50 protein-coding genes, 1 tRNA gene, 2 pseudogenes and 1 other annotated feature (2 of these 54 running past the window's edge) are annotated in these 57,671 nt (G+C 29.4%); of the genes and pseudogenes, 4 read left to right on the top strand and 49 right to left on the bottom strand.

The window, feature by feature from the left end; all coding sequences use genetic code 11:
- The 21 genes and pseudogenes from IR152_RS03185 to IR152_RS03090 form a co-directional block, all read right to left on the bottom strand.
- On the bottom strand, positions 1-366 hold the start of the coding sequence (locus IR152_RS03185; protein ID WP_227450363.1) for a DUF1177 domain-containing protein. The gene continues 570 nt to the left of window position 1, outside the view; only the first 366 of its 936 coding nucleotides appear in the window; the start codon lies at positions 364-366; the stop codon falls past the left edge of the window.
- Between the two features lie 43 nt (positions 367-409).
- Positions 410-1,555, bottom strand: coding sequence for a M20 family metallopeptidase (locus IR152_RS03180; RefSeq protein WP_227450362.1), 1,146 nt, complete (start codon positions 1,553-1,555; stop codon positions 410-412).
- Positions 1,556-1,568: 13 nt separating this feature from the next.
- Positions 1,569-2,033, bottom strand: coding sequence for a hypothetical protein (locus IR152_RS03175; protein ID WP_227450361.1), 465 nt, complete (start codon positions 2,031-2,033; stop codon positions 1,569-1,571).
- Between the two features lie 14 nt (positions 2,034-2,047).
- Complete coding sequence (locus IR152_RS03170) at positions 2,048-2,887, bottom strand: DUF3100 domain-containing protein (protein ID WP_227450360.1); 840 nt, start codon at positions 2,885-2,887, stop codon at positions 2,048-2,050.
- A 375-nt stretch (positions 2,888-3,262) separates the two neighbouring features.
- Positions 3,263-4,279, bottom strand: a complete 1,017-nt coding sequence (locus tag IR152_RS03165; RefSeq protein ID WP_227450359.1) for a LacI family DNA-binding transcriptional regulator — start codon at positions 4,277-4,279, stop codon at positions 3,263-3,265.
- Between the two features lie 177 nt (positions 4,280-4,456).
- Positions 4,457-4,819, bottom strand: coding sequence for a stage V sporulation protein AE (gene spoVAE, locus IR152_RS03160; RefSeq protein WP_227450358.1), 363 nt, complete (start codon positions 4,817-4,819; stop codon positions 4,457-4,459).
- A gap of 12 nt (positions 4,820-4,831) precedes the next feature.
- Positions 4,832-5,845, bottom strand: a complete 1,014-nt coding sequence (gene spoVAD / locus IR152_RS03155; protein WP_227450357.1) for a stage V sporulation protein AD — start codon at positions 5,843-5,845, stop codon at positions 4,832-4,834.
- 168 nt (positions 5,846-6,013) lie between these two features.
- The gene (spoVAC, locus tag IR152_RS03150) at positions 6,014-6,451 is read right to left on the bottom strand and encodes a stage V sporulation protein AC (RefSeq protein ID WP_003418420.1); all 438 of its coding nucleotides are present in this window, start codon (positions 6,449-6,451) and stop codon (positions 6,014-6,016) included.
- 338 nt (positions 6,452-6,789) lie between these two features.
- Entirely contained in the window at positions 6,790-7,554 is a 765-nt protein-coding gene (gene sigF, locus IR152_RS03145; protein ID WP_227450356.1) for an RNA polymerase sporulation sigma factor SigF, read from the bottom strand.
- Positions 7,555-7,576: 22 nt separating this feature from the next.
- Positions 7,577-8,005: an anti-sigma F factor gene (gene spoIIAB, locus IR152_RS03140; protein ID WP_003418415.1), complete on the bottom strand. Its 429-nt coding sequence runs from the start codon at positions 8,003-8,005 to the stop codon at positions 7,577-7,579.
- A gap of 13 nt (positions 8,006-8,018) precedes the next feature.
- On the bottom strand, positions 8,019-8,354 hold the full coding sequence (spoIIAA, locus tag IR152_RS03135) for an anti-sigma F factor antagonist (protein ID WP_003418414.1): 336 nt from the start codon (positions 8,352-8,354) through the stop codon (positions 8,019-8,021).
- Positions 8,355-8,440: 86 nt separating this feature from the next.
- Positions 8,441-10,591, bottom strand: coding sequence for a molybdopterin-dependent oxidoreductase (locus IR152_RS03130; RefSeq protein WP_227450355.1), 2,151 nt, complete (start codon positions 10,589-10,591; stop codon positions 8,441-8,443).
- A 408-nt stretch (positions 10,592-10,999) separates the two neighbouring features.
- Complete coding sequence (srlD, locus tag IR152_RS03125; protein WP_227450354.1) at positions 11,000-11,773, bottom strand: sorbitol-6-phosphate dehydrogenase; 774 nt, start codon at positions 11,771-11,773, stop codon at positions 11,000-11,002.
- 99 nt (positions 11,774-11,872) lie between these two features.
- Positions 11,873-12,238: a PTS glucitol/sorbitol transporter subunit IIA gene (locus IR152_RS03120; RefSeq protein WP_227450353.1), complete on the bottom strand. Its 366-nt coding sequence runs from the start codon at positions 12,236-12,238 to the stop codon at positions 11,873-11,875.
- Between the two features lie 40 nt (positions 12,239-12,278).
- Positions 12,279-12,698 carry a hypothetical protein gene (locus IR152_RS20365; RefSeq protein WP_330360532.1) on the bottom strand — a complete coding sequence of 140 codons (420 nt, stop codon included), beginning with the start codon at positions 12,696-12,698 and terminating at the stop codon, positions 12,279-12,281.
- 39 nt (positions 12,699-12,737) lie between these two features.
- Positions 12,738-13,238, bottom strand: a pseudogene (locus IR152_RS20360) (PTS sorbitol transporter subunit IIB); the annotation flags it as partial.
- A gap of 63 nt (positions 13,239-13,301) precedes the next feature.
- Positions 13,302-13,862: a PTS glucitol/sorbitol transporter subunit IIC gene (locus IR152_RS03110; RefSeq protein WP_227450352.1), complete on the bottom strand. Its 561-nt coding sequence runs from the start codon at positions 13,860-13,862 to the stop codon at positions 13,302-13,304.
- Between the two features lie 28 nt (positions 13,863-13,890).
- Positions 13,891-14,325 carry a transcriptional regulator GutM gene (locus tag IR152_RS03105; RefSeq protein ID WP_227450351.1) on the bottom strand — a complete coding sequence of 145 codons (435 nt, stop codon included), beginning with the start codon at positions 14,323-14,325 and terminating at the stop codon, positions 13,891-13,893.
- Positions 14,326-14,329: 4 nt separating this feature from the next.
- Entirely contained in the window at positions 14,330-16,315 is a 1,986-nt protein-coding gene (locus tag IR152_RS03100) for a BglG family transcription antiterminator (protein WP_227450350.1), read from the bottom strand.
- A 415-nt stretch (positions 16,316-16,730) separates the two neighbouring features.
- Positions 16,731-18,344 carry a DEAD/DEAH box helicase gene (locus tag IR152_RS03095; protein WP_227450349.1) on the bottom strand — a complete coding sequence of 538 codons (1,614 nt, stop codon included), beginning with the start codon at positions 18,342-18,344 and terminating at the stop codon, positions 16,731-16,733.
- Between the two features lie 90 nt (positions 18,345-18,434).
- Positions 18,435-19,430 (bottom strand): calcium/sodium antiporter, encoded by a 996-nt coding sequence (locus IR152_RS03090; RefSeq protein WP_227450348.1) that lies wholly within the window; start codon positions 19,428-19,430, stop codon positions 18,435-18,437.
- A gap of 358 nt (positions 19,431-19,788) precedes the next feature.
- Here IR152_RS03090 and pflB point away from each other — a divergent pair, with 358 nt between their 5' ends.
- Together pflB and pflA are read left to right on the top strand one after the other, a co-directional pair.
- Positions 19,789-22,020, top strand: coding sequence for a formate C-acetyltransferase (gene pflB / locus IR152_RS03085; RefSeq protein WP_227450347.1), 2,232 nt, complete (start codon positions 19,789-19,791; stop codon positions 22,018-22,020).
- A 159-nt stretch (positions 22,021-22,179) separates the two neighbouring features.
- Complete coding sequence (gene pflA, locus IR152_RS03080) at positions 22,180-22,914, top strand: pyruvate formate-lyase-activating protein (RefSeq protein WP_227450346.1); 735 nt, start codon at positions 22,180-22,182, stop codon at positions 22,912-22,914.
- A gap of 143 nt (positions 22,915-23,057) precedes the next feature.
- Here the strand turns inward: pflA and IR152_RS03075 are convergent, their stop codons facing one another.
- From IR152_RS03075 to IR152_RS03010, 14 genes and pseudogenes are all read right to left on the bottom strand, one after another.
- Positions 23,058-25,664, bottom strand: coding sequence for a cell wall-binding repeat-containing protein (locus tag IR152_RS03075; RefSeq protein ID WP_227450345.1), 2,607 nt, complete (start codon positions 25,662-25,664; stop codon positions 23,058-23,060).
- Positions 25,665-25,853: 189 nt separating this feature from the next.
- Positions 25,854-27,557, bottom strand: coding sequence for an InlB B-repeat-containing protein (locus IR152_RS03070; RefSeq protein ID WP_227450344.1), 1,704 nt, complete (start codon positions 27,555-27,557; stop codon positions 25,854-25,856).
- Between the two features lie 1,025 nt (positions 27,558-28,582).
- A complete protein-coding gene (locus IR152_RS03065) occupies positions 28,583-29,224 on the bottom strand; it encodes a nitroreductase (protein ID WP_227450343.1) in 642 nt (213 codons plus the stop codon).
- A 258-nt stretch (positions 29,225-29,482) separates the two neighbouring features.
- Positions 29,483-29,863 (bottom strand): annotated as a pseudogene (locus IR152_RS03060) (prepilin-type N-terminal cleavage/methylation domain-containing protein); the annotation flags it as partial.
- Positions 29,864-29,997: 134 nt separating this feature from the next.
- Positions 29,998-31,170, bottom strand: a complete 1,173-nt coding sequence (gene thiI / locus IR152_RS03055; RefSeq protein WP_227450342.1) for a tRNA uracil 4-sulfurtransferase ThiI — start codon at positions 31,168-31,170, stop codon at positions 29,998-30,000.
- Between the two features lie 48 nt (positions 31,171-31,218).
- A complete protein-coding gene (locus IR152_RS03050) occupies positions 31,219-32,370 on the bottom strand; it encodes a cysteine desulfurase family protein (RefSeq protein ID WP_227450341.1) in 1,152 nt (383 codons plus the stop codon).
- 644 nt (positions 32,371-33,014) lie between these two features.
- Complete coding sequence (locus tag IR152_RS03045) at positions 33,015-33,737, bottom strand: amino acid ABC transporter ATP-binding protein (RefSeq protein WP_077709725.1); 723 nt, start codon at positions 33,735-33,737, stop codon at positions 33,015-33,017.
- Between the two features lie 58 nt (positions 33,738-33,795).
- Positions 33,796-34,473 (bottom strand): amino acid ABC transporter permease, encoded by a 678-nt coding sequence (locus IR152_RS03040; RefSeq protein ID WP_227450340.1) that lies wholly within the window; start codon positions 34,471-34,473, stop codon positions 33,796-33,798.
- Positions 34,474-34,500: 27 nt separating this feature from the next.
- Positions 34,501-35,316 (bottom strand): transporter substrate-binding domain-containing protein, encoded by an 816-nt coding sequence (locus IR152_RS03035; RefSeq protein ID WP_227450339.1) that lies wholly within the window; start codon positions 35,314-35,316, stop codon positions 34,501-34,503.
- 225 nt (positions 35,317-35,541) lie between these two features.
- Positions 35,542-35,752 (bottom strand) — a binding site (T-box leader).
- Between the two features lie 370 nt (positions 35,753-36,122).
- Positions 36,123-38,189 (bottom strand): ATP-dependent helicase, encoded by a 2,067-nt coding sequence (locus IR152_RS03030; protein WP_227450338.1) that lies wholly within the window; start codon positions 38,187-38,189, stop codon positions 36,123-36,125.
- Positions 38,190-38,637: 448 nt separating this feature from the next.
- The gene (locus IR152_RS03025) at positions 38,638-39,012 is read right to left on the bottom strand and encodes a hypothetical protein (RefSeq protein WP_227450337.1); all 375 of its coding nucleotides are present in this window, start codon (positions 39,010-39,012) and stop codon (positions 38,638-38,640) included.
- Positions 39,013-39,206: 194 nt separating this feature from the next.
- Positions 39,207-39,935 carry a flagellar motor protein MotB gene (locus tag IR152_RS03020; RefSeq protein WP_227450336.1) on the bottom strand — a complete coding sequence of 243 codons (729 nt, stop codon included), beginning with the start codon at positions 39,933-39,935 and terminating at the stop codon, positions 39,207-39,209.
- Positions 39,936-39,955: 20 nt separating this feature from the next.
- Positions 39,956-40,744 (bottom strand): flagellar motor protein, encoded by a 789-nt coding sequence (locus IR152_RS03015; protein ID WP_227450335.1) that lies wholly within the window; start codon positions 40,742-40,744, stop codon positions 39,956-39,958.
- An 88-nt stretch (positions 40,745-40,832) separates the two neighbouring features.
- Positions 40,833-40,923: transfer RNA gene (locus tag IR152_RS03010), tRNA-Ser, on the bottom strand.
- Positions 40,924-41,181: 258 nt separating this feature from the next.
- Between IR152_RS03010 and IR152_RS03005 the strand changes: the two genes are divergently transcribed.
- Positions 41,182-41,946, top strand: a complete 765-nt coding sequence (locus IR152_RS03005; protein ID WP_227450334.1) for a DeoR/GlpR family DNA-binding transcription regulator — start codon at positions 41,182-41,184, stop codon at positions 41,944-41,946.
- A gap of 451 nt (positions 41,947-42,397) precedes the next feature.
- Here IR152_RS03005 and IR152_RS03000 read toward each other — a convergent pair whose 3' ends face one another.
- Together IR152_RS03000 and glpK are read right to left on the bottom strand one after the other, a co-directional pair.
- Positions 42,398-43,513: an ethanolamine utilization protein EutH gene (locus IR152_RS03000; protein WP_227450333.1), complete on the bottom strand. Its 1,116-nt coding sequence runs from the start codon at positions 43,511-43,513 to the stop codon at positions 42,398-42,400.
- 40 nt (positions 43,514-43,553) lie between these two features.
- A complete protein-coding gene (gene glpK, locus IR152_RS02995; RefSeq protein ID WP_227450332.1) occupies positions 43,554-45,080 on the bottom strand; it encodes a glycerol kinase GlpK in 1,527 nt (508 codons plus the stop codon).
- Between the two features lie 291 nt (positions 45,081-45,371).
- On the opposite strand from glpK, the gene IR152_RS02990 reads away from it, so the two are divergent.
- A complete protein-coding gene (locus IR152_RS02990) occupies positions 45,372-46,469 on the top strand; it encodes a pyridoxal-phosphate-dependent aminotransferase family protein (protein WP_227450331.1) in 1,098 nt (365 codons plus the stop codon).
- Between the two features lie 286 nt (positions 46,470-46,755).
- Here the strand turns inward: IR152_RS02990 and hisJ are convergent, their stop codons facing one another.
- The 12 genes from hisJ to acsC all read right to left on the bottom strand — a co-directional run.
- The gene (gene hisJ / locus IR152_RS02985; RefSeq protein ID WP_227450330.1) at positions 46,756-47,535 is read right to left on the bottom strand and encodes a histidinol-phosphatase HisJ; all 780 of its coding nucleotides are present in this window, start codon (positions 47,533-47,535) and stop codon (positions 46,756-46,758) included.
- 539 nt (positions 47,536-48,074) lie between these two features.
- Entirely contained in the window at positions 48,075-48,425 is a 351-nt protein-coding gene (locus IR152_RS02980) for a hypothetical protein (RefSeq protein ID WP_003432237.1), read from the bottom strand.
- Between the two features lie 15 nt (positions 48,426-48,440).
- Positions 48,441-48,857, bottom strand: a complete 417-nt coding sequence (locus tag IR152_RS02975; protein ID WP_003418377.1) for a DUF3842 family protein — start codon at positions 48,855-48,857, stop codon at positions 48,441-48,443.
- A gap of 18 nt (positions 48,858-48,875) precedes the next feature.
- Complete coding sequence (locus tag IR152_RS02970) at positions 48,876-49,067, bottom strand: CooT family nickel-binding protein (RefSeq protein WP_003418375.1); 192 nt, start codon at positions 49,065-49,067, stop codon at positions 48,876-48,878.
- Between the two features lie 149 nt (positions 49,068-49,216).
- The gene (locus IR152_RS02965) at positions 49,217-50,032 is read right to left on the bottom strand and encodes a biotin/lipoate A/B protein ligase family protein (RefSeq protein WP_227450329.1); all 816 of its coding nucleotides are present in this window, start codon (positions 50,030-50,032) and stop codon (positions 49,217-49,219) included.
- Positions 50,033-50,078: 46 nt separating this feature from the next.
- Entirely contained in the window at positions 50,079-51,017 is a 939-nt protein-coding gene (locus IR152_RS02960; RefSeq protein WP_227450328.1) for a radical SAM protein, read from the bottom strand.
- Positions 51,014-51,886, bottom strand: coding sequence for a radical SAM protein (locus IR152_RS02955; protein WP_227450327.1), 873 nt, complete (start codon positions 51,884-51,886; stop codon positions 51,014-51,016). The genes IR152_RS02960 and IR152_RS02955 overlap by 4 nt, the downstream gene beginning before the upstream one ends.
- A gap of 24 nt (positions 51,887-51,910) precedes the next feature.
- Positions 51,911-53,839, bottom strand: a complete 1,929-nt coding sequence (gene acsV, locus IR152_RS02950; RefSeq protein WP_227450326.1) for a corrinoid activation/regeneration protein AcsV — start codon at positions 53,837-53,839, stop codon at positions 51,911-51,913.
- Positions 53,840-53,949: 110 nt separating this feature from the next.
- On the bottom strand, positions 53,950-54,327 hold the full coding sequence (gene gcvH / locus IR152_RS02945; protein WP_003418363.1) for a glycine cleavage system protein GcvH: 378 nt from the start codon (positions 54,325-54,327) through the stop codon (positions 53,950-53,952).
- An 86-nt stretch (positions 54,328-54,413) separates the two neighbouring features.
- Positions 54,414-56,540 carry an acetyl-CoA decarbonylase/synthase complex subunit alpha/beta gene (gene acsB / locus IR152_RS02940; protein ID WP_227450325.1) on the bottom strand — a complete coding sequence of 709 codons (2,127 nt, stop codon included), beginning with the start codon at positions 56,538-56,540 and terminating at the stop codon, positions 54,414-54,416.
- Between the two features lie 57 nt (positions 56,541-56,597).
- Positions 56,598-57,404, bottom strand: coding sequence for a carbon monoxide dehydrogenase/acetyl-CoA synthase methytransferase subunit (gene acsE / locus IR152_RS02935; protein ID WP_227450324.1), 807 nt, complete (start codon positions 57,402-57,404; stop codon positions 56,598-56,600).
- 49 nt (positions 57,405-57,453) lie between these two features.
- Positions 57,454-57,671: the 3' end of an acetyl-CoA decarbonylase/synthase complex subunit gamma gene (gene acsC, locus IR152_RS02930; protein ID WP_227450323.1), read on the bottom strand. 1,150 nt of this gene lie beyond the right edge of the window; only the last 218 of its 1,368 coding nucleotides appear in the window; the start codon falls outside the window, past its right edge; it ends in the stop codon at positions 57,454-57,456.

Raw genomic sequence — 57,671 nt, 5'->3', positions numbered from 1 at the left:
AGTTGAAATTACAACATCACCATCTAATATATCCCCTTTTTGTTGCATATCCAAAAGTTTAGCAGCCACTGCAATTGTTACCAATGCTCCATCTCCATCTGAGACAAAACCTATAACTTCTGGTCTTGCTCCAATACCTCCTAGTCTCCCTAAAATACCAAGGGTAGGAGCATCTCCACCTTTTGATTTTCCATTTTTACCAGGAATTGTAAGCTTTATTAAATCGGTTGAACCTTTACTTGAAGACAACTCTTTTACAGTTACATCTACTTCACCATAACCTTGCAAATAAGTTTTTACTTCTTCCCCATTAGCAGTTACTTTATCTAAAATGTCATAAACCTCTATTACTTGTTTTAATATCATGTCTAATCTGATTTCCTCTCTTAATATATTTTAAAATTATATATTATTTACTATACAAAATATCTACTCCACACATTGCTAGCACCTTAATTGCTTTTATAAGTGCTACTCTACCTTCTTCACCACCAGCCGCAACAGCAAATTCATCTGTATGAGTTGCAGTGTTTTCTTTTAATTTGATATACGCTTGTATTGCAGGAATCTCATGAGTTAAATTTCCAGTATCAGTTGAACCTATTCCTTGACTTAAATCTCTTTCAACATAGTCTTCACCCAAAACTTCAAAATTTTGTCTAACTATATTCACTAATTCTGAATCATTCTTAATTTCTTTGTATATTTCATCTAATTGAACTATTTCTACACTAGTTCCAGTAGAAATTGCAGCTCCTTTAGCACAATTTTTAAGCATTTCACAAATCTCATTTAAGTACTCTATGCTTAAAGCTCTTACATTAAATATAGCTGTAGATTTTTCAGGAATTATATTATGTATGCTACCTCCATCAGTTATAATTCCATGTACTCTTGCATAATCTTTAAGATGTAGTCTCATGCTATTTACACTATTAAATAGTGCTATTACTCCACTTAATGCACTTTTTCCTTCCCAAGGAAAAGCAGCAGCATGTGATGCCTTACCACTAAAATCAAATTTTAAATTGACTTGAGCAAATGATATATCATCAGGCATTGAAGCATCACTTGGATGTAAAATTAATGCAGCATCTACACCATTAAATACTCCCTCTTTAATCATAGTTATTTTTCCACCTACTCTTTCTTCCGCAGGTGTTCCAAAAACTTTTACAGTTCCTTGTATATTATGTTTTTTCATTATTTCTTTTAATATGATACCTGCACCAACAGAACTTGTCCCTATAATATTGTGTCCACATGCATGTCCCATTCCTGGAAGTGCATCATACTCAGCTAGAAAGGCAACTGTTTTCCCATTAGTTCCATTTGAATAAACAGCTTCAAAAGATGTCTCTAATCCTCCTACACCTTTAGTTACATTAAATTCATTTTCTTCTAAAAAATCACATAGTACTTTTTGTGACTTATACTCCTCAAATGCCAATTCTGGATTTGAAAATAAATAGTCAGAAACTTTTTCAAATGATGCCTTTTTCTCTTCAGATAATAACTTTACTTCTTCTTTAATTTTTGCTTTTAATTCATTCATATTTACTACCTCCTTAAATCATTCCATTTAATTTTAAAACTGTTTGAGATATAAAAGCAGAACCAAAGTATGTAGACGTCATAACTATAAATGATATGACTATTAACTTCCAACTCAAAGTCTTTAATATGTCCAATTGGTTACCTACAGAGATTCCTGCAAAAGCTAATAATGGTGTTACTGTAGACATAAAATTAATTTTCCCTACATTCGTTGCTATAATATCTCCCACTGGTGATATTGGAAGTGATAAAACGAATGCAACTAATGTAGCCCATGCAAAACCTGGCAAATTAGGTCTTTTAACAAAATTCTTGATTATAATAGCAACTATAATTAACAAAAAACCAAATATACTTCCTATTAATAAATCCTTAGCTTGAGTCTTAAGTGCTATCATTTGTCCAAAGCAAATAATAATATATATAAACAGTACTATCTTTATCTGTTCCATAATAGTCTTAAAAGTTTTTTCCATATATACATCCTCCTTTATAAGTCATTACTTATCTTTGTTTTTCTTCCTCTAAATCTTTCAATAATTGGAGCTACCTTACTATAATAATAATTGGCTACTGGTAAAGATAAAAATAATTCTATATATATTCCAGTAACAGCTGTAATCAAGCCACTAGTCGCTGAATATGCTAAAATCTGTTCTGACATCTGTGGAACCGTATTCATTAATGAGGCAGTTGCAGCTCCCATCATTGAACCACTCCCCATACCTGATGCCATTGCTAAAGCATATGGATGAAATCCTACAAGCACACCAACTGGTGCTAAAAATGAAAATAATAATGTTCCAAATATACTACCACTTATATAAGTTCCTAGTGTTCCTATACCTTCTGGTGAGTTTAATCCATACTTATCTCCAATAATTCCTAGTGCTGTGTCACGACATAATGAAAAAGTACCACCTAATGCACTTCTTCCAAGACCTAATGCTACTCCAACAGGTAATGCTATCAGCATTGTACCCATATGACCAAATTCTTGTAATAAAAGTGCTGGCCCTGCTTGAAGTAATATACCAACCTTAGGACCTGCATTAATTCCAAACATTATTCCTAATGGATATAGTGTTAAAGATAACAAATATGGAGACACCTTTATTTCATTATCCCCTATAAACTTTTTTAAGGCTGGTATAACTCTCCCTAATAAATGAGGAGAAACAGCCATTCCTATGAATATAGCCCATAGTATACTAAGTAAAGTTACATTAATTCCCATAACTTTAAATGAAATAGGACCAATTAATTCTGCCAATATTGTTATTATAAAGGCTGCTATTATGGCATTTCTAATCCCTGCTTTTTCTTTCATTTCTATACCTCCTTGTAATTTTTATAATTTTCTTATAATATAATTGTTAGTGATTTTATTATATAACCTATCATTGATAATGTATAATATATATTTATTCATCATTTTTATATACTTTTAGTTATGAATCAAAAAAAAATATTATAGATTGGTGATATGAAATGCAAATAATTTAGTGATTTATATTATAAGATAATAAATTTTTAAATAATTGAATAAAATTATTCATTCATATTATAAAGATTCTCTCAATAAATAAAGGAGTATAATGTACTTATATACATTTACTCCTTTTAATTTCTATTTATATTATTTTTTAGAACACTTTATATAAACTACAATATTTTTAATACAGTTTTAATACTTAAAAACTTACTATTTTATTCTTTTAACACTATTTCGTATTATTAATCTCGGATATAGTTTTCTTGGAATATGCTCTGTGCTCTTTTTATTTATTATATTTACTAAACTATCTACCCCATTTTTTATAACTTGCTCTCTTGGGTCATCTATTGTTGATAAATGTGACCTAAAATATGATATTAATTCAATATTATTGTATCCTATTATAGAAATATCTTCTGGTACATTTATACCATAAGTAGTTTTTAATTCTTGTATTATAGAAATTGCTGGTACATCTTGTTGTACAAATATAGCTGAAGCTTTTTTTATTTTATCAATATATTTTTCTAGAAATTCAACTTGAGATTCAAAATCCATTTTAGATTCAATAACTTCAGTCTTTAAATTTGCCTCTTTCATAGCATTCAAATATCCCTTGGTTCTATCTTCATGCATTTTTGAACTCTTATCATCTGAAGTTACTGTTATTATATCTTTATGACCATGGTCAATTAAATGTTTAGTAGCTATATAGCCTCCATATACATTATCATCCCAAAAGAAATTGTCTATTTCTCCTACAAAAGATGGTTTAAAATATATAAATACATGTGGAAAATTATTGTCTTTTAAAAAGTCATATTCTTCTTTTTTTATTGATTTGGACACAATTACTAATCCGTCAACCATTTGTCCATTTACCATTTTATATACATTACTATCACCGCTAATGTTATTATTAGGTTGTATTATAAAATCGTATTTATTAGTCTCAATAGAGTTTATAGAACTGTCCATTATATCACTAAAAAACTTTCTAGTATCTTGATGATTAAAATTATTTGAAAAGATTACCCCTATCCTGTTGGTTTCTTTTTTTGCCAGATTTCTTGCATTTACATTAAAATGGAACCCTAGTCTATTTGCCTCTTCTACTACCTTCTTTTTTGTTTTTTCAGATACATTAGGATTATTATTTAAGCACCTAGAAACGGTTGAATAACTAATACCTAGATTCCTTGCAATATCTTTAATAGTTACCATCTTTATCCCCTACTTCACTTCATTTTATTTTGATAATATAATACTACACTATGTTGTAAATAATTGTCAACTTCAATTATGTAAACGTTTCTTTATATAAAAAATAGGTAGAATCTAAAAGATATCTACCTATTTTATAAAAAGTTATTATTTGAAAAATTTATTATTCTATTAAGTTTATGGTTTTGCTTTTGGAGTAAATACTACTGACATAAGATATCCAAAGAATACTGCTGCTGCTATTCCACCAGCTGTAGCAGTTGTACCACCTAGAAAAATACCTAAAAAACCATCACTTTGAATTGACTTCATTACTCCTTTAGCAAGTGAATATCCAAATCCTATTATAGGAACCGTTGCACCTGCTGATGCAAACTTAACTAATGGTTCATAAAGTCCTAGAAAAGTTAAAACTACACCAGTTGTTACATATGTTACCATAACATATGGAGTTTGCATTTTAAAATAGTCCATCATTACTTGTGCTATTAAACATATAATTCCACCTACAATAAATACTCTTACATAGTCCATTAACATATATATCACTTCCTACTCATTTACTATTACTACTGCATGTGCAACACATGGTATTGTCTGCTTTTGTAGTGTACTTGTTGGTGACAGTAATGCTCCTGTTGATACTAGCATTACTTTGTTAAATTCTTTTTTTCTCAACTTATCATATATATATCCTGCAAACACTGTAGCTGAACATCCACATCCACTTCCACCACAATGGACATCTTGTTCTTTAAGATTAAACATCTCTATACCACAGTCAGTGTAAACTTTTGATATATCTACACCCTTTTCTTTTAAAAAGTCTTCTGTTATCTGTTTTCCAAGAGTACCTAAATCTCCAGTAGCAATTATATCAAAGCTATTTGGGTCATCATTAGTATCTTCAAAATAAGAATATATGGTATCTATTGCCGCTGGAGCCATAGCTGGTCCCATATTATTACCATCATCAATACCCTCATCTATTACTTTACCAACTGTAACATACTTTACCTTTGGACCTTCTCCATTAGAAGCTAGTAATACACTTCCTGCTCCTGTAACTGTCCACTGAGCTGTCATTGGTTTTTGATTTCCAAGTTCTAGTGGAAATCTAAACTGTCTTTCTGCTGTACAATAGTGGCTTGATGTACCTGACAGTACTAAATCCGCAAAGCCACCATCTATAAGCATAGAACCTATACAAAGACCTTCTGCCATTGTAGAACAAGCTCCATATATACCTAAAAATGGAATTGCCAATTCTCTTGCTGCAAATGATGCTGGCACTATTTGATTTATTAAATCTCCACCTAGCATATAATTTACATCTGTCAGTTTTTTCCCTGCCTTTTGTATAGCTTTCTGAGATGCAGTCTCTACCATTTTACTTTCAGCTAATTCCCAAGTTTTTTCACCATATAAATCGTCGGTCATAATCATATCAAAATAGTCCTTTAGTGGTCCTTCACCTTCCTTAGGACCCACTATAGTTCCAGTTGATATTATTGTTGGTTTATTTTCTAACTTGACTGTTCTTTTTCCAATTCTTTTATTTTTCATATTTTCACACCTTTTTAATTTTGCATTTTAATATTTAATTTTTTAATATTAATTAAAAATATTAATTAAAATCTGCATGATTATTTCCTAACTAACTACTTCCATAACTATTTTTCAGATTTCATACCTTCTTTATAATTAATAAAATTTAAATTAAATAAAAATCCTCTAAAACATCTTAAAAATATAATAAATAATTCCACATAAAATAGATGAACCTATACCATAAACTAAAACTGGTCCTGCAATTTTAAATAGGTTTGCACCTACACCTAATACATAACCTTCTCTTTTATACTCCATTGCTGGAGATACTATTGAGTTAGCAAAACCTGTTATTGGAATTATAGAACCAGCTCCAGCCCTTTTTCCTATTAGGTCATAGACTCCTAATCCAGTTAAAAATGCCCCTATAAATATTAGCGTTATTGATGTTGCAGAACTAGCTCCTAATTTATCAAGACCTCCAACTTTCATGTACAAATCATTTATTGCTTGCCCTATCATACAAATAATTCCACCTACAATAAATGCAAGCGTATAGTTTTTTAAATATGTAGGTTTTGGGCTTATTTGGTCTACATATTTTTTATAATTTTTATCCATACTAAACACCTCTCTAAAATATTATTTGTCAATTTTAAAAAAATAAACCTATTATTTATTTTGACTATCTAAAGTTTTGTCAAAAAATAAAAAAGATGCCCAATAAAGAAAAAATCTATTTTCCCATAAAGACACCTTATTTTAATATTTTTTATTTTTTTAATACTTTTTATTGTTTTAATATCTTTTAATAATAATTTAAAAACTTAACATAAAAAATTATTACGTCTTATTTTAGCGATATCCATCCCACACCTAAAGGAGTGGGCTTTCCGCACTATGTTGTAATACCTTTATTATATTGTTATACTTTTTTATTCTAGATATCATAAGTATTCTCATGATATATATTCTTTTAACTTAGACAATACTTTTTTCTCTATCCTAGATACTTGAACCTGTGATATATTAAGCATTTCTCCTATTTCACTTTGAGTCATATCTTCAAAATATCTGAGAACTATTATTTGACGTTCTCTCTTATCCAACCTTCCAAGCATGTCTTTTAACAATATATTATCCACTACTTTCTCTTCTTCACTTTCTCCTTTCATGCTTATTTTATCAATAAGACATATTGGAGAACCTTCTTCTTCATGAATAACTCCTTGCAAATACTCAACGTTAAAATTAGCTTCCATAGCCATTACTAAATCTTCTTTTTCTACATCTATTGATTTAGCTAATTCTTCTATACTCGGTTCTCTACCTAATTTTTTAGTTAAAGCTTCACTTTCCATCTTTGCCTTTACAGCTATTTGCTTTAACGACCTTGATACTTTTATCATACCATCATCTCTTAAGTATCTCTTTATCTCACCTAAAATCATTGGTACTGCATAAGTAGAGAATTTTACATTAAATTTTGGGTCAAATTTATATATTGATTTTATTAAGCCTATAGAACCTAACTGAAATAAATCTTCTCTATCATATCCTATATTTAAAAATCTAGATACAACGCTCCTAACTAGACCTAAATTGCTTGATATTAATATTTCTTTTGCCTCTTCATCTCCATTTTGAACTTTTTCAATAAGTTCTAGAGTCTCTTCATGACTAAGAAGAGGTTTTTTTTCTTCTCTGGCAACAGTTACTTCCATAATAAAACCTCACTTTTGGACTTTATTTAGGCACATTTATTTTTTTAGTCATTTCAATTCTAGTCCCATTATCTTTTACAGAACTTACCTCTACATCGTCCATAAAGCTTTTCATTACTGTGAATCCCATTCCTGATCTATCAAGTTCTGGTTTTGATGTATAAAGTGGTTCCATTGCCTTCTCCACATTTTCTATTCCATACCCTTCATCTTCAACTATAATCTTTATAGTATTTCCTTCTATCTCACATCTTAAGAATACAAACTTAGAACTGTCTTCTTCATATCCATGTATTATAGCATTCGTAACAGCCTCAGAGACAGCAGTTTTTATATCCACTAATTCATCTACTGTTGGGTCTAACTTAGCTGCAAAGGATGCTACTATAACTCTTGCTAAACTTTCATTTTCAGATATTGCCGAAAATTTAACTTCCATAATATTATTCATCACATACTCCTCCCTACAAAGAACTTAGAGCTTCTTCATACGTATCATAAATGCCAATAATTTTATTTAACCCAGATAAATCAAAAATCTTCTTAACTCGTGAACTTATATTAATTACTGAAACTCGTCCCCCTTCATTAGAAATCTTTTTATATCTACCTATGATGACACCTATACCTGAAGAATCCATAAAATTAATATTTTCAAAATTAAATACAACATTTTTCACTTGATTTACACTTAATAAGTTATCTATTTCTTCCCTTATTTCATTGGCTACATGGTGGTCTAGTTCTGAGCACATAAATTCTATGTATAGATTCTTATGTTCTAAGGAATAATTTACCATCAAAATCCCTCCTTCAATAGTTTTGTAAAAATAGTAACTTTTAATCAATTCTATAATTATATTTCTATTCCTTCAATGAAATTTAACTAGTTTTGTCGTATTATTTCTACCATGCTTTCATTATATGTTACCTGACCACCAAAATCTGATATACCAGAGTCTGTCAAAGTATTTGGATTCCCATGTTTCTTCCACCAACCAACATACATTTTTACTATATAATTACCTACTCCATCATCTATATTTATTTGTACATTTATTTTTGCTTTTTTTGACCTTAATGTCACAATATCTTTATCCTTAATACCTACTTTTTTAGCCATGCTTTGATTTACATATGCTTGGGCTATAGATTTTTTATCCATAAAATGCTGGCTAAATAAAGTATCTGCATGATGATTAGTTAATAATCTAAAAGAAATATTTTCATTTTTATCTTCTATTTCTTTATGTTTATTACTTATATACACTGGTATTGGGCTTATTCCCAAACTTTTTATACTTTCTGAATAAAGCTCGTATTTTCCAGAGGGAGTTTCAAACTTCTTATCTTCCCAAGCAACAGGATTATGTATAGTAAAATAATTATTTTTAAGTTTTTCTATATCTATATTTTTATCAAAATGTTTAAGTGGTTCAATCACTTTCTCTAAATACTCCCTCTTTTCTACAAAGGGATAAGTATTTAGTTCCATCTTTTTAGCTAGCTCCATAAAAAAATAATATTCATCCATCAATTTATGTGCTGGCTTTACTGCTCTTTCATTATAGGTTATATATGGATTAGTCATTGAACTATAAATTATATCTTCACTCTCTAATGTATTTGTACAAGGTATAAACATGTCACATAGAGTAGCTGTATCAGTCATAAACATATCAAAACATACTTTAAATTCAATCTTTGAAAATACCCTCTCAAGTTCTACTAAATCTGGCAATTGATTCATCATATTACTTTTAGTTATCACAGCCATCTTTATAGGAATATTACCTTTGATTGATTTACTAGATAAACTATGTAATTCACTTGATATATAGTCTGTTTCATTTGACATTATATCAAATTCATCTGATACATGATTTATTTTATTTAATGTTATATCAAGTTCATTTGATACATAATTTATTTTGTTTGATGTATGCTCTAAAGATTCTTCTATAAATTTACTGATATTACTTACATAAAACTCCCTATCTTCACCATATGATTGGCTATTGTAAGGGTCAGAATTTATAATACTTGGATAAACTTTATTAGCATAGTTTACCCCTCCACCACTAAATCCTATTTGACCAGTTATAGCTCCTAAAGCATCTATAGCTCTTATTGTATTTCCACCATTTTTATATTTTTGAACCCCATATCCAATGTTTATACTTGAATATTTGTTAGTATATAAAGCAACTAGTTCTCTTATATCATTCTCTTTAACACCACATTCATCACTTAAAAAACTTAATTCCAACGAACATAAATATTTTTTATACTCTTCAAAACCAACAACATATGAATTTATATATTCTTCATCATATAATTTATCTTCTACTATAATTTTTGCCATAGCCATAGCTAAAGCTCCATCTGTTCTAGGATTCACCTGTATGTACTTATCTGCTATTTGAGCTGTTTTTGTATATATAGGGTCAATCACTACTATCTTTATGCCTTTTTCTTTAGCTTTTTTAATTATTTGCATAGTATGAATTGTAGTATATGCTGGATTTTTTCCCCACACAAATATACTTTTACTATTTAACATATCTTCTATAGCATGACCTTTAGCTACTCCAAAATCATACTTTTGTGCATGCATCCCTGCACTCCAACATGGACCTCCCTTATGCCTACTAACACCTCCATAAAAATTAAAAAATATATCTCCTATGTATTTTAATACAGACCCACTTCCATATTGGTCATAATGCATGACAGATTTTGATGTATACTTATCTTTATAATATGTAAGCTTTTCTGCCATTATTTCTATAGCCTTATCAAAAGAAATCTCTTTCCACACTCCATCAACTTTAAGCATAGGAGTCTTTATCCTATCTTTATGATTTAATCTATCTAAATGAGCCATCCCTTTTTTGCATATAAAACCTTTCGTGTAAGGATGATTTTTATCCCCTTCAATTTTTATTACATTATTTCCTTTAGTATAAACATTAAATTTACAACAATCATAGCAATCTAATGTACATCCATGACTTAATTTTTTTATTATATCCATAAAACATCCTTCTTTCCATTTTCTTACCTTAATTAAAAATTAATATACATATCCTCTACCATGAGTCATTTCCATTTTTCATCACTCATTATAATATTAACAAATGTACTTATTTAAAACAATTATTTTGAAAGTCTTATACTTATTTCTAAATAACATATACAAGAACCGTAAGTCTTAACTTTTATCTGGTATTATCCGTTAAGGTCTACCTACTTCCACTACCGATAACTTGTAATGTACTTCCCTCAAATTGCCCATTTTACTTAATTACAAAAATAAGGCTATCTCAAAATAGAGATAAGCCTTTTTTTCATTGTTGAAATGATGAAAATATATTTAATTTTATACAAAAAAGAGTACCTCATGAACTAAAAAGTTCATTTTGAGACACCCCCCATAAAAATTTTACATAACTTGTCCACCAGTAATATTTATAGATTGACCAGTACAGTATTCAGCTTCCTTAGAAGCATAAAATGTAAGCATATTTGCAACATCTATAAATCTACAGCCTCTCTTTAAAGGCACTTTATCTATATAAACTTGCTTAACTTCTGATTCAGGTATTCCCAATTTTACTGCATATTGAGGAATTAAACTTTCAAACATATCAGAATCAAGTAAATTACCAAGCATCAGTGCATTTACAGTTATCTTATGTTCTGCCAAATCTAGGGCTAAACTTTGAGTAAGCCCTACTCCAGCAAATTTACCTGCTGAATATCCTGAATTATGCTTACTTCCTACTCTACCTGACTTTGAATTTATCTGTATTATTCTACCCTCAATACCTTTTGCTATCATTACTTTCGATACTTCTCTTGCAAATAGAAAGTACCCATTTAAATTTACGTCTACAATAAATTTAAAATCTTTGTATCCAAAATCAGTTATTTTTTTACTTACAGCCACTCCTGCATTGTACACTAATAAATCTATTCTATCATAATCATTTTCAATAGCTTTTACAGTACTCATAACCTGTGTTTCATCTATGGCATTACAACCATACCCTATAGATTTACAATCAAATTCTGCTTCTATTTCTTCAGCTACTTTTTTTGCGTTGTCTTCATTTAAATCTGCAATAGCAACGTCATAACCTACTTTAGCTAAGTGTTTAGATAAAAATTCACCTAAGCTTCTTCCTCCTCCAACGACTAAAGCCACTTTTCTCATTTTCATTTCCCCTTTGTATCACATTAAAAGTTAACTTGATTAGTTAAATTGACTTTTACCTATAATTTACTTATAATATGATTATATTAATTTTAAATTTTATTTTCTAATTATTTTTAGTATAGTACCTACTCCAATAGGTGCTATTTCCTTTTCTTCAAGATATAAGATCCCTCCAATTGCTCCATTTTTTTCACCTGTAAATTTAAATGTTATATGACCTAATTCTGAAAGATTTTGGTTTACTAACTCACCAACAGAAGTAATTTTGTAATCAACATTATTTATTGATAACACATCATTCGTAAGTATTTCTTTTATTAAATTATTTTCAGAATGTATATAACAGTAATTTTCTAATTCCTGAGGAGCATTATCTTTGAAAGTTACAAACATATTATGTTGTAAAAATTCATCTGCATTATCTCCTATTTTATTTATTTGAGTACTGTATATTAATTCCATATCAACTGAACCTCTCTCTAATTATTTATAAAGTATTCTTTTATTTATATAGTCCAAAGCTTGCTAACCATGCTAATAGAACAGTTGGTGCACCTGTCAAAAACCTAGAATATAAAACTGATGGAACTCCTACTTGAACTGTATCAGGTTCAGCTTCTGCAAGACCAAGCCCTACTGGTATAAAGTCACATGCTGCTTGTGAGTTTATTGCAAACAATGCTGGCAATGCTAAACTTGGTGGAATATTTCCTTTTCCTATTTCTGTCCCAACCAATACACCCACTATCTGAGCTATAACAGCTCCTGGTCCAAGAAATGGAGACAACAATGGAAATGAACATATTATTGATAAAACAACTAAACCTCCAACATTTCCGATTAATGGAGTAAGTAAATTGGCTACCCAATTTCCTATACCTGATTGATTTATTATACCTATTAGGACTGCAACGAAAGCCATAAAAGGCAGTATAGTATGTATTAATGTATCTATAGTATCCCTACCAGCTTGAAAAAGAGTACTTGTCACATTACCTAGTGCTATACCTATTTTTGCAACAATTCCTTGACTCTGTTCACTTATCTTCTTTTTAGTATCATAAGCCATATTTCTTCCCTCCTACTTCCACAATTATAATTGCTCTATATTTGTTGGTTTTACCCCTGAAACATATATATCTTCTTTTATAAACATTGCCAATGGTCCACTTTTTCCTGTTTTCATTATATTTATAGTCGGTATTTTCTTTTGAGGATATATACCACATCTCAATGTTCCACCACAATTTATTATTACACATGCGATTTCATCATCTTTAACACCTTGTGAAAATCCATCTATTAATTCACATCCTGTAAGTTCAGCTATCTTTACTGCAGTTTCTGGCTTTGCTCCTCCAGTTACATACACTACTTTATTCTTCTTTTCTGTTGGCTCTATTATCAATGGTCCACCCCATCCTCCAGAACCCTTTACTATTTTAACTTTATTAAATGACATATAATTTATCCTCCTCTATACACTATCTTTTTATTTGAATAATTTACTTATACCTTAAAGTAATTATCCAATCTTTATATCTGAATTTAATGCTATCTCTTGTTGCTTCTCTACAAATTTTGTTGTATAGTCAGTAACTACACCTTTAATAAAGTTTGCAATTATACCCACTAACAAATACCTAACTGCCAAATCTGCTGTTGAGAATCCCAAAGTTGTTATACCATTTGCAATTCCTAGATATATAAATAGTTCACCTGGATTGATGTGCGGGAACAATCCATTCATTGTATGACATGAAAAACTTGCTGCTGCAAAATAGCTAGGTTTAAACTTTTCTGGTAAGAATCTTCCAAGTGATAGGGTCATAGGATTTGCAAATACAAATGTACCAAGAACTGGTAATATTAAATATCTAGTAAATATATTTGCAGAACATTTTTTTGCAAGCCTCTCGACTCTATCTGTACCTATAAAGTTGATAATTGCATTCATTGTAACAAGTAGTGCTACTAAAAGTGGTACTATATCTGTTACAAAACCTACAAATTGTTGCCCACCTGCCCTAAATAAATTCATAAAACTATCTGCACCACTTGCTAATACTTGAAAAAATTGCGTCATATTAACTCCTCCTTATAAATATATTTTTTTAAATTACTTCCATCTTAAATTCTTCATCAGTACTAAGATTATTTGTATCTTCACATTTATTTTTCTCAAATGTTATGTACTGTTTGACTGCATCTAGTATTGCTTTTTTAAGCAGTTTATTGTAAACAACTAAATCTGATTTGTCTATGTACCTTAAGTTCTTTCCTACCAAACCTTCAAATGGCTCTACTCTTGCCAATACTGTAACACCTTGCATTTTTCTAGTCTCAACAATCACACCATCATCATTTATAAGTATCAACACAATTACACCAGATGAAATTCTTCCTTTTTTTCTACCTATTGCCACTCTTCCTTTTCTTTTTAGCTCAATATAATTCTTATTAAAATCTTTAAGTTGTAAGTATCCAAGGAATATATTTAATAAATAAACTATAATAAGTGATACTATAATAAAAATTACTGGGTCCATATTATTACCTCCTCTTGGTAATTATTTTATAAAATTCATCAAATGATTTTACCCTAGCAAGTTCTTCTACCATTTTCTTATTTCTCCCTACTTCAAGTACTTCTTCATAGCTTTTTATTATCAGGTCTGTACTACCCACATTCTTATCTGGAATTATCATCAATATTATTATTCTAACTTCCTTTGTATCCCAAACTACTGGTTTTTCTAATATCCCAAACGCTAGATAAAGGTTTTCTTCATTAGTACTAACTGAGTGAGGTAATGCTATATAATTGTCTAATGCTGTTGAAGATTTCTTTTCCCTTTTTAATACATTTTCTTTAAACTCGATATCAACAATTCCTTTATGTACTAGCTTTTCTAACATCTCTTCTAAATTTTCCATAAATGTATCCTTATTCAATATGAAGAACTTATCCTCTTCAATCAATTTACCTATAAAAGGGATATTTTTTTCAATCTTTTTTATAGACTTAAAATTTATACTATTTTTCAAAAGTATTGCATTTTCTATCTCTTTCTTTATACTTTCTTCGTTAAATAACGCATTTACTCTAAAAACTGGAACATCTAAATCTGTCTTAAAATCTACTGTTGTAAATACTAAATCATAGTACTTTAATAAATCTAAATTGGCTTTAGCTTCTACATCAGAAAAAGTATTTACTTCTACACTTTCTCCAAGTATTTTTCCTATCTTTATTCTAATGAGTTGTGCAGTCCCAAGACCTGTTCCACAAACAACAGCTACTCTATTTACATTTAGAACTTTTCTTGAATTTTTTTCAAAATAACTTCCAAAGTGTAATGCTATATATCCTATTTCATGGTCACATATTTTCAAGTCAAACTTTTCTTCAATTATCATTGCAGCTATCTTTGCGACACTATATGGAAATGTATATCTTTTCTTTATTTCTTGTAATAGTGGATTTTTTACTCTTATATTGAATCTCATTCTATTAAGTGCGAAATACAAGTGATACTCCAAATTCTCTATAAGCTTTTTATCTTCCTTAAAATCAATTCCAGAGGTCTCCAACAAAAAACTAGTTACTTCATCTACAACTTCTTTTACACTATCATTTATCTTTATACTGCTAAGTGCTAATTTTGTACTAGGGGCTTTTCTACCTATTAATGGCATTGTCAAAAATATGGTTTCTTTTTCATTTAAAATTATATTAAATATCTTTTCTAGTAAAGACTTGAGTTTTAGTCCCAAAATATATTCATCTGAACATCTTATTACTTCAAATCTCTTATCAATCTTTTCAAACTTATATCCATTTAGATTTCTTAAAACAGATATTATCATATATCTTTCAACATCCTTTAAGACTTGTTCTGTTATGTAGAGTTCTTCTTTTTTAAATAACTTTTTTAATTCATTTCTAAGACATTCAATATCATAATCTTTAACTAAACTTATGTGATTAACGTTTTCCAATATATCAATATAATTTTCATACAACCTATCAAGGACTAGCAACCTTATATCCATTTCTTCACCAACTAAAATCATGCCTATATTTGGTTTCCTTTTCAATTCTAAATCGTATTCAGCTAAAATTCTGTCTGCCTTTTTTAAATCCTTTATTAATGTTGTTCTTCCTATACATATCTCTTCAGCCAAATCATCTATAGTAATTGGATTGTTAGTCATAGTTAAAATATCAAGAACATAATTTATTCTTTCATCAGGTGAATTTAAATTTATAAAATTTGATGGCTTTCCTCTATTAAAATTTACAATCTCAATTAATTTACTTTCATTCCCAATTCTTATACTATATGCACCTTTTTCATTTTTAACTATTTTAGCAATATCATCTTTTAATTCTCGATTAATCTGGTTTATATAGTTTCTGATAGTCCTAGTACTGACACCTAGAACACTTGAAAATTGTTCTAGAGTATTTGTGTCTTCTTTCAACACCATTTCTAAAATCAAAAAAACCCTAGGGTCCATATAAGTCATTGACATCTTTTTCTCCCCTTTGTTATCTTACATTTCTTATTATAATCTAAACTATATAGATAATTAATATTCTCTTTTTCAAATTAGATTTGAAAAAGAGGAACTAATATTCATTTTTTCACAATAATATAAAAAATTATAAATTAGTATATTAAATTCTATTCTCAAATGAAAATCATATATTAACTTTTATTTAATTATATATTTTTAATATATTATTTTTTGTATATTGAATCTATTTATAAATTAATTTTAAAATACTAATCACAATAATATTATATAAAACAATAAAAGCCTTATGCTGTTAACTCTTACAGATTATCTACTATCTGTTTTGAAAACACATCAGGCTTTTTAAATATTCAATATATTATATTGTTTTATATATTTATTTTCTAATTATATTTTTGTATGCTATACACTATTTTTTCTTTTTATTTGCTTTTTCTATATTAATCTTATTACCTTTTATCTTAATATCTTTCATCTTTTCAATTACTGTTTTTGCATCTTTTTTAGGTATTTCAACAAAAGTATACTTATCATATATATCTATAGTTCCTACCACTTTACCTGGTATTCCAACTTCTCCAGCTATAGCACCAACTATATCTTTTGCTTGTACTCTTTGATTTCTACCAATATTGATAAATAATCTAATCATACCATCTTTAGCACCAGTACCACCTTTTCTATCTCCACTCTCTCTTCTAGGTTTTTCTTCTATGATTTCTTCCTTCATTTCTTCGCCTAGAGATAGCTTCACAAGTGCAGCAGCTATGTCAACCATTGCATAGTCTTCATCATTACAGAAACTTTCTAACCATTGTAATTGTTTAGTTAAATGACCTTCTTCTATAGTTTGTTTAACTTGTGCAAAGAAAGTACCTACTTTTTTCTCTTCAACATCAGTTATTGTTGGTATGTTATGTTTTATTAATTTAGATTTAGTATATCTTTCTATATCTTTCATCTTTCTCATTTCTTTTCCAAATACAAAAGTAAACGACATACCTTCTCTACCAGCACGACCAGTTCTACCAATTCTATGAACATAATACTCTTCATCTTGTGGTAAATCATAATTGAATACACATTCAACATCATCAACATCTATACCTCTAGCTGCAACATCAGTAGCAACAAGTATATCTATTGTACCATTTCTAAACTTATCCATTACTATATCTCTTTGAGTCTGCTTTAAATCACCATGTAATGCATCTGCAAAATATCCTCTTGCCTGTAAATCTCCTACCAATTCATCTGCTTTTCTCTTAGTATTACAGAAAACAACAGATAATTTAGGGTCATATACATCAACTAATCTACATAATACTTCTAGTTTATTTGATGACCTAGTTTCTATATAATATTGCTTTGTATTTGAAACTGTAAGTTCTTTTCTAACAACTTTTATATGTTCTGGGTCTTTTTGATATCTCTTAGTTAATTCCAAAATACCTCTTGGCATAGTAGCTGAAAAGAAAGTTGTTTGTCTTTCTTCTGGAATCTTACTTAAAATCATTTCTATATCTTCTCTAAATCCCATATCTAGCATTTCATCTGCTTCATCTAATATAATCATTTTTACATTATCCATTTTTAATGTTTTACGATTTATATGGTCTATTGTACGTCCTGGTGTACCTATCACAACTTGCACACCACTCTTTAGAGATTTTATTTGTCTATCTATTGGCTGACCACCATATATAGGTAATGTCTTTATTCCGTGCGAATATTTAGCTAATTTTCTTATTTCTGTTGATACTTGTATTGCAAGCTCTCTTGTTGGGCAAAGTACTACAGCTTGTAAACTTCTATTATTTGGGTCTATTGTTTCTAGTATAGGTATACTAAAAGCGGCTGTTTTTCCCGTACCAGTTTGAGCTTGTCCTATAACGTCTTTACCTGACAAAATCGCAGGTATAGACTGTGCTTGTATAGGAGATGGTTCTTCAAACCCCATTTCAGCTATTGCTTTTTTTATTCCCTCACTTATTGGTAAATCTTCAAACTTTGTTATATTCATATATTATTCCTCTCCGTTATCAATTAATCTTAACCTATCCATTATACACTTTTTTAGGATATTCTGCAATTAATATTTTAAACAGTATAGTTAAATAATATACATGAAATACAAAATTGATATGTACAGAAAATATGTGAATAACATCAATATACCCTGTATTCTACTAAGTCTATTCGATTTAAGTGTTGGTATTATTACTATTAATAGTAATAATATCATAAATGGTATATCCAATTTTCTATTTTGAGATAGTATCGGTATGTTATTTGGTATTGCTGACACAGCTATTACTGACACTATATTCAATATGTTTGCACCCAAAATATTCCCTACTGATATTTCATGATGATTTTTTCTTATAGCCGTGATTGATGAAACTATTTCTGGCAGAGAAGTTCCAAGTGCTATTATAGTCAAACTTACTATACCTTGAGGTATATTTAAAAAACTCGCTATTTTTACTCCACTTTCTATAAGGATTTGTGAACCTATTATCATCATTATCAAACCTGTAGCAAAAAGTAATAGTATTTTTACAATTTCTAATACAGAAAAACCTCTATAATTCTTACCCTTTTTAGTAGATGTGTCTTTAATAGTATTATTTTTAATATTTCTATTTTTAGTATTTGATTTTCCAACGACACTTCTATAATTATTAACCATATAAAAGATTAATATTATTATAAGTAACAACGAATCCCCTCTTGTTATAACTCCATCTAGACCCAATAAAATTAAAACTATAACGGATACTATTAATAGTAAAGACTTAGAAAAAAACATTTTTTTATCTACATTAAATGGACTTATAAAAACAACCAACCCTAATGCTAATCCTGTATTACATATTATAGAACCAACTGCATTTCCTAAACTCATTGTAGTGTGACCATCAATAGAAGCAAGTAGAGACACTGTAAATTCAGGTAATGTGGTCGCAAAACTAACAATAGTTGCTCCAAGTATAATTTCTGATATGTTCGTTTTTCTACCTATCTCTACAGTACAATTTATAAAGATATCTGCGCCTTTAGTAATTAATAGGAAACCTACTAAAAATAATATCACTGTGATAAACAATATATCACCTCCCCCTATTAAATAAATATTCAATTTGTGAAGATGTATGCTTTTTCTTTTTTCTATAATAAAATTTATTTAGTCCAAACCCAAAATAAAAAATACTCTCTCCTCAATTAGTTATTTATTTGTTTCATTTTATTTATATATGGGTATAATTTCATCACATTATTAACATATAATTTGTTTTATACTTAAAAACGACAATTTTTTATTTTTTGTGTATACAGGATACGAAGAATATGTTATTATTATATTAGAAAATATATTTTTAAAAAAATATATAAAATAAATTAAGTATATAAAAATTAATTTTAACAATATTATTTATCATTTAAATCTAAGGAGGAAATACTCAATGAATGCATGGCAAGGATTTAAAACAGGAAGATGGACTAAAGAAATAAACGTTAGAGAGTTCATACAATTAAACTATTCTCCATATGAAGGAAATGACTCTTTCTTAGCTGGTGCTACTGAAAACACTAAAAAGTTATGGGACAAAGCAATGGTCTTATTTAAAAAAGAAAGAGAAAATGGTGGTACTTTAGATGTTGATACAAAAACTATTTCTGGAATAGCTGCTTATGCTCCAGGATATTTAGATAAAGGATTAGAAACAATAGTTGGATTACAAACGGATGCCCCTTTAAAAAGAGCTGTTATGCCATATGGTGGTATCAAAATGGTTGAGAATTCATGTGATGCTTTTGGATATGAATTAGACCCAGAAATAAAAGATATATTCACTAAATACAGAAAAACACATAATCAAGGAGTTTTTGATGTTTACACTCCAGAAATGAGAGCTGCTAGAAAATCTGGTATAATAACAGGTCTTCCAGATGCTTATGGTAGAGGTAGAATAATTGGTGACTACAGAAGAGTTGCCTTATACGGTGTTGATGCCTTAATAGAAGATAAAAATGAGCAAAAGAAATCATTAGAAGTTTCTTGCATGGATGAAGAGGTTATCAGATTAAGAGAAGAAATAACTGAGCAAATATCAGCTTTAAATGAACTTAAAAAGATGGCTGAGTCTTATGGATTTGATATATCAAAACCAGCAACTAACTCAAAAGAAGCTGTACAATGGTTATACTTCGGTTATTTAGGTGCTGTTAAAGACCAAAATGGTGCTGCTATGTCTTTAGGTAGAACATCTACTTTCTTAGATATATACTTTGAAAGAGATTTAAAAGCTGGAATCGTAACAGAAGAAGAATTACAAGAGTATATGGACCATTTTGTTATGAAATTAAGAATGGTTAAATTCCTAAGAACTCCTGATTACAACAACCTATTCTCTGGAGACCCAACTTGGGTAACTGAGTGTATAGGAGGTATGGGAATAGATGGTAGAACATTAGTTACTAAAAACTCATTTAGAATGTTAAACACACTGTATACATTAGGACCTTCTCCAGAACCAAACTTAACAGTTCTATGGTCAACTAAATTACCTCAAGGATTTAAAGACTTCTGTTCTAAAGTATCTATAGATACAAGTTCAGTACAGTATGAAAATGATGATTTAATGAGACCATACTGGGGAGATGACTATGGTATAGCTTGTTGTGTATCTGCAATGAGAATTGGTAAACAAATGCAGTTCTTCGGAGCTAGAGTTAACTTAGCTAAAACTTTATTATACGCTATAAATGGTGGTGTAGATGAGAAATCTGGTGTTCAGGTTGGACCAAGATTTGAGCCTATAACTTCTGAGTACTTAGATTATGATGAAGTTATGAGTAAGTTTGAACCATTCACTGATTGGTTAGCAACATTATATGTAAATACTTTAAATGTAATACATTATATGCATGATAAATATTCTTATGAAGCATTAGAAATGGCATTACATGATAGAGATATATTTAGAACTATGGCTTGTGGTATGGCTGGATTATCAGTTTGTGCAGATTCATTATCTGCTATAAAACATGCTAAGGTTAAAACTATTAGAAATGAACAAGGAATAGCTGTTGATTTTGAAATAGAAGGAGATTATCCAAAATACGGAAACAATGATGATAGAGTTGATAGTATAGCTGTAGATTTAGTTGAAAGCTTTATGAATAAAATAAGAAAGAATAAAACTTATAGAAATTCTTATCCAACTCAATCTATACTTACAATAACTTCAAATGTTGTTTATGGTAAGAAAACTGGTAATACACCAGATGGTAGAAGAGCTGGTGCTCCATTTGCTCCTGGTGCTAACCCAATGCATGGTAGAGACACTAACGGTGCTTTAGCTTCATTATCTTCAGTTGCTAAGTTACCATATGAGCATGCTCAAGATGGTATATCTAATACTTTCTCTATAGTACCTGCTGCTTTAGGAAAAGACATGACTGAAAGAATAAATAATCTTTCTGCAATGATGGATGGATACTTCGCTCAAAATGCTCATCACTTAAATGTAAATGTATTTGATAGAGCTACTTTAGAAGATGCTATGGAACATCCAGAAGAATATCCACAATTAACTATAAGAGTATCTGGATATGCTGTTAACTTCATAAAATTAACTAGAGAGCAACAATTAGATGTTATAAACAGAACATTCCACGGTAAAATGGCTTAGTTTTTAAATTTTTATACTTTAGCTAAGATTACTGCTGTGTAGAAAATAAAAATAAAAGGCTATCTTATATTTGAATTATTTCTGGTATAAGATAGCCTTTTTTAGAGAAATATTATAACTATTGATAAGGTTATTAAAATATATTGTGAGGTGAACTCTATGGTTAAGGGAAATATACATTCTATAGAAACGTTTGGTACTGTAGATGGGCCAGGAATAAGATATATATTATTTTTTCAGGGGTGTCCTCTTAGATGCAAATACTGCCATAATAGGGATACATGGGATATTAAATCAGGAAAAGAATATACAGTTGACGAAATAATAACGGATGCTCTTAAGTATACTTCTTTTATGAAGTTTTCTGGTGGAGGTATAACTGCCTCTGGCGGTGAATCCACTCTTCAGCCAGAATTTTTAAGTGAATTATTTAAAAAAGCAAAAGAAAATGATATACACACTTGCCTAGATACATCTGGATTTGTAGATATAGAAACTATAGACCCAATTTTAGATAATACTGATTTGGTTTTACTTGATTTAAAACATATGGTTGAAGAAAAATCTATTGATTTGACTGGTGTTGGCATGGATAAAGCTTTAAAACTTGCTAGACACTTAGAAGCAAGAAATATTCCTGTATGGATAAGACATGTTTTAGTTCCTGGCATTACTGATGATGTAGATAATTTAGAAAAACTAGGTCAATTTGTAGCTACATTGAAAAATGTGGAAAGATTTGAATTGCTACCATACCATTCTATGGGAATACACAAATGGGAAAATTTAGGTCTTGATTATGAACTAAAAAATGTTCCTGATGCTACTAAGGAAGATGTCAAAAGAGCTAGTGAAATAATCTCTAAATTTGGAGTGAAAGTATACAATAGTTAGCATATATTAACATTTATAAAAAGCATAACAAAATAGGGTACTTTGTAATAATATTATAACCCTACTTATAATAAAAATAGAGTAGGGTTATAATATTATTATTGGTGTAGTTTAATCAATAAAATATTCTTATTTAGATTATACTATTTTACTAATTTTTTTATCTCATCAAATACATCTTCGTTTCCATTGCCTCCTACCTTAGTTATCTTATCAAATTTCTTACTCTTAACTAAGTTTTTTTGAGACTCATCAAGTGATTTTTCTACAATCATTACTGGTGATTTATTTTTACCTGCTAAAACACCTACTGTTAAAGCATCTATTAAATCATCTTCTCTTAAAATTCCATTTTTTGTTACATAAAGATTTCTTAATTCTTTATCCTTATAAAACTCTTCTATTACTTTTGAATTTGTTTTATTTCTATCTTCTCCACCTATTCTCTTTGGATTTGGAAATTGTTTTTCTATAGACTTTGGTAAAGAAGTTTCTCCTCCTATAATATAAGATTTTGATATTTCTTCATCATCTATAAATTTTTTAATAGGAGTTATGTCATTTTTTACATTTGTAAGAATTATTGGAGTTTTATTTTGTGCTGAAATACCACCAACACTTATAGCATCCGCTAATCCAGTCTGTCCATTAGCTACAAATACTTCTTCTAAATCTATTATTTTATCTATTTCTTTAGCAATTCTTAGAGAAGTTAAATATCTATCTACTCCACCTATTCTTATAATAGTAAAGCCTTTTAATTTTAATTCTTTTTCTAAATCAGAACTTAATGTATTTTCTCCACCTATTATATAAATATTTTTTGCTTTTAATCTTTTTATCTCTTCTTCTGTCTTTACATTTAATTTATCTTTTTCAGTTAATAAAATAGGCGCATTTTTAGTATATGAAAATGGAGTTGCTGATAGAGCATCTGGAATTGATGTACTATTTACCAGTATTACATTTTCAGCCGACTCAAAACCTCTTTTACTTATTCTTGTAGCAGTTTCGTATCTGTCATCACCTGTTAAATTTTCTACTGATGGAGTAGTTGTATCAATAGATGAACCACCACTATTTCCATTGTTACTTCCACCTGAATTATCATTACCACCTTGATTATCAGGTATCTTCTCCCATTGAGCATAAAGTACTATATTATCATCAACATTAAGTGTATCACTTCCATCACCTTTATATGAAGTTCCACTTCCATCTTGTTTTGTGTTCCATCCTATAAATTTATACCCATCTCTATTAAGATTTCCTGTATTTCCTTTTACAGTTGTACTAGTGTTTTTATCAAGTAGTTCATCTTCTGGTACATCACCTTGCCCACCATTAGCATCGTATTTAACTCTGCATTTATCTGTCCAAAATGCATAAAGAATCGTATTTTTGTCTTTTATATTAAACTTCTCTCCATCTTTATATCTGCTACCTGTACCATCTGCTTTTGTGCTCCAGTAGAAATTTCCACTTTTACCAGCAGGTGCTACTAAACCATTATCTCCAAGTACAGTAACTTCATCGCCTTCTCCATAGATATTATTGTCTACTGGAGCTGTTCCGGTACTTCCATTTTCATCATATGTTACTCTACATTCTTCTTTCCATTGGGCATATAAAGTTGTGTTTTTTGTAAGGTTAAATTTATCCCCATCTTTGTATGAAGTACCTTTACCATCATTTTTTGTATTCCATCCCTTAAATATTGCCCCAGATTTAGATGGTTTCTGACTTGTAACAGTTACTTCAGTACCTTCTTTATGTTTTTCTTCTGGTATAGTTCCTGTTCCTCCATTTAAGTTATAGTCTAATTTATATCCCCATTGCGCATATATTGTATTTCCTGCTATACTTGAAGGAATAACATCACCTTCTTTGAAAGATGTTCCACTTCCATCTTCTTTTGTATTCCACCCTATAAATTCTTTATCGCCATTAACAAGTCCACCTTGACCTGGGAATTTATTGTCTTCTCCCGGCTTTGGTAAATCTGGATTTGTACCTGCTCCTCCATTCCCATCCAAGTGTAAATCATACTCCCATTGTGCATAAAGATTTATGTTAAGATCACTAAATTGTGATAAATTAACATCAAAAGCTGAATTTAATTCATATGATTTTCCTGTACCATCAGCTTTTGTATTCCATCTTACAAGTTTATAATTTGTTTTTTTAAGATTACCTTCATTCCCCTTAATTGTTAACTTCTCATTATTACCATACTTTTTTGAATCTAATGGTGCACTACCTGAATCATTCCCATTTCCATAGTAGTTCACTTGTATAAAATTTGGGAACCAAGCAGCATACAAAGTTACATTACCTCTAAGATTAGTTGAAAATATAATCGACCCATCTGCATATGGGCTAGTGGAACTAGATAGATGATCCCTTGAAAGACTCCACCCTCCAGTATGATAATTTTGTCTTATAAGATTTTTACTTACTGCTAACATAGCGTTATCAACATCATCAATATCATATACTTGTGGACCACTTATTACTGCACCAGGTGCAAGAGTTCCAGAAGAATAATCTGCTTTGTTTATTGTTCCACCAGTAGCTCCATTTTCGTCATAAGTTATTGTAACATAATTATCTCGTCTCAAAGTTTTACCATGAATTGACTTATTAAGCATTTTACTTAAATCATTCTCAGCAAAAACGCTTGAATAGTTTAAAGAAATTATAGCAAGCGCAAGTATACATGTTGTTAATTTTTTTAAATTCTGATTCATTAGTACCTCCTATTCATTTTCATTCTTATAAAGATTAAACATTTTTTAATAAATAATAAAGATTTATTAGAATAAAGAAATACTGATAAAATATATATCAGTATTTCTTATGTCTATTAATTCATTCTCATTATCTAAATATCAATCATATTAAATTAAGATTATGAGTTATAATGTTAACTTATAGTATTAATTTTTTTGCCATACAGCATGCAAGATGATATTACTTTCTCTCATAGTAATTGTTCCAGATACAATTGTTGATGCATCATTTTTAACTGTACTCCAACCTAAAAATGTATAAGTATCAGCAGTAAGACTACCAGTATTTCCTAAAATTGTTACAGTCTCTCCTTTTTTATATTTTGTTGGATCATATGGAGCTGAGCCAGAAACTGCTACTCCTGCTGGAAAATTTGCATCATAAACTACTCTGTAAGTTTTTTCAGCTACGGTAAAATAAATTGTATTTGGATTAATTCCAGAAGAATTAAGTGTAACTGTTTGAGATTGACTTGCTGGATTTAATTTATATCCATTTGGTACTTTTGTAGAATCTGGAGTTATAGTATGGTCTCCAAATACAGCGTTAACAACCTCTGTATATGTACCTCCAACTACATTACCATCTTTATCCTTAAATCCAATTGTTAAAGTACGTTCTGCCTCTGAAGGCATCTTACTTACTGTAAAGTAAACTGTATCTGGTACAAGAGAATTTACACTAAGATTTACCATCTCAAATTGATTATCTGGATTAAGTACATATCCATCTGGCACTTTTTTAGAATCAGATTCAACTCTATGATTTCCATATTTAGCTGGTAGTGTAACTGTATATGGGTCACCTATTATTGCTCCACTATCTTTATCTTTAAAGTTAACTGTAACTACACGATTTACAAGTGGAATATCAGGGCTTACTGTAAAATAAACAACACCCTTATCAAGACCTGTTGGTTGAAGATTTACAGTTTGAGTTTGATTAGAAGGATCAAGCTTATAACCATTAGGTACTTTTGATTTATTTGGTACTACATCATGCGAACCTAATATATCTGGAATTTCTTCTATATAAGTACTTCCAACCTTATTTCCATCTTTATCTTTAAATCCAACTATAAGGACACGATTTTCTTCTGGCACTCCTGCCTTATCAGGACTTACTGTAAAATTAACTTCATTTGGATTAACACCATTTTGAGTAAGATTTACCACTTTAGATTGGCTTGTGGGATTCAATTTATATCCTGCAGGAATTTGTGCCGTATCAGCCACAACTGTACTGTTTCCATATTTAGCAGGCACTTTAGCTGGATATGATGCAACTATAGCTCCTGTTTCTTTATCTTTATAATTAACTTTAAGAGAAAGTTTTGCATCTGAAATCTCAGTAGATGCATATGATATTTTTGTAGCTCCTCCACTACCTGTATTAGGTGATGTATAGCTCCAATTTACACCAGACATATCTCGATTTGTCACAAAAGAATAAACTCCCATCATCTGACTTCCTGTTATACCTGCAGATGGTATCCCATTTGGAAATCCATAGCTTGTTCCATAAATAGTCGAAACTTTTTCTCCATTAATTTGTAATATCCACCCCTCTTGAGAACCACCCTTTGGATCAGTTCCCCATACATACTTTACATTTAATGATTTTCCACCACTTGGTACAAACAATGAAAAAATTGTTACATATCCACTACCCATATTTGCACGAAAATCTACTTGATACCTTCCATTCATATCATATCTTCTCTCTGCAAATTGTTGTGCTACATTACTATTTTTATCTGGCAAAGCCTGTGCATATGATGGTATTGCTACACTAGCAACTAAAGTTGTCATCAAAATAAATGATGCTAATTTTCTTAACCTGTGTTTCATATAAGAATCCCCCTATAATGATTTTTATTTTAAATAGATTTTCCAAACTTTATTTTATAGTTTCTCAAACTATCTATTTAGAATTTGGTTAATCTATTGTAAAGCCTAACTTAAAAATCGAATTTTTTATATTACGTTTAACATTCTATTTACTTATAGTCCACTAGAAAATATATTTGAAATTTATATAAAAATATTAATGTTTTACAAAGTAGAATATTAAATATTTTATTATTATAGAATAAAAATACATAATTTAAAAACTGCTTTCTGGATTTTACAGATTTATGTACTTTAAAATAGATATCCTTGTATTTATTGATTTTGTAAGAATTAGTAAAAAATACGATTACACTACAAGTTAGAATCTCAATGTTTATCAATATAAAATAATATTTTTTATTTTAAATTATTACTTCTTTTATCTTAATTATTACTTCCATAGTTTCCATTTGTTGTAAAATGGTTCTTTTTTTTATAATAAAATAGCTATAAAAATATACATATCAAATATACATATCAAAGTAAACTAAGAAGTATTTTATTTCTAAGAAATATTCTAACATAAAAAATAAATAAATGTTCATAAATTTGATTATTAACGTAGATAATCTTAAAAAAATATATCAATTTCAACAAAAAGTTACTTGTTTACAACTAATGGTTACTTTTTTTCTCATTATACCACTATTTTTTCTTTATTTCAATATTTTGACATTTTTTCCAGTATACTGAAAACATATCTTAAAGTCTTTTAACTTTGATAAATTTTATATCACATACTTAAAACTAACACATTTGTTCTCTATTTTATCACACTTAATTCTTATTTTTATCATTTTACAAAGCAAAAATAATAAAGAATCAGATAATAAATAAAGTACTTATTACCTTATTCTTTATTTAATTATTTTACAAAGAAAAATTTAGATTACTTTTTAAGTGACTTCTTGTTCCATTAATTTATTTTAATATTACTGGTTTTAATTTTTTAAGTAATTGATTTATTATTGCAATACTTTAGTCTAAACTCTAGAAACTTTATAAACTACATCTCTAGCCTTTGGTAGATTCCCATCTGGAACACCAACAGCAATACCAAATGGTACAGAATATCCTTCTGGTATATCCAGTAGTTCTCTGTATTTTTTATTTGTATCAAACTTCATCTTTATCGACTCTGATTCTTTTACATCTTCCTTATCCAACACACTCACAAGACCTACAATATCCCCTTGCTCAACAGGTGTAAACAATCCTCTAACCATTCCTATTACACAACTTCCAAGCCCTAGTGCTTGTGCAGCTGTTGTTATATTCCCTGTAAGTATTCCTATATCATATGGAGCCCATGAATTATTTTCATCATAAGAAATAAATAAAACAGTTGGTGCACCATAAAATAACTTAAAGTTTTTATTTATCTCAACATTACTAACTTCATGAATTCTAGATAGAGTATCATCGCTAATCTCTTTTAAAAGTTTTTGGTCTTGTACAACGGTTATATGCCAAGGCTGTTTATTGCATCCTGAAGGTGCTACAAATGCACAGTGTAACAATGTGTTTAGTTGTTCATCACTAATTTGTTCTGTTGTAAATTTTCGTATACTTCTACGACTTTGTATTAATTTTATTGTTTGGTTATCTTGAAAATTATTAATCATATCTATTCCCCTTTTTATGTATTTTTTAGTATAAATACTAAATCTTTAGAAAATTAATGTTGTAATTAAATTTCTCTATATTCTTATTATAATTATTTTTAGTTTACATGTGAAGACTTGAAAGTATAAACTTTTCGATATATGTTTTAATCGTACATATAAATGAAAATCTGGTATTAGTTATCTATAGAAACTACTCTTTTCTATAGTTTAATCAATACCAGATTAATGGAGTATTCTATATTAATTTAAAGGACTCCATCCATTTTTATATTTGTTATCTAATAAATATTTTCTAAAATCATCATTACCATTTGAAACTCCTGGAGTTATTCCATCATAACCATCATCAAACTATGCTGAATATATTCCACCTGACTTACACTTTGGTTCTGTTTCAAAGTGCTTCCCATCTTTGTTTTTTAATACATCTTTTATAACTTCATTCTTGTCTTTACTTGGTTTTTCATCCATTGCAATAACAATTTGAGACTTTATGTTTTCTCTATTAGAAAGAAATGTAACTGTTTTATTTTTTTCTGTATTTCTAAATAATGCTGGAACTGCAACTATAACTAAAATCCCTATTATAGATATAACAACCAATAATTCAAGTAATGTAAAACCCTTTTTATTCATAATAATCATTCCCATTAAATAAAATTATAGTACTTATTTTAAATACTACATATTAATAAATTATCTACATAATACCCTTCAAGAGAGCTCCTAATATACTTAATATTCAACTTAAGAATTAAATAACTTGCCTACTAAAACTCAATATCCTCTACTTCTATTTTGTCAATAGCATCCTGTACTAGTCTTTCAATATCAAGTGCTGTTTCAGATTTTTCTATTTTCTCTAATCTAGGTTTAGTGACAGGCTTTCTAGGAGAAAACACACTACAACAATCTTCTTCAGGCATTATAGACGTTTCAAAAGTCCCTATTTTTTTAGCTATATCAACTATATCTGATTTATCCATTGCTATAAGCGGTCTAAATACTGGTAAATCTACAACAGCATTAGTACAAGTAAGTCCTTGTATAGTTTGAGATGCAACCTGACCAATACTTTCTCCTGTAATTAAAGCATCACAATGTCTTTTTTCAGAAAGTCTCTGTGCTATTCTCATCATAAATCTCCTTGAAAGAATAGTAGCTTCTTCTTCATTACAATTCTCACCGATTGCCTTTTGTATTTCTAATATGTTAACTTTATGAAGTCTTACTCTACCACAATATTTTGCCAGTATTTTAGCTAAATCCTTAACCTTTTCCTGTGACCTTTCACTTGTAAATGGATAACTGTGGAAGTGAACTGCCTCTACTTCCATACCTCTTTTTGCAACCATCCATGTAGCCACTGGGCTGTCTATACCTCCTGATAAAAGAGACATAGCTCTACCATTCGTTCCAAGTGGCAATCCACCATATCCAGGTATAGTGTCACTATAGACCATAGTATGGAATTCTCTGTATTCACACTTTATTTTAACTTCTGGATTTCTTACATCAACATTAATCTTATCTCCTACCTTTGATAATAAGTATCCACCTATATCCATACTCATTTCTTGAGAAGTCAACCCAAAAGACTTATCTCCTCTTCTTGACTCTACCTTAAAAGTTTTATATCCAGCATCTATTTTTTCTTCTAACATTTCTAAAGCTATTTCTTTTAATGTATCATAATCTTTTTTAGCTCTTACTCCAGGGCATACACCCACTATTCCAAATACTTTTCTAACTTCTTCAATTACTTCTTCATAATCATAATCTTCTAAATCAACATATATTCTTCCATATTCCTTATACACATTAAATTTGCCAATTGGCTTTAACATATTTCTTATATTTCTTATAAGCCTATTCTCAAATATATATCTATTCTTTCCTTTTACGCCAATTTCTCCATACTTTACTATTAATATATTATACACCTTTTCACCTCTTAAACTAATTTAGTCTCACTATTTATACAGTATTATCTATTTTCTTTTCATTATTGACCTTAAGTCACAAATTGATTCTTTCAAAACTCTCACAGCTTCTGACATTTCCTCTTCTGTATTCATATCAGATAAACTAAATCTTATTGTCCCATTTATCTCTTCATTTGTAAGACCTATAGCATTTAATACATGACTCCTCTTCTTCTTAGAAGAGCATGCAGACCCAGTTGATACATAAATACCCTTTTGCTCTAAATAATGAAGTAAAACTTCTCCTTTTGTCCCTATAAATGATACATTCAATATATGACATACTCCATCTTCTGGAGAATTAATTTTTATATCTTCTATATTGTCAATTATTTCGTTTTTTAATGTATTTTTTAAGTTATTTACTTTCGAAATAACAGCATCTAAATCTTTGTTTAGTATTCTAACAGCTTCTCCAAGACCGTATATTCCAGGCACATTTTCTGTTCCCGACCTAATTCCAAGTTCCTGACCACCACCTGTTAACATAGGCTTAAGACGATTACTTTCTTTTATATACATAAATCCAATCCCTTTTGGACCATGGAATTTATGTGCACTTACACTCATAAAATCTATACTGTATTTAGATGGTCTAAAGTTAATTTTTCCATACGATTGAATAGCATCAACATGGAAATAAATCTTTTCTTTTAAACCTTTCAAACACTTTCCAACTTCACCTATTGGCTGTATAGTTCCTATTTCATTGTTGACATGCATTATACTTACTAAACATGTAGTTGACTTTATCGCATTTTTTAAATCTTCTATATTTATTTTTCCATCTTTTCCGACCTCTAAGTAAGTTACTTCAAAACCATCTTCTTCTAAATCTTTTAATGTATTTAAAACAGAAGGATGTTCTATATTAGTAGATATTATATGATTTTTTCTCTTTTTATTTAGATTGGCAATACCTCTTATTATAGTGTTATTACACTCTGTACCACCTGATGTAAAATAAATCTCCTTCTCTTTCACTCCTAGAGATTTAGCTATATCCTGTCTTACTTCTTTTATCCCTTTTTCAACTTCTATACCTTTTCTATGGATAGAAGAAGGATTTCCATATTCCGTATTAAGTGCATAAACCATTTTATCTATAACTTCTTGATAAGGTTTTGTAGTTGCGCTATTGTCTAAGTATATTTCCAACTTAATTACACCTACCTTTATTTAAAATCTTCAACTCTAACTATTATACCACTAATTATAATATTTTTTTTGTTAATCTTTATTAAAAAGACACTCTTGAATTATAAAATATAATTTCATGAAAAGCTAGTTTTTTCACTTTATTATAAATTTTTATAGTAAAATATAATATACTTATACTATACCCTACAAAAATATATTATAAAATACAATATATGATAAAATAATATATTATATAAAATAAATATATTATTTTATACATGTACTTATTTTTACTATAAAAGTTAATTTTATAAGCTTACTTGTTATAAAAATAACTTTTATAATTTATATTAAAAAAAATATTGATTTTTGTGTCGCATTTTGTTATAATAAATTAAGGTTATCCCCCTGGTAACCCTAGTTAGTTAATATATCTATTCCCAATACCCTTTCATAAGGATATATTTTATATTTATTAAAAATCGGATTAGTAACGGAAATTAATCCGGTGGAAAAAAAGAGCTTACCCCGAGCTCTTTTTTTCTGCAAAAATTCAGAAAAATAAAGTTAATATTAATATAATTTTAATTTTAAACTTCTAATAGTTATCACTAAAAAAGGATGTATTGAATTTCTAATATCAATAACATCCTTTTTATATATTATAACACTTTTGCTAAAAATGATTTAGTTCTTTCATGTTTTGGATTTCCAAAAACTTCTTGTGGAGAATTATCTTCAAGTATACTTCCTCCATCTATAAAAATAACTCTATCTGCAACTTCTTTAGCAAATCCCATCTCATGGGTCACAATCGCCATTGTCATACCTTCTTTAGCAAGTTCTTTTATAACATCCAAAACTTCGTTTACCATTTCTGGGTCAAGGGCAGATGTCGGCTCATCAAATAGCATCATATCTGGTTCCATAGCAAGTGCTCTGGCTATTGCTATTCTTTGCTTTTGTCCTCCAGATAATTGTGATGGATATGAATCTTTTTTATCTAAAAGACCAACTCTACTCAACAAAACTTCTGCTTTTTTTTCTGCTTCTTCCTTGCTCATCTTTTTTAATTTAATTGGTGCTAATGTTATATTATCTAAAATAGTCTTATGTGGGAATAAATTAAAGTTCTGAAACACCATACCTATATTTTGTCTAACCTCATCAATATTAGTTTTTTTATCAACCAAATTTTTTCCTTCAAATATTATCTCTCCACCTGTAGGTATCTCTAGTAAATTCATGCATCTAAGAAGAGTGCTTTTACCAGAACCACTTGGACCTACTATAACCATTATTTCGCCTTTATCGATTTCTAAGTCTATATTTTTTAATACATTTAAATCTCCAAAAGATTTACTTAAATTTTTTATTGTAATCATATTATCACTTTCCTTTTTACTATTCTATGTTTTCCCTAAATGCTAAACATGCTCTCATCTAGTTAGACACAGATAGTTTCTTTTCTAATAATCCAACTAATCTTGATAGAGTAAATGTTATAACAAAGTAAATTGCTGCTGCTACTATTAATGGCTCTAATGCTCTAAATGCTGCATTTTTTACTATATCAGCAGTACGCATTATTTCAACAACTCCTATTACAGATATTATTGAAGATTCTTTTACAAGTGTAATAAACTCATTTGCTAATGAAGGTAATATATTTTTTATAGCTTGAGGTATTATTATATATCTCATAGTTGACCAATAATTTAATCCTAACGATCTACTTGCTTCCATTTGTCCATTATCAACTGATTGTATACCTGATCTTAGTATCTCTGCCACATATGCACCAGAATTTACTGATAATGCAAATGCACTAGCTATGAATTCACTTGGTATACCAAACAACATAGGGAATCTTATTCCTAATTGAGGTAATCCAAACCATACTATATATATCTGTACTAATAATGGTGTCCCTCTTAAAACCTCTATATAGATTGATGATATTGTTCTTAATACTTTGCTCTTTGATATTTTTGCCATACAGATAATTATACCTATTATAAATCCAAAGCATAATGCCACAAGAGAAATTGATACTGTCACACCTGTTCCTTCCAAAAAAGAAGTCCCAAATTTACTTAAAAAACTAAAATCTAAACTCATAATTTCATCTCCCACATAACTTTCTTACTAATTTGAAGCAGCTTCAGCAGATGCTTCATTTAAAAACTCTTCTATCTTCTTACCATCTTGTAATTCTTTTATCTTTTTATTTAATAATTCTATAAAGTCTTTGTTGTTGTCAGCTTTTTTGATTGCTGCTGCCATACCTTCTGTTACATCTTTCCCAATTTCAGTATTTGCCACTTTTATTCCATCATATTTTTTAACATTTATTAGAGAAACTGCTTCATTAGTGACAACTGCATCTATGTTTCCATTTTTTAATTCTGTAATTAAATCAGGTATTGCTTTTAAAGATTTTGTAGTTGTCATTTTTAAAGTGTTAACTACATACTCTTCTTGGATACTTCCTGCTTGAACTCCAACTCTAAGTTTCTTTAAATCATCTTCAGTTTTTACTTTGTCCATATCTGCATCTTTAACTATAACTGCATTTCTACTTAAATAATATAATTCGGAGAAATCAATACTCTTTTCTCTATCTGGTGTTGGAGACATACCTGCAAGAATAATATCAACTTGGTCTGCATTTAAAGCACCTACCAATCCATCAAATGACATATCCTTAATTTCAACCTTTACACCAAGCTCCTTTGCAAATTCTTCAGCCAACATTATATCGAATCCTTTTATTGAATCTTTTCCATCTACTACCTTATGGAATTCAAATGGAGGAAATTCTGCACTAGTACCAACAACCAATTTTCCACTTTCTTTTATTTGTTCTAATTTTGTCTTTTCTTCTCCACCACTACATCCTACTAGTGATAATGTTAATCCTAATACTAATCCTAAACTTAATAATTTTTTAAATACTTTCATTTTAATTACCCCTCTCTTTTAATTATAATTTCCCTCAGATTTTAATACTTAAATGTTTCGAGTTACAAAAAAAGTCTCTCAGTCTTTAATGACTAAGAGACGACTTTACCGCGTTACCACTCTTATTGATAAATACTTATATTGCTTTCAAAATTTGTGAATGTTAGCCTTTAAGCCGTATGGATATTTTGATTTTTAAATCAAAAAAGTCCCTTAGCTTTACAGCTAAGAGACGAATTATATCCGCGTTACCACTCTTTTTGATAAGTAAGTACTTATCCTCTCAATCCCTTAAGGCGGGCAAACCAATTATCATACTAAAATTTCTGATAATCTCCTCCAGAGCTCTCTTCACATAGACTTCATTGCTAGGCTTACACCAACCCCTAACTCGCTGTAAATCCATATATGCTACTTTCTCTATCACTGGATTTGTTTCCTTAAATTGTTAATACAATTGTACTTCCTTATAATATTTTTGTCAATAAGTTTTTTATTTTTTAATAATTTTTACTTGTAAATTATTTGAATACTACAGTGTATATTTATTGAGACTCTTTGTATAATCATAAATAGCATCTTTCATATTTTTAACTATCTTTTAGATAATACTAAATAATATATTTAACATTGTTGCTATTTCTAAACAACTATAAATAATATATTAAGCGTTTATTTCACTTTTTAGTAATTATAAATAATACATTTTATACCTATCTCTTTGCCTTACACATAAATAATATACTTCTTGCTAGTCTATACCTATAAATAATCTATTATCTGCCTATCTAAGTTTAAATTCTAAATTAAATAATATAAATTATATTCTTCAATAAACAAGTTTTCAAATCTAAGATTCGCTCTCTATCTTTAAACTTTATTGTAAACATAATTCCATCTTTTTTAATTATTTCTCCTTCATGAAATTTTTTATGATATACCTTATCCCCTACACCAATACTATCAATTTCTTTTTTTGTTGGCGATTTTATATCATTGATAAATAATGATTTATCAACTTTCTTGCCATACTTATTTAAGGTAGAGCTTATACATAATTTTTCTTCAGCTCTTGTAATAGCAACATACATAAGTCTTCTTTCTTCTTCTAATTGTTCTTCTTTTTTCTCTTCCTTACAAATATCATATGATTTTTCATGAGGTATTGTTCCTTCATTCACACCTATAATATAAACATTTCTAAATTCTAATCCTTTTGCACTATGCATAGTTGTAAATATAACACCCTCAGTCTGCTTATTCTTGTTATTTTCCATTAACTCAGTCTTTACCCTATCAATATGCTCTAAAAATTCTGTCAGAGTATTAAAATTAGTAGCTGAACTCTCAAGTTCATTTAATATCTCTACAAGTCCGTTAGTCTTTATTTTTCTATTACTGCAATAATCTAAAACGTATCTATCATAATCAAGGCTAGTTCTAATATAAGATATTGCGTTTTTAGGATTTAAAGTATTTAAATAACTTAAATCTATTTCCAAATCATTTATTGTTTTAACCTGTTTAGGATGAAGATTACACTTATTTATTAATGCTGTTATAAAATCTTTTTCATCCTTAACCATATTTACACTGTCTTTGGATATATATCTAAAGGGTTTATTTATAATTCTTAGCCAATCTTTATTTGATTTTGGATTAATACCAATTCTTAAATATGCTAATATATCTTGACTTGCCCAATGGTCATATATTGTAATTACTGAATCTTTTACTACAAATGGAATCCTCATATCCATAAATACATCTACTAATGCTCTTGACTGTATATTGGTTCTATAAATTACTGCAAAGTCTGAATACTCTACATAATCTTTTTTTATTTCGTCAATTATTTCCTTGGCAATATATAAGGCTTCCTCCTCTGAATCATGCGGAGAAATATAACTAACACTTCCTCCAGAACCTTGACTGCACTTAATGACTTTTTCGTATCTATTTTTATTTTTGTCGATAAGTCTATTTGCAGTATGCACTATTTCACTTTTAGACCTATAATTTATATCTAATATTATTTTTTTAGTATTATTAAAGTATTGTTCAAATTCAAGTAAAAAATCTGGTCTAGCTCCTCTAAATCCATATATACTTTGGTCCTCATCTCCAACTGCAAATATATTGTTCAAAGGGCTAGAAATTAACTTTAAAACTTCAAACTGTACTTTATTTATATCTTGAAATTCATCTATCAATATATATTTATACACATTTCTAACCATTTCCAATGCAGACTTATTATTCAAGAGTAAGTAATAAGTTCTTATAAGCATATCATCAAAATCAATTTTATTAACTTTGGATTTTTGCTCTTCATATAAGTTATACACTTTTAAAAACTCATCTTTTGTTAGTACTTCTGAATTAAATTCGTTTTTATCCATAAGTTCATTTTTTACATAAGAAATTTCATTTATAACTTGTCCTATATTCTCATCATCATCAGCATTCTCTATATTTAAATTTTTTAAAATTGTCTTGATTGTCATTCTCTTTGATTTTTCATCAAATATACTATCTAAATTGTATCTTTCAAAGTATCTTAGAATCTTAAAAAATACAGAGTGGAAAGTACCATAAGTCACCTTATTAAGCCTTATATCATCACCTAAACTTAAAGCTCTATTTTTCATTTCTATTGAAGATGCCTTGGTAAAACTTATTGCCAAGATTCTTGTTGGTGCTATGTTTTTGTTTACGACCATGTTAGATATTCTATATGTAATTACTCTAGTCTTACCTGAACCAGGCCCTGCAAGTATCATGCAAGGCCCATCTATATGTTCAACTGCTTTTAATTGATTTTCATTTAAATTTCTTATATCTATATTTGTTGTGATTATTAGCTCCACCACCCTAATTCATAATTATATTATTTTCTTTTTAATTATAAACTAAAAGTTCATAAAAATACATTTAATTTTTCCTCTATTAAACCACACCAGTCCTATTTTCATGACATATCTTGAGCTATTTTTTAATTTCGTCACTTATATCTTCACGGATAAATGATAGTTTACTAATATAGTACCCCTGCATATAATCTATTGCCACCAGCATTACGTCCATATGTATCATTAATATATTCTAAAGGATTCGTTAAAATATCAAAATCTCTTTCATATTCTATCTTACTTTTTTAAACTACATGCTGTAAGTAGTAAAACAATCATTGATGTGATAATTAATTTTGTAAACTTACACCTATTCATAAAATATAACCATTCAAATTATAAAATTTATGATAGCATTAAAACTGTAGCTTCACTATTTATATTAATTATAGAACGTTTATTGATAAATTTAAACAGGATTTACAGCATATTTAAAAGCAATTAAGAAACATACAATTACAAATATTGAAAATAAAGCTTTTGCATAATTTTTATTTCTAAATGCACCAAATGTTACCAATCCTTGTTGAATAGCTACTGTAACTACTAAAAGTATCATTATTATATTAAGTTGAACCAACTTAAATAAATAAAGTAATGAAAACACTACTAGAAGTACACATAGTACAATACTAGATTTATTAATAATATCATCAATCTTATCTACTTTCCTAGATTGTTTATTAGCTTCCTTTAGTTTTTCTTTATTTAAATTCTCAACCTTTTTATTATACCTTTCTCTTGTTTTATCTTTATATTTTGCGTTTTTATTTTTATTACCCACTTATTTCCTCACCCTCTATAAATTTTTTTAATTGAGCTTTTACATTATTTAAATATTATATATTTAAGTTAATATTATATTAAGATACCATATGTTCTCACAAAAAGGTAAATTACTATTCATCTATTTTTAATTTTCGCATAAAAAAGCCATCTCTTTTTGGAAATAATTCTGTATTGAGATAGCTTATTTAACTACTTATTTTTTGCAACATTTTCTACATTATCATATTTACTATCAACTAAAACTATATCGACTCTTCTATTTTTTGACCTACCTTCTTCAGATGAATTCTCTGCTATTGGTCTAAATTCACCGTATCCTACAGCAGACAATTTATCTGGTGATATACCTGCATTGTCAATAAGAAGTTGAACAACATTGGTTGCTCTCATAACTGATAAATCCCAGTTTGACTTAAACTCAGAATTTTTTATAGACATGTTGTCTGTATGACCTTCTACCCTCATGTAACTATTCATTTCATTTAACATCTTACCAATTTGAATAATCTTATCTCTAGAATTATCCTTTACAATTGATTTTCCAGTATCAAATAGTATTGTATCTTTAAGTCTTATTACTAGTCCTCTATCTTGAACTTTTAGTGATACTGAATTAGCCATACCATTTTCATTTAAATACTTCTGAATTTCCTCACCAACTTTTTTAAATTCAACATTTTGTAAACTATCTAAATTATCACTTCCTGGTTCTATTTTGCTATTACCACCTTCAATAACTCCAGCAGACCCACCAAACGCAGAATTTAGAGATTGAGATAATTGTTTATATTTCTCTGCATCAACATTACTCATAGAATACATTATGACAAAGAAAATCATAAGTAGTGTTATGAGGTCTGAATAAGTTAAAAGCCATCGCTCATTATTTTCTTCTTTTTCATCTTCATCATACAACATAAATATTCCATCCTTTTATATTATTCAGCTTTAACATCAGTTTCTTCAAGTTCGACTAATTCTTTTGAATTTAAAAATATTTTTAATTTTTCTGTCATTAAATTAGAATTATCACCCTCAAGTATAGATAGTATTGCTTCTATCACCAAAAGTCTTTCGCTTATTTCCTGTTGATTTATAGCCTTAAGTTTTGATGCTATTGGTAACCATATTAAATTGGCAGAACCAACACCATATAAAGTAGCCAAAAACGCAACAGAAATTTGAGGTCCTAACGCATCTGGATTACTTGAAAGATTACCTAAAATATGTACTAGCCCCATAACTGTACCTATTATCCCCAGTGTAGGTGCATATCCCCCTGCTGAATCAAAAATTGCTATTCCTTCTTTATGTCGTTTTGATGTTATCTGTATCTGTGATTCCAATATGTTTCTTATAGTAACTGCATCCACTCCATCTACCATAAGTTCAAGACCTTTTCTAATAAAAGGGTCTAAATCATCATTCTCGCTTATTTCTTTATCAATGCTAAGAAGCCCCTCTTTTCTAGCTTTGATTGCAATTTCTTTGAAATATATTATATTTTCTATATTATTAGGTCTTTTATTTTTAAAAGCTAATAACATTATCTTTATAGACTTTTTAAACACTGGAAATGGCGTTGAAGCCCCAACAGCTCCTATAGTTCCACCAAAAACAACTAGTGCTGATGAAAACACAAATAATGCTCCAACATGCCCTCCGTCAATGATAAAAGCAACTACTAAAGATACTATCCCCACTATGAAAAAAATTAAAGTTATCATCTATTCCCTCCTTTCTTTAGTTATACATATCGAATTATTTATAGACATTATAAAAAGACTATCTTTAACAAGAATAGCCTTCAATAATTGGCGGAGAAGGAGGGATTCGAACCCTCGCACCGGTTACCCAGCCTAATCCCTTAGCAGGGGATCCTCTTGAGCCACTTGAGTACTTCTCCAGATTTCTATACTATTAAATTATATAATAAAACTATATTTTAGTCAATTATTTTATAAAATTTAAGTTATTTTGAATTATTAAATATCTATTTTTACTTTTTTACTTAAATGTAAGTTTCAAATATGGTAAAATTATCTTGCATAGTACTTATAATATTATTTGATAAATATACATACATTAACAAATATACATAAATCTTAACTTAATTGTAAGTTATGCAAAAACTAAAATAATACTAATCCAAGGAGGATATTTTATGTTACCACAGGAAAGATACGAGAAGATTTTAAGTATTCTCGAATCAGATAATATAATTAAAATAAATGACATAGTTCAAATGTTTGATATATCAATAGAAACTGCACGAAGAGATTTAGCTCATATGGAGAGTATTGGTCTTTTAAAAAGAGTTTATGGTGGTGCTATACCAGTTATAGCAAGTAGTGTAGAACTCAACTACGTTAAAAGAAAAAAAATAAACTCAAATGATAAAAAACAGATTGCTATTAAATGTAGTGAGTTTATAAATACAAATGATACTATTTTTATGGATACTGGAACTACTGTCCTTGAAGTTTCAAAAAATTTAAAAGACAAAAAAAATCTAACTGTAATAACCAACTCAATTTTAGTTGCAAATGAACTTATGAATACTAATATAAAAGTATATGTACTTGGTGGTTATCTTAGAGAAACTGAAGGTTCTTTTTCTGGTCCGCTTACACTATCAGCTATAGAACAATTTAATGTCGATAAGGCTATTTTAGGTGCTGGAGGTATAACTCTTGAAAATGGTATCTCTGACTATCACTTAGAAGAAGCACTTGTTAGGAAAAAAATGATTGAAAGGTCTAGAAAATCTATAGTGGTTGTTGAGCCTCCTAAGTTTGGTATAAATTCATTCGCATCAGTAGCTCCTATAGAACATATAGATACTATTATTACATCTGCTAGTATAGACCATAATACAATAATAGAATTTTCTCAAAAAGGAATACCTCTGGTCATAGCTGATAATTAGCTTCTATGATTTTAGTTCCTTGATGTAATAAATTAAAATTAGGGAGCCAAATAATTATTTATTTAGCTCCATTTATACTTAGACAATGCTTTATATTTTTAATTACGTAACTACTTTCAGTTAACTTATCATTTTCGGTTATTCGATTATCAGTTTACTTAATTTATCATTTTAGTTATTCGATTACCAGTTTACTTAATTTATCATTTTAGTTATTTGATTACCAGTTTACTTAATTTATCATTTCAGTTATTCGATTACCAGTTTACTCAATTTATCATTTTTAGTTATTTTATTATCTTTTTTACTTAACTTACCATCGAGCATTTACTGATATAGAAATAAAAGGTGATAAGAAAACAGGTTATAGTTATTTGGCTTTTCAATTTATTTTTAGTTATTTAAAATCCTAATTTAAAACAACTTAAACCTGACTCAAGGATTACTTATTCTACACTGCATCTTTCTTCATTTTAATACTTTGTTCTTCTTCTAAAGTTAAATCTTTTGTCATAAGCATGGCAAGTGCAATTGCCAATATTCCACCAACCAATTTACCAATTACAACAGGTGTAATCATCTCTGGAACTACTCCTGCTGTAAATCCTAAATGGTCCCCCAAAGCTGCTGTAGCACAAACTAACCATGCAGTATTTACCACTTTTCCTTTTGGACTCATACTTTTCATCATTTTATACACTGGAATACTATTAGCTAAAGTAAAGACTAACCCTGCTGCACTAGTAGCATCCATACCTAATTTTCCACCTACCATTGTAAGTGGTTTATTAAGAACTTTAACTAATAAATGTAATATTGGAAAAGTACCTAATAATACTATTGCAATACTTCCAATTACTTGAATCCCTTCTCTTATAGGTGTCATTCCTTTTATAAGTACTATACCTGTTATTTCTTGAAATGCTGATGCTCCCAATCCTATTGTTATCAATATAGATATAAATTTTCCAAAAACTAATGACCCATTTATCATAAGTGTAGAATTCAATTTTAAACCTACCGCTAATATTACTGCCAGTATTATCACTGGTATCATATTTATAATTACCATTGATAAATTAAATCCTGCTATTAATCCTCCTACAATTCCCCCAAAAGGTATTGTTATCAACCCTATCAATAATCCTTTTGCAAAAAATGGTCTGTCCTCATATTCTATAAGACCTAATCCTACTGGTATTGAAAATACTAATGTACACCCAAGCATGGATGACACAACCAATCCTGCAAGCATTCCTGCCTCTTTATTATGAGCAAGTTCCACAGCCAATGGATACCCTCCCATGTCATTTGCTAAAATAGTCGCAAACATAGATGGGTCAGCTCCACAGAGATTGAATATTGGTATTATTGCAGGACCTAATACATCTGAAATGACTGGAGATAAGCAAACTATGCCAACCATTCCTAATGCCAATGGTCCCATTGAATTAAACCCTTCTTCAAACTGCTCTCCAAGTCCAAATTTATTCCCAATTATTCTATCTAATGCTCCTAAAAGCACTCCCATAGCCATTATGTATAATATAATTTTATCAAAGGGCATTTTTAATTCCTCCTATACATGTAAAATACTTTATTGTAACTCAATTAGCACATACCTTTTTGGTATCGTTTTCCCAATTCATAGCTCTTTTTACTGCTTGATTCCATCCAAGTAATATCTCTTCTCTTTTGTGTTTAGTCATATTTGGGATATATTTTTTACTTATTGTAAATTCACTTCTGATTTCATCAATACTATTCCAAACACCACACGAAAGACCTGCCATATAACCTACACCAAGTACTGTCGTTTCAGTATTTTCTGCAATTTCAATTGGTATATCTAATATGTCAGATTGAAATTGCATTGTAAAGTTATTTTTAGTAATTCCACCGTCTACTCTCAACATTTTTATTTTTTTCCCTGAAGCTAAGTTCATGGAATCAACAACGTCCTTGACTTGAAGTGCAACAGACTCAAGAGTTGCTCTTACTATATGCTCTTTTTTAGTACTCCCTGTTATCCCAACCATTGTACCTCTAGCATATTGGTCCCAATAAGGCGCTGCTATACCTGCAAATGCTGGTACAAAATATACACCTCCAGTACTTGATATAGAGTTTGCCATGTCATCAGTTTCTGAATAATTTTTTATAACTCCAATTCCATCTCTAAGCCATTGTATTGCAGCACCTGCTATATACACTCCACCATCATAAGCATATGTAACTTTATCTCCTATCTTCCAAGCAACAGTTGTCAAGATACCATTACCTGCTACATTTAGCTCCTCACCTATATTCATATATAAGAAGCATCCTGTACCATAAGTATTTTTAACCATTCCTGGTTCAAAACATCCATTACCAAACAAAGCTGCTGGTTGGTCTACCATTGAGGCAGTAATTTTTATAGAAACACCACAAAATGACTCCTTATCTGTAGTTCCAAAATTACCACTAGTAGGCATTATATCCGCTAAAATACTTCTAGGTACTCCTATAATGTCAAGTAACTCTCTATCCCAATCCATATCTCTTATATTAAAAAGCATTGTTCTTGCTGCTGTAGATACATCAGTTAAAAAGGATTTTCCTCCTGTCATTTTCCATATTAACCAACTATCTAATGTTCCTGCAAGCACTTCTCCACTTTTAATTTTTTCTTTTACACCTTTTACATTATCTATTATCCATTTAATTTTTGTACCCGAGAAATATGGGTCTATAATTAGTCCAGTTTTATCTATTATTTTATTTTCTAAACCTGGTATCCTCTTTAAATTTTCCACATAATCATAAGTTCTTCTGCACTGCCATACAATAGCATTGTAAAGTGGCATACCTGTATTTTTATCCCACAACATTACCGTCTCACCTTGATTATCTATACCAATTCCTTTTATATCACTTTCATTGATTCCATTTTCAAAAGCCTGTTGTAATACATTATTACTTACAGTTTTTGTATTATTCCAAATTTCTATAGGGTCATGTTCAACATATCCAGATTGTGGATATATTTGAGTATGTTCCATATAATCGCTAAAAACAAACTCTGATTTTTCGTTTATTAATACTGCTCTTGTTCCTGTTGTTCCTTGGTCAATTGCTAATACATATTTCACTTTAAACGTCCCCCTTTATTTTCAGAATTAATAAATTCTTTTTTATTTTTTGAATATAAAATCTATTCAAGTTATTTATATTTTATATCATTCTGTGTATTTATACAATATTTATTACAATATTTTTTGGTTTTTTTAATTATAATAATTTAAAAGATATTTTTATTAAAATATTATTGCAATATTTATTGTATTATTCTATAATCTAGTTAAAATAACACATAATACTTTAATATATACACATAAACAGTCATTCAAAAATTTAAATTAAACTTTTAAGGAGGTTTTACAATGAAAAAAACATATCTATTTAGCCCTGGACCAGTAATGGTTACAGATAGAGTCAGAAATTCGCTTCTTCACTATGATATATGCCATAGAGGAAACGAGTTTATGGATTTATTTAGGGATACACAACAAAAAATCAATAAATTATATAATGCAACTTCTAATTACTACTCATTAGTTGTATCTGGATCTGGAACATCTGTAAATGAATGTGTACTATCTTCTATCTTTGACAAAGAAGATGCTGTTCTGCTAGTTAGTAATGGTGTTTTTGGAGAAAGGCTAGAAGAAATATTATCTACTTATAATGTAAAAACATACAAACCTAATTTTGAATGGGCAGAATACCCAGACCTAGACATTTTAGAAAAATACATAATTGAAAATTCTGATATAAAAGTAATTGCTATGGTGTTCCATGAAACTAGTTCAGGAATGATAAATCCAGTCCCTGAACTAGGAAAACTTGCTAAGAAGTATAACAAAGTATTTTTTGTAGATGCAATAAGTGCCTCAGCAGGTGAGTATATTGATGTGGAAGAGTTTAACATAGATATAATAACAGGTGTTGGCGGCAAAGCTCTTGGAGCATTTCCAGGTTCTGCATATCTTTGTGCTAAAGAAAATGTTTTACAAAATATTAAAGAAAATCAATGTAAAAATGTGTATCTTAATCTTTATAAACACTATAAAGTTGCTAAATCATCTTCTCAAACACCAAATACACCTAATGTTACTTTAATATTTGCCCTTAATGAAGCTTTAACTGAATTTTTGGAAGATGACAGTAAAATAGAAAGATATAAGGAATGTTCTGCTATTTTAAGGAATGGTATGGAAGAATTGGGTCTAACATTTTTACTTCCAGATAAGTATATGTCTAATACAGTTACATCTGTATTTCTACCTAAAGAAATCAATGTAAATGAGTTTATACTAGGTCTAGAAAAAGAAAATGGTTATGTTGTCTATCCAGGAAAAGGTAAATTCTTAGATGCCAACATATTCCAAGTTGCAAATATGGGGGAAATATATCCAGAAGATTGTTATAAATTCTTAGATATTTTAAAATCAAAATTAGAGATAGAAAAAGCTATGTAAAAGTTTATTTATAAAATCCTGAAAAATATCAGTATAAGTTAAATATACTTACTTTTTAAAATTTTCCTAAAATAACTTAAATTTTATATTTTTATATAAGGGCGAACTCTAATATATAAAGTCCACCCTTATCTCAAATCTTTTTATTTCAATACAATTACTTTATTTAAATTTTATTATTATTTTTCTTAAATTCTATTGTTATTTTAAATCATCTAAATTTACAAAAGACTGTGGATAAATTTATTTTATACAAATTTATCTACAGCCTTTTATGTGAATATATCTAAACAATATCGTAGTTATTTATTTCCTCTGCACAATGAGAATCTGAACCTAAAACTAATGGAACATCGTATTTTTTTACCAACTCCAATAAGTATCCATCTATATAAGGTTCTTTGCAGTACTCTTTTCTATTTCCAGAAATATTGTAATCAAGCTCATAACCTTTTTCTTTGATTAACTTTATTAAATCTTCAAGTACTTTGTTTCCTACATAATCGTATGGAAATACCTGATTGAACTTTCTAACTAAATTTAAATGACCTATTCTTTTTGGCTTATGTATCCCTAAATCTGAATTTACAGCTTTTATCAATGTTTCATAGTACTTATTATAAACAGCTTCAACACTACCTAACTTGTCGATTAAATTTTGAAACTCTTCTACACTGTAATCTACACAATAATAATCATCATCAATTTTAATTATATGTACTGATAAGAGAGAATCCTCTAACTCTTCTCCGTATTTATCTAAATTATTCTTTATCCCTTCTTCATATCCTTCTATAAAATCCACTTCCGACCCAACATTTATCTTGATTTTACCCTCATACTTTTCTTTCAACTTCTTGACATCATTAAAATACTTTGGTAAATCTTCAATACTCATACAACTATCATTTTCAGGAGCAGGGTCTCTAAATCCATTTGCATACGGAAAATGTTCTGTAAATGTCATTTCTGTTATTCCAACATCCATTGCTCTTTGTACATATTTTTCAAAATCATCCTTACTTCCATGAGGACAATAAGGTGAATGTATATGACCATCTTTCATAAATAATTCACTCCTTTTTTAAAGAAAAAATCTAATATAAATGCATAAATTTTTTAACTTCAAAATAATATTTTTAATCATGCTAATTTTTATTATATCTAATATTAGAGTAATTTTAAACTGCCTTTTAAGTATCTTATCTTTAGTACTATTTTCAACTTAACATTAATATTATTTTTTAACTTAACATTAATACTATCTTTAAATAGTAATACTCAATATATAATTAATCAAATAACTCAAATTGTTTGATGAAGCTTTTGCAGTATTTAAAGAATATATAATTATTTAACATTAAATAATCCAATCTTGTAATAAAATTTACTCATTAAAGTATATTACAGAAAATATCTCAAAATAAACTTTTTAGTTCATGATATACTCTTTTTTGCATGAAATTAGATATATTTTTATCATTTCAACAATGAAAGGGAGGCTTACATCCATCTTGAGACAACCCCTTAGATAAAATTTTTAATAATTAAACATCACAAAATATAAAAATCGCTTATATCAAACGTATAAGCGATTAATTATATTTACATATGTTTTTTAGCCTCTAACAACATTTTATTAGCTTCTTCCATATACTCTATAGCCTTTTCAATACTCTTTGCTGTTTCTTCTTTTCCAATAGCTCTAGCCTTTTCAACCCACTCTCTAAATCCTTCTTCATGAGTTTCATTGTGATTTATCCAATGTACTAAAAGTATTTTTAAAGTTTTTTCATCCTTAGACTCTGATGATTCCTCATGACTATGTTCATGGTCGTGGTCGTGAGCATGGTCATGTGGATGTTCATGACATATATCTCCATGAGTATGTTCGTGGCAGTGGTCATGGTCATGATGTCCATGATGATATCTTACAATCTCTTTATCAAAAATCATTAGTTATTCCCCCTGTTATTTTATATTAAACTCTTTTTTTATAAGGTTTACAGAATCTTTTACAAGTAGTGCTAATGGTTTACCTTCTAATCCAACTAACTCCACATTTTCTGGCATAATAGGTAAAAGTATCTTCAGTGCCTCACTGTCTGCAATAGCTTCACTTATATTGCAAGTAACTTCTCCCATCATAGAATTAGGTATTATTACAGAAATAGGTGCAACTATTATATTTGCTTTTTTAGCTGATACTACTATAGCATTTTCCCCTGTAGCTCCTTTATTAGCATGAGCCTTCATCATAGAACTAGTTGCTATAGAATTAGTCCCTAGTGCATAAATTTCTACATATGTAGGTAACTCTTCTCTCAAAGAAGAAACTATCTGGGCTCCAATACCTCCACCCATTCCATCTATCACTGCTATTATCATATGAAATTCCCCTATTAATTAATTTTCTTGTATTATTATCTTATGGTCCATCAATCTTATTTCTTTAATTATCCCATCTATTATCTTTTGCTCTCCTAATAAATCAGTTAAATAAATCTTTCCATCACAAGGGTCTATATTAACCACATTTTCCATAACCTTTTCTAACTCATTATTACTTTTGCAAATGAAAGCTGATGATTCACACATATAAATCTCCTCCTAATATGATTTTATTAAAAATCAAAAAAAGATTTCCTTAGGTATTTCAATACACCAAAGAAACCTTCATGATTTCAATTTTCGTATATTATTATACCTTAAGTATATCACTTTAATTTATATAAAGTCAATTAAAGTTAACGCTTTTTATTGTACTCTTCATTCTTGTATTTTTCATATAATTCTTCAGCTAATTTCTTCTCGTAATCAGTCAAATCGCCCTCTACAAACTCAACATTAAATTGTTCAGCCAATCCTTTTACTATGTTTTCCTGTAGAATATCTATGTCTATTTTTCTACCAAGTTCATTTTCTATTCCACTAGCCTTCTTAGCTGTAAATTTCATAGCCCTTTTTTTTAATTCTGGCGTCTTAGTTTTTATCAGTTTAAACAATTTTTCTACATCAAAATCCAGTATTATTGAACCATGTTGCAATAAAACGCCGTCTTTTCTGCTTTGAGCACTTCCAATTACCTTCTTATTATTAATAGTAACTTCATATGATGCATGTGCATTAAAACATGCAGCTGATAGATTTTCCCTACTTATTCTCTCGCCCTTATTTAAATTATCTGTTTCTATACCACTTAAATTCAATCCTTTAACTAGACCTTCGCTTATATATCTATAAGATAAGTTGATACTCTTATCAATTAAAGGATTATCTTCTCCTATAATTATACTATAAGTTAACTCATTATCATGTAATACAGCTCTTCCCCCTGTAATTCTTCTAGTATAGTCTATATTCATACATCTACACTTATCCAAATCTATCTCGTCTTCCAATCTTTGAAAATATCCTATACTCAAACAAGCTGGCTTCCATGTATAAAATCTAAGAGTTGGCTTATTATGTCCCTTCTTATATGCAGTAAATATAGCTTCATCAATTGCCATATTCATTGCACCATCATATGATTTATTATTTATAACTCTCCACTGATTCATGATTATTACGCCCCCATCTTTAGTATAAATATATCCTAGAAATCCTCTACAAATTTATTTCTCTTATTGCTAAGTCTATTTCACTTTGATTTAAAGGTCTTGAATAGTTGTATATAGTACTTCCTGGTCTTTCATTATAGTATGGTCTATTGCAGTCCTTGCATCCTCTTATTTCAAAAGGATAACCCTTGTTTATGTCTTTTATAATATCATTGTCAAGTTTTATACTATCTAAGTATCCATTTTTAAATTCAAAGTACTCTTTCGAATAACCTTTATTTATCATATAAGACATTAATTGTACCCTTCTATAACTTTCTATCTTTGGCTGACTTACTTTTTCCATTTTAGTTCCTCTAACTGGAGTAAATGCAAATAAGCTAATCGTTATATTATTTTCCTTTAAATAAGTATATAAGTTGTATATATCTTCATGACTTTCACCCATACCAACTATTATATGAGTACTTATTTTATTTGGATATGCTTTTGACATTTCAGTTATAAATTTTAATTTTTCATCATAATTATTTCCTTTTATTTTTTCATACAATTCTTTATTTGCTGCATCTATCGCTATTCCTATTTTATCTACTCCTGCTGAAAAAAACTTATTTATCTGTTCATTATTTTCTAATTTTGCAGATAATGAAATTGGCATATCTATCTTACCACTTATATAGTTTATAAAATCTAAAACAGACTTGTGTGCTTCTTCACTTGCCATTGATTGAATGCATATTCTCTTTATATTTTCTCCTTTATAAGTTTTTAAAGCATCTAATATGTCCTCTTTAGAAAACTCTGGCCAAACTACTCTTGATAACTTATCTTTTCTAGTACTGCTTTCTATTGATTGAGAACAAAAACTGCATTTGTTTATACATTTTTCTCCAATCATTATATACGCTGTAGTAGGAGGTATATCGCTTTTTTTGTTTAGTATTCCAAGTTCTATTGCTGTCCCAGATGATAATCTAATCATAAAACACAACACTCCTTACACTCAGTTATTGTCATATTCATTTCTATAGCCTTATTCTTAGCAGACCTTGATGGTAGTACTATTTTATTGACTCCACACATTATAGATAGCTGGTCTAGCTCTTTTCTATACAATCCTCTTGGTCTCATACACCCTAGATTAATTTCAGTATCTGGCAAATTAATTCTGGCTTCACACAGAATATCTGCTACCCCTTCTAATTTAGGTGGTTCTACATTTTCATACTCAGTTCCTTTCGTTGGAATAAGTACTATAAATGTAAGTTTATTAGGAGGATTTTCTTGTAGGTATTCTATAATTTCATATTCACCCTTTATTTGCCCTCCCTTTAAACCAATACATATATGTGGTGCTACCTCTGTATTTTCTCTTATTGTATTATAAACTTCAATATAATCATATTTACTTTTTTCCATCTTATAAACTTCTCTTATAGTCTCTTTATCAAAGACTAAATCAAAAGATACTATATCTAAATACTTACACAACTTTATAATACTACCTTTATCCATAAGACCTAAATGAGCATTCAACCTGTACCCTTGTTCTTTTAACCTTTTAATAGTCTGAATATGAGTACTCATTGGAACATCACCGTCATAACTACATCCGCCACTCAATAGAAAGCTAGTTATATTCCTTGATTGTACTTTTTCCTCATATTCTTCTATTGGCACCATATTGTTTAAATAGTGACCATTACAATGAGCACATTTCAAATTACATTGATTACTTGTAGTACTAAGAGCTAGTGTCTGATTAGGATAAGCAAACTCTATTTTATTTCCAAAATTCTTTAATTTAATATCAAATGCTATTTTCATTTTTTCAGATATATTCTTATTCATAGTTTATTCCTTTTCAAGTACATTTTACTCTTCCAGTAATTTCTTTGCTGTTGGGAACTGCTCTATATTCGTATGTGGTAAGAAACATGCAGATATAAATTCATCCATATAACTTGGATATACACTAAGTTCAACATAAGTTATTTGATTACCTATTTCCTCAAGCTTATTTTTTGCATCTTTACTTATAAGAGCTAAGTAAGAACCAACAAGCGAACTATTTCCAATATAAGTAAATTTTTCTCTATCAATATCAGGAAGTAATCCTATAATTATTGAGTTTTCTATGTCTAAGTTATTACCTATACCACCTGCTATATAAACTCTATCTAATATACTAAAGTCCATGCCTAAACTATCTACAAGAGTATATGCACCTGAATATATAGCTCCTTTAGCTCTAATGAAGTTATCTATATCAACTTCATTGACTACTATATCATTTTCTAAATCAAACTCTTCCTTAAATGCTAATACATACTCTCCTATCTCATGCTCATTAAACCTAACTCTCTTATTATCCAAATCCCTATATATCTTACCTCTTCTATCTATTACACCTTTAGTAATCATTTGGCAGATTAAATCAATTATACCAGAACCACATATACCAACTGGGACACATTCATCTATAATTTTTAATGTTGGCTCTAAAGTTTCTTTATCAATAGTTACTTTCTCTATTGCTCCTGCTGATGCTCTCATTCCACAGCTTATACCTCCACCCTCAAAGGCAGGTCCTGCTGAACACGCACAACTCATCATATAATCTTGATTTCCAAATACTATCTCTCCATTAGTTCCTAAATCTATAAATAAAACATTTTCTTCACTTGACCATATACCTGCTGATAGTACACCTGCTGTTATATCTCCTCCTACATAACTTGCAACAGATGGAGCTAAGTACACATATGCACTGTCATTTACGAAAAGACCCACATTTTCCCCCATAAGTTTTGGAGATTTCAAAAATGGAGGTATGTAAGGCTCTTGTCTTAAGAAGTCTGTATACACACCTAAGAATAAGCTTGTCATAGTTGTATTTCCAGCAGCTACTAACGTAACTACATCCTCTTTATTTATTCCATTTCTTTCGTATATTGTTTTTAATAGAGGGTTTATAGTTTCCTCAACTATAGCTTTGTGAAGTGTTTCTAATCCATTCTTTTTAGTTGAATATATAATTCTATTTATAACATCTGCTCCATATTTTATCTGTGCATTTCCAGAAGATGCTTTATCTACTACTTCTTTTGAATATAAATCTACTAAACATACAACTACTGAAGTTGTACCAATATCTATTGCAACTCCATATAAGGAATTTTCTTTATTTCCTTCTTCTATATTTATGATTGTAAGTTTCTTTTGTTTTTGAACATATGTTATTGTAATTTTAAAATCGCTCTTTCTAAATACGGTTGGCATCTTTCTAAGTATATCCAACCTAAAATCTATTTCATTATATCCTAGATTATTTCTAACGTATCTCTCCAGTCTATCTACATCGCTTATATTATCATCTAAATTTGGCTCTTCCATTTCTATGTATTTCTTTTTTATATTTGTTTTAAATTGAAGGTTATGCTCTTCAATTATTTTTTTGGCTCTTTCAAATATTTCTCTATCTTCTTTTTTGTTACCACCTTCTATCTTCATACCATGCATAGAAGATGATACTTTAGAAGGAACTTCAATTTCTATATCTGAAATTACCTTTGTACAACAAGCTAGTATATAGCCTTGTTCCCACTCATCATCCGTTATATGTCTTGTTTTTTCTGTATCAACCTTTCCATTCAATAATTTTACTTTACATTTACCACAAGACACATTTCCATTACAAGGAGCGTCTATAAATATATCTGCATTTCTTGCAACCTCTAGCAATATATCCCCCTCATTACAATAAACTTCTTTATTGTTTGGTGTAAAAATTACTTTTATCATATTATCCTCCCAATTTGTTCTATATATTATAAAAGGAAAGTATAGCTAAATTTGCGTGCACTCAAATTTTACTATACTTTCCCCAATTATAATAATATCCTAATCTTTAATTATTCTAATCCAGCCTCGTATTCTTTATCACTTAATAACGTATCAAGTTCAGCCACATCAGCTAGTTTTACTTTTAATATCCAGTTTTCGTATGGGTCTTCATTTATACATTCTGGCTCATCTTCTAATTTCTCATTAACTTCTAATACCTCACCATTAACAGGAGATATTAAATCAGAAGCTACTTTAGAAGATTCAACTACTCCAAAATCAACTCCCTTAGTTACAGTATCTTCTACTTCTGGTGTTTCAACAAATAATATTTCTCCTAATTGATCTTGAGCATAGTCTGTTATACCTATATATACAACATCTCCATCAATTACTTTTACCCACTCATGATCTTTAGAGTATTTTAATTCTGGTAATAATTTCATTTCGATAGACCCCCAATATTATATTATTGATTAAATTATTTAAATCATATTAATATTATATCACACTATTTTAAATTTTCCATCAATTACATTACACTTTCCATAGCTAATGCTGGATGACCTTTTTCTTCTAAGAAAGCTAATACTCCTTCAGAATCATCAGCTATAGTTTCATCACAAACCATATCACAGAAGTTTTCTATTCCAGTCATTTCTTTAACTGTAGCATTTAATTTATCAGCTACATAATCTTTTAATTCTTTTGGCATCCAAACTATTCTTTCTGGTCCACCTTCTGCATAAGCGAATTTTTTAGAAGATATGAAATGTCTTCCGTGTCCCATGAATCCTGGAGTTTGAACTCCTCCACCTGTCATAGAAGCAAGTTCTCCAAAAGTCATACCAACTGGAGTAACACTTGCAAACTCTCTGTTAACTACAACAAATCCATTTGCTTCTGGCATTATACCACAGATACATTCGAAGCATCCACAAGAAGTCATTGGGTCTTCTAGTATAGAGTATAATGTAACAGATTCAACTGCACCTTGAGATATTTGGTTTACAGTTTCATTTACTGAATTCCATACACCTGTTCTATCATCTAAGCACTCGCCTTTTTCTATTGGTTGGCAAGGACCTGTTGGGTCTAATTCTTTAGTAGCCTTAGCATCTAACCAGCTAACTGCTCCACAAAGACCAAGTCTTTCAGGAGTAACAACACAAACGTGAGCTGGTGCAAATGATTGACATAAGTTACAAGAATAGAAAGTATCAACACTTTCATCAACTAGTGAAGCTAATCTTTCATCTCTAGCATTGTACTTAGCTATTGCTTCACCTTTTAATTCAGAAACTTTTTCAGCATCTGTAATTATAGTTATTTCACACTTATCAACAACTGATTCAAACTCATCTAACATCTTAGCATATAAAACTTCTCCTATATGCTCAAGTCTAAATCCTTTATCAAATGCATCTTTAGAGATTCTTACCCAAGCCATATCTCTTTGTCCAACGTGCATTACACCTTCTATATAGTTTAAGAAGTAGTGGAAACGTCTTTCAAGAACTGGCTCGAAATCTTCTTGCATGTTTTTACCAGCTATTTTAACTATTACAGCAAGTGGTAATCTTAGCACACCATCTGCATCAACTTCATCTATATTTGGTCCTATTATTTCTATCTTATGGTCTTCAACTTCAGTTGCTTCTTTCTTAACAACAAGTTCCCAAGCTTCAGTTCTGTTTCCGCCAAACTCAGCAAACATGTCGCTCTTTCTAATTCTCTCACCTTCAAATGCTGCTGCAAATGAAACTGGGATAGGTATTTCAGTAACTTTTATTTTTATTCCTCTAGCTTCTAATGAAGTAGCTACTATCTTATCGTAATCTTTTTGAGTTAATAAGTTCATTGGAACTTCAAGAACTGTTTGGTCAGTTACAACTGGGAATCCTAAAGCTATTGCTCCAGCACCTGCAGATACAACTAATTCACTTAGTGGTCCAAATGCATTAACAAATGCAGGAACTCTATTAGCTGTGTATTCTAATAATCCGTTTAAATCACCAGGAGTTAATCCACCGAATATTAACGCTGCTCTTACTGCAACAGATACAACGTGGATAACAGAAGTTACATCGTATCCTAGAGGTATAACTCTTAGTTCAAGACCCATTTTTACTCCAGCTTCTATAGCTTGGTCTATAACTTTACCAACTAAGAAAGTTAATAAACCTTTAGATTGATAATCTTTTATAACTTTTGCTGCTGATTCAGCATCAGGACACTCACCAAGAACAACTGCAACACCAGGTATATCTCCTGTAACTAGTGGTACACCAAGTGATCTGATTATAGGGTCAGTTATATGACCTGCACATGGCTCACTATATGGAGCATCCATAGTTGAATATTTTAATGCTTCAATTACTTCTGCAGCTAAAGCTGTAGCTAAACCAGCATTAAAAGCATGTTCTAATAAATGAGTTCTATTTATTAAAGATTTTACTACTCCTAAAGCACCTTCTAAGTCCCCTAAAGTATTCATTTTTTGTCCTGTTGCAGCATATATACAAGGTAATGAGTATGCTGTATCAGGGAAAGCAACTTTATGCTCTTTTCCATTTTTTTCTATAGCTTCGGCTAACATAGCCTGAGCTGCACCTAAAGCTTGTTCTGACCCTGTAAAGATTATATTATATAGATTCATTCTATTTCCCCCTTTAATATTTATACCTATTTTTTTATTAACTATACCCTAAAAACCCTAGAAAGCAAATCCACCTTCATTTAACTCTAAGAAAGAGTCTGCATATAAAGATGCCCCGTTGATTATGTCACAAGATTTTACAGTTTTCATTAATTCTGGGTCACATGGATTCATTATAGCTGAACTAAATCCATTAGCCATTGCCATTGCTAAGAATGCACTATCTAAAACAGGTCTAACATGCTTAGGACATCCATTAGATACATTAGATAATCCTCCTGTAGTTAAAAGTCCCATTTCAGTCATCATCTTTATAGCTTCTAAAACTTCTACTTGTTTCTCTTGCATACCTTTTATAACTAAGCATAGTGGGTCAAATAGTATATCAGTTGGCTCCATTCCTAACATTAAACCTTTTTCTAATATTTCTTGGCAGTAAGCCATACGCTCATCATTATCTCTTGGGATACCTTCTTTTGCACATAAGCCTATAACCATTGCTTCATATTCAGCTGCTATATCTATTAAATCAAATCTTGAACCAGCATCAGCAGAGTTTATTATTGGTTTTGCATTAGTTCTATCGTAAACTTTAAGTCCAGCTTCGATAGCTTTTTTATTAGCTGTATCTAATGCTATAGGAACATTGTTGAACTCAGATTGAAGTAATTTAACTCCCCATGTCATTATTTCTTCGCCATCTCTTTCAGCAGGTCCTATATTAAAATCTATATAATGTGCTCCTGCTTCTAACTGTTCTTTAGCTCTTTTTAAGATTGGAGCTGGGTCTCTTTCTGCTAATGCCTTTCTTATTGAAGGTGATATACAGTGTATTCTTTCACCTATAATCATAAATTTTTCCATTTATAATGTCCCCCTTTAAATTTAATATTAATAGTTAGTTAATATTTTATTAGTTTGTTTGGCATGCTTTTTCTTGGTATCCTTTTAAGAACTTAGGTAATTCCATAGATTCCTCTGGTCCTATAACTACATTCCATCCTGGTAAGTTATCTTCTATATCACCTTTAAGTACTGCAACTTTTCCTGGAATGATAAGGTCTTTACAATTAGTTACTTCTTCTACTTTACTTTCTTTAATGAAAGCAGATATTGAGTTTCCACCAAATT

Origin of the sequence: Clostridioides sp. ES-S-0108-01, assembly GCF_020662285.1 — a bacterium.
Taxonomy (GTDB): Bacteria; Bacillota; Clostridia; order Peptostreptococcales; family Peptostreptococcaceae; genus Clostridioides.
Note: the sequence above shows the minus strand (reverse complement) of the source record. Positions and strands in the feature narration are given on the sequence as shown.

Excerpts from the sequence above, each read along its gene's own strand:
- IR152_RS03180 (WP_227450362.1), bottom strand. The coding sequence starts at position 1,555 with ATGAATGAATTAAAAGCAAAAATTAAAGAAGAAGTAAAGTTATTATCT.
- IR152_RS03175 (WP_227450361.1), bottom strand. The coding sequence starts at position 2,033 with ATGGAAAAAACTTTTAAGACTATTATGGAACAGATAAAGATAGTACTG.
- IR152_RS03170 (WP_227450360.1), bottom strand. The coding sequence starts at position 2,887 with ATGAAAGAAAAAGCAGGGATTAGAAATGCCATAATAGCAGCCTTTATA.
- IR152_RS03165 (WP_227450359.1), bottom strand. The coding sequence starts at position 4,279 with ATGGTAACTATTAAAGATATTGCAAGGAATCTAGGTATTAGTTATTCA.
- spoVAE (WP_227450358.1), bottom strand. The coding sequence starts at position 4,819 with ATGTTAATGGACTATGTAAGAGTATTTATTGTAGGTGGAATTATATGT.
- spoVAD (WP_227450357.1), bottom strand. The coding sequence starts at position 5,845 with ATGAAAAATAAAAGAATTGGAAAAAGAACAGTCAAGTTAGAAAATAAA.
- spoVAC (WP_003418420.1), bottom strand. The coding sequence starts at position 6,451 with ATGGATAAAAATTATAAAAAATATGTAGACCAAATAAGCCCAAAACCT.
- sigF (WP_227450356.1), bottom strand. The coding sequence starts at position 7,554 with ATGGAAGTAACTGTTGCCAGAGAAGAAAAAAAACCTCTTCTTAGTCAT.
- spoIIAB (WP_003418415.1), bottom strand. The coding sequence starts at position 8,005 with ATGAATAATATTATGGAAGTTAAATTTTCGGCAATATCTGAAAATGAA.
- spoIIAA (WP_003418414.1), bottom strand. The coding sequence starts at position 8,354 with ATGGTAAATTATTCCTTAGAACATAAGAATCTATACATAGAATTTATG.
- IR152_RS03130 (WP_227450355.1), bottom strand. The coding sequence starts at position 10,591 with ATGGATATAATAAAAAAATTAAGTCATGGATGTACATTAGATTGCTAT.
- srlD (WP_227450354.1), bottom strand. The coding sequence starts at position 11,773 with ATGAGAAAAGTGGCTTTAGTCGTTGGAGGAGGAAGAAGCTTAGGTGAA.
- IR152_RS03120 (WP_227450353.1), bottom strand. The coding sequence starts at position 12,238 with ATGGAATTAATATACAGTACTCAAATAAATAAAATAGGAGATAATGCA.
- IR152_RS20365 (WP_330360532.1), bottom strand. The coding sequence starts at position 12,698 with ATGGCTTTCGTTGCAGTCCTAATAGGTATAATAAATCAATCAGGTATA.
- IR152_RS03110 (WP_227450352.1), bottom strand. The coding sequence starts at position 13,862 with ATGACGCAATTTTTTCAAGTATTAGCAAGTGGTGCAGATAGTTTTATG.
- IR152_RS03105 (WP_227450351.1), bottom strand. The coding sequence starts at position 14,325 with ATGGACCCAGTAATTTTTATTATAGTATCACTTATTATAGTTTATTTA.
- IR152_RS03100 (WP_227450350.1), bottom strand. The coding sequence starts at position 16,315 with ATGTCAATGACTTATATGGACCCTAGGGTTTTTTTGATTTTAGAAATG.
- IR152_RS03095 (WP_227450349.1), bottom strand. The coding sequence starts at position 18,344 with ATGAATATAACAAAGTTTGAAGATTTACCAATAAGTGAGGGAATAAAA.
- pflB (WP_227450347.1), top strand. The coding sequence starts at position 19,789 with ATGAATGCATGGCAAGGATTTAAAACAGGAAGATGGACTAAAGAAATA.
- pflA (WP_227450346.1), top strand. The coding sequence starts at position 22,180 with ATGGTTAAGGGAAATATACATTCTATAGAAACGTTTGGTACTGTAGAT.
- IR152_RS03075 (WP_227450345.1), bottom strand. The coding sequence starts at position 25,664 with ATGAATCAGAATTTAAAAAAATTAACAACATGTATACTTGCGCTTGCT.
- IR152_RS03070 (WP_227450344.1), bottom strand. The coding sequence starts at position 27,557 with ATGAAACACAGGTTAAGAAAATTAGCATCATTTATTTTGATGACAACT.
- IR152_RS03065 (WP_227450343.1), bottom strand. The coding sequence starts at position 29,224 with ATGATTAATAATTTTCAAGATAACCAAACAATAAAATTAATACAAAGT.
- IR152_RS03045 (WP_077709725.1), bottom strand. The coding sequence starts at position 33,737 with ATGATTACAATAAAAAATTTAAGTAAATCTTTTGGAGATTTAAATGTA.
- IR152_RS03040 (WP_227450340.1), bottom strand. The coding sequence starts at position 34,473 with ATGAGTTTAGATTTTAGTTTTTTAAGTAAATTTGGGACTTCTTTTTTG.
- IR152_RS03035 (WP_227450339.1), bottom strand. The coding sequence starts at position 35,316 with ATGAAAGTATTTAAAAAATTATTAAGTTTAGGATTAGTATTAGGATTA.
- IR152_RS03020 (WP_227450336.1), bottom strand. The coding sequence starts at position 39,935 with ATGTTGTATGATGAAGATGAAAAAGAAGAAAATAATGAGCGATGGCTT.
- IR152_RS03015 (WP_227450335.1), bottom strand. The coding sequence starts at position 40,744 with ATGATAACTTTAATTTTTTTCATAGTGGGGATAGTATCTTTAGTAGTT.
- IR152_RS03005 (WP_227450334.1), top strand. The coding sequence starts at position 41,182 with ATGTTACCACAGGAAAGATACGAGAAGATTTTAAGTATTCTCGAATCA.
- IR152_RS03000 (WP_227450333.1), bottom strand. The coding sequence starts at position 43,513 with ATGCCCTTTGATAAAATTATATTATACATAATGGCTATGGGAGTGCTT.
- IR152_RS02990 (WP_227450331.1), top strand. The coding sequence starts at position 45,372 with ATGAAAAAAACATATCTATTTAGCCCTGGACCAGTAATGGTTACAGAT.
- hisJ (WP_227450330.1), bottom strand. The coding sequence starts at position 47,535 with ATGAAAGATGGTCATATACATTCACCTTATTGTCCTCATGGAAGTAAG.
- IR152_RS02980 (WP_003432237.1), bottom strand. The coding sequence starts at position 48,425 with ATGATTTTTGATAAAGAGATTGTAAGATATCATCATGGACATCATGAC.
- IR152_RS02975 (WP_003418377.1), bottom strand. The coding sequence starts at position 48,857 with ATGATAATAGCAGTGATAGATGGAATGGGTGGAGGTATTGGAGCCCAG.
- IR152_RS02970 (WP_003418375.1), bottom strand. The coding sequence starts at position 49,067 with ATGTGTGAATCATCAGCTTTCATTTGCAAAAGTAATAATGAGTTAGAA.
- IR152_RS02965 (WP_227450329.1), bottom strand. The coding sequence starts at position 50,032 with ATGAATCAGTGGAGAGTTATAAATAATAAATCATATGATGGTGCAATG.
- IR152_RS02960 (WP_227450328.1), bottom strand. The coding sequence starts at position 51,017 with ATGATTAGATTATCATCTGGGACAGCAATAGAACTTGGAATACTAAAC.
- IR152_RS02955 (WP_227450327.1), bottom strand. The coding sequence starts at position 51,886 with ATGAATAAGAATATATCTGAAAAAATGAAAATAGCATTTGATATTAAA.
- acsV (WP_227450326.1), bottom strand. The coding sequence starts at position 53,839 with ATGATAAAAGTAATTTTTACACCAAACAATAAAGAAGTTTATTGTAAT.
- gcvH (WP_003418363.1), bottom strand. The coding sequence starts at position 54,327 with ATGAAATTATTACCAGAATTAAAATACTCTAAAGATCATGAGTGGGTA.
- acsB (WP_227450325.1), bottom strand. The coding sequence starts at position 56,540 with ATGAATCTATATAATATAATCTTTACAGGGTCAGAACAAGCTTTAGGT.
- acsE (WP_227450324.1), bottom strand. The coding sequence starts at position 57,404 with ATGGAAAAATTTATGATTATAGGTGAAAGAATACACTGTATATCACCT.